The sequence below is a fragment of the Sporomusa malonica genome (genome assembly GCF_900176355.1).
GTDB lineage: Bacteria > Bacillota > Negativicutes > Sporomusales > Sporomusaceae > Sporomusa > Sporomusa malonica.
Genome location: NZ_FWXI01000012.1, coordinates 1 through 57,671 on the forward strand (window position 1 = coordinate 1; position 57,671 = coordinate 57,671).

Annotated in this window: 47 protein-coding genes and 1 riboswitch (1 of these 48 running past the window's edge); of the genes, 24 read left to right on the forward strand and 23 right to left on the reverse strand. The window is 45.3% G+C overall.

Translation table 11 applies throughout. From position 1 onward, the window contains the following. Positions 1 to 181, forward strand: a 181-nt coding sequence (locus tag B9A22_RS25865) for a hypothetical protein (protein ID WP_217805961.1), incomplete at its 5' end; no start/stop codon positions are given. Positions 182 to 184: 3 nt separating this feature from the next. On the opposite strand, the gene serA is transcribed toward B9A22_RS25865, so the two are convergent. From serA to B9A22_RS14110, 3 genes are all read right to left on the reverse strand, one after another. Then, positions 185 to 1,765 carry a phosphoglycerate dehydrogenase gene (serA, locus tag B9A22_RS14100; RefSeq protein ID WP_084576402.1) on the reverse strand — a complete coding sequence of 527 codons (1,581 nt, stop codon included), beginning with the start codon at positions 1,763 to 1,765 and terminating at the stop codon, positions 185 to 187. Between the two features lie 76 nt (positions 1,766 to 1,841). Beyond that, positions 1,842 to 2,093 (reverse strand): hypothetical protein, encoded by a 252-nt coding sequence (locus tag B9A22_RS14105; RefSeq protein ID WP_084576404.1) that lies wholly within the window; start codon positions 2,091 to 2,093, stop codon positions 1,842 to 1,844. A 233-nt stretch (positions 2,094 to 2,326) separates the two neighbouring features. After that, the gene (locus tag B9A22_RS14110; RefSeq protein ID WP_084576406.1) at positions 2,327 to 3,178 is read right to left on the reverse strand and encodes a DUF2971 domain-containing protein; all 852 of its coding nucleotides are present in this window, start codon (positions 3,176 to 3,178) and stop codon (positions 2,327 to 2,329) included. A gap of 206 nt (positions 3,179 to 3,384) precedes the next feature. On the opposite strand from B9A22_RS14110, the gene B9A22_RS14115 reads away from it, so the two are divergent. Next, positions 3,385 to 4,011: a LysE family translocator gene (locus B9A22_RS14115; RefSeq protein WP_084576408.1), complete on the forward strand. Its 627-nt coding sequence runs from the start codon at positions 3,385 to 3,387 to the stop codon at positions 4,009 to 4,011. An 11-nt stretch (positions 4,012 to 4,022) separates the two neighbouring features. On the opposite strand, the gene B9A22_RS14120 is transcribed toward B9A22_RS14115, so the two are convergent. Next, complete coding sequence (locus B9A22_RS14120; protein WP_084576410.1) at positions 4,023 to 4,520, reverse strand: hypothetical protein; 498 nt, start codon at positions 4,518 to 4,520, stop codon at positions 4,023 to 4,025. Between the two features lie 50 nt (positions 4,521 to 4,570). Further along, positions 4,571 to 5,032, reverse strand: a complete 462-nt coding sequence (locus B9A22_RS14125; RefSeq protein ID WP_084576412.1) for a hypothetical protein — start codon at positions 5,030 to 5,032, stop codon at positions 4,571 to 4,573. Between the two features lie 308 nt (positions 5,033 to 5,340). On the opposite strand from B9A22_RS14125, the gene B9A22_RS14130 reads away from it, so the two are divergent. From B9A22_RS14130 to B9A22_RS14140, 3 genes are all read left to right on the forward strand, one after another. After that, positions 5,341 to 6,195, forward strand: coding sequence for a TIGR00266 family protein (locus tag B9A22_RS14130; protein ID WP_084576414.1), 855 nt, complete (start codon positions 5,341 to 5,343; stop codon positions 6,193 to 6,195). A 154-nt stretch (positions 6,196 to 6,349) separates the two neighbouring features. Next, complete coding sequence (rsgA, locus tag B9A22_RS14135; RefSeq protein ID WP_084576416.1) at positions 6,350 to 7,429, forward strand: ribosome small subunit-dependent GTPase A; 1,080 nt, start codon at positions 6,350 to 6,352, stop codon at positions 7,427 to 7,429. Positions 7,430 to 7,719: 290 nt separating this feature from the next. After that, positions 7,720 to 8,775 carry an HD-GYP domain-containing protein gene (locus B9A22_RS14140; protein WP_084576418.1) on the forward strand — a complete coding sequence of 352 codons (1,056 nt, stop codon included), beginning with the start codon at positions 7,720 to 7,722 and terminating at the stop codon, positions 8,773 to 8,775. A 30-nt stretch (positions 8,776 to 8,805) separates the two neighbouring features. Next, a riboswitch (cyclic di-GMP riboswitch) is annotated at positions 8,806 to 8,893 on the forward strand. Positions 8,894 to 9,036: 143 nt separating this feature from the next. On the opposite strand, the gene B9A22_RS14145 is transcribed toward B9A22_RS14140, so the two are convergent. The 15 genes from B9A22_RS14145 to B9A22_RS14215 all read right to left on the reverse strand — a co-directional run bounded on the left by B9A22_RS14145 (position 9,037) and on the right by B9A22_RS14215 (position 26,614). After that, positions 9,037 to 10,761: an amidohydrolase gene (locus B9A22_RS14145; protein ID WP_084576420.1), complete on the reverse strand. Its 1,725-nt coding sequence runs from the start codon at positions 10,759 to 10,761 to the stop codon at positions 9,037 to 9,039. 112 nt (positions 10,762 to 10,873) lie between these two features. Continuing rightward, complete coding sequence (locus B9A22_RS14150; protein WP_084576422.1) at positions 10,874 to 11,227, reverse strand: response regulator; 354 nt, start codon at positions 11,225 to 11,227, stop codon at positions 10,874 to 10,876. Then, entirely contained in the window at positions 11,228 to 12,913 is a 1,686-nt protein-coding gene (locus B9A22_RS14155) for a GGDEF domain-containing response regulator (protein ID WP_084576424.1), read from the reverse strand. It lies immediately after the preceding gene. 18 nt (positions 12,914 to 12,931) lie between these two features. Beyond that, the gene (locus B9A22_RS14160) at positions 12,932 to 15,118 is read right to left on the reverse strand and encodes a hybrid sensor histidine kinase/response regulator (protein WP_084576426.1); all 2,187 of its coding nucleotides are present in this window, start codon (positions 15,116 to 15,118) and stop codon (positions 12,932 to 12,934) included. Positions 15,119 to 15,158: 40 nt separating this feature from the next. After that, on the reverse strand, positions 15,159 to 16,697 hold the full coding sequence (locus B9A22_RS14165) for a CheR family methyltransferase (protein ID WP_084576428.1): 1,539 nt from the start codon (positions 16,695 to 16,697) through the stop codon (positions 15,159 to 15,161). Continuing rightward, positions 16,694 to 17,722, reverse strand: a complete 1,029-nt coding sequence (gene cheB, locus B9A22_RS14170) for a chemotaxis-specific protein-glutamate methyltransferase CheB (protein WP_084576430.1) — start codon at positions 17,720 to 17,722, stop codon at positions 16,694 to 16,696. Before cheB ends, B9A22_RS14165 begins: the two co-directional genes overlap by 4 nt. Positions 17,723 to 17,733: 11 nt before the next feature. Further along, a complete protein-coding gene (locus B9A22_RS14175) occupies positions 17,734 to 19,260 on the reverse strand; it encodes a methyl-accepting chemotaxis protein (RefSeq protein ID WP_084576432.1) in 1,527 nt (508 codons plus the stop codon). Between the two features lie 169 nt (positions 19,261 to 19,429). Further along, the gene (locus B9A22_RS14180) at positions 19,430 to 19,819 is read right to left on the reverse strand and encodes a hypothetical protein (RefSeq protein ID WP_084576434.1); all 390 of its coding nucleotides are present in this window, start codon (positions 19,817 to 19,819) and stop codon (positions 19,430 to 19,432) included. 13 nt (positions 19,820 to 19,832) lie between these two features. Further along, complete coding sequence (locus tag B9A22_RS14185; protein ID WP_084576435.1) at positions 19,833 to 20,351, reverse strand: chemotaxis protein CheW; 519 nt, start codon at positions 20,349 to 20,351, stop codon at positions 19,833 to 19,835. 243 nt (positions 20,352 to 20,594) lie between these two features. After that, complete coding sequence (locus tag B9A22_RS14190; RefSeq protein ID WP_084576437.1) at positions 20,595 to 22,328, reverse strand: sensor domain-containing diguanylate cyclase; 1,734 nt, start codon at positions 22,326 to 22,328, stop codon at positions 20,595 to 20,597. A gap of 159 nt (positions 22,329 to 22,487) precedes the next feature. Continuing rightward, on the reverse strand, positions 22,488 to 23,585 hold the full coding sequence (gene ddlA / locus B9A22_RS14195; RefSeq protein WP_084576439.1) for a D-alanine--D-alanine ligase: 1,098 nt from the start codon (positions 23,583 to 23,585) through the stop codon (positions 22,488 to 22,490). 129 nt (positions 23,586 to 23,714) lie between these two features. After that, complete coding sequence (modA, locus tag B9A22_RS14200; protein WP_084576441.1) at positions 23,715 to 24,521, reverse strand: molybdate ABC transporter substrate-binding protein; 807 nt, start codon at positions 24,519 to 24,521, stop codon at positions 23,715 to 23,717. 18 nt (positions 24,522 to 24,539) lie between these two features. Beyond that, the gene (locus tag B9A22_RS14205; RefSeq protein WP_245823996.1) at positions 24,540 to 25,367 is read right to left on the reverse strand and encodes a beta/alpha barrel domain-containing protein; all 828 of its coding nucleotides are present in this window, start codon (positions 25,365 to 25,367) and stop codon (positions 24,540 to 24,542) included. A 414-nt stretch (positions 25,368 to 25,781) separates the two neighbouring features. Next, positions 25,782 to 26,141 (reverse strand): hypothetical protein, encoded by a 360-nt coding sequence (locus B9A22_RS14210; RefSeq protein ID WP_084576443.1) that lies wholly within the window; start codon positions 26,139 to 26,141, stop codon positions 25,782 to 25,784. Between the two features lie 179 nt (positions 26,142 to 26,320). Next, positions 26,321 to 26,614: a YtxH domain-containing protein gene (locus B9A22_RS14215; RefSeq protein ID WP_084576445.1), complete on the reverse strand. Its 294-nt coding sequence runs from the start codon at positions 26,612 to 26,614 to the stop codon at positions 26,321 to 26,323. A gap of 565 nt (positions 26,615 to 27,179) precedes the next feature. On the opposite strand from B9A22_RS14215, the gene B9A22_RS14220 reads away from it, so the two are divergent. The 10 genes from B9A22_RS14220 (at position 27,180) to B9A22_RS14270 (ending at position 42,340) form a co-directional block, all read left to right on the forward strand. Further along, on the forward strand, positions 27,180 to 29,348 hold the full coding sequence (locus B9A22_RS14220; protein WP_176215523.1) for an FAD-dependent oxidoreductase: 2,169 nt from the start codon (positions 27,180 to 27,182) through the stop codon (positions 29,346 to 29,348). Further along, a complete protein-coding gene (locus B9A22_RS14225) occupies positions 29,338 to 30,381 on the forward strand; it encodes a hypothetical protein (RefSeq protein ID WP_084576458.1) in 1,044 nt (347 codons plus the stop codon). Before B9A22_RS14220 ends, B9A22_RS14225 begins: the two co-directional genes overlap by 11 nt. Positions 30,382 to 30,556: 175 nt before the next feature. After that, positions 30,557 to 30,904, forward strand: coding sequence for an NHLP leader peptide family RiPP precursor (locus B9A22_RS14230; protein ID WP_084576460.1), 348 nt, complete (start codon positions 30,557 to 30,559; stop codon positions 30,902 to 30,904). 100 nt (positions 30,905 to 31,004) lie between these two features. Further along, a complete protein-coding gene (locus B9A22_RS14235) occupies positions 31,005 to 31,337 on the forward strand; it encodes an NHLP leader peptide family RiPP precursor (protein ID WP_176215524.1) in 333 nt (110 codons plus the stop codon). 110 nt (positions 31,338 to 31,447) lie between these two features. After that, a complete protein-coding gene (locus tag B9A22_RS14240) occupies positions 31,448 to 33,217 on the forward strand; it encodes a B12-binding domain-containing radical SAM protein (RefSeq protein WP_176215525.1) in 1,770 nt (589 codons plus the stop codon). 35 nt (positions 33,218 to 33,252) lie between these two features. Further along, complete coding sequence (locus B9A22_RS14250; protein ID WP_176215526.1) at positions 33,253 to 35,007, forward strand: B12-binding domain-containing radical SAM protein; 1,755 nt, start codon at positions 33,253 to 33,255, stop codon at positions 35,005 to 35,007. 17 nt (positions 35,008 to 35,024) lie between these two features. Next, entirely contained in the window at positions 35,025 to 36,206 is a 1,182-nt protein-coding gene (locus tag B9A22_RS14255) for an efflux RND transporter periplasmic adaptor subunit (protein ID WP_084576466.1), read from the forward strand. Between the two features lie 44 nt (positions 36,207 to 36,250). Then, positions 36,251 to 37,210, forward strand: coding sequence for an HlyD family efflux transporter periplasmic adaptor subunit (locus tag B9A22_RS14260; RefSeq protein ID WP_245823999.1), 960 nt, complete (start codon positions 36,251 to 36,253; stop codon positions 37,208 to 37,210). Positions 37,211 to 37,212: 2 nt separating this feature from the next. Further along, complete coding sequence (locus tag B9A22_RS14265; RefSeq protein WP_084576469.1) at positions 37,213 to 39,408, forward strand: NHLP family bacteriocin export ABC transporter peptidase/permease/ATPase subunit; 2,196 nt, start codon at positions 37,213 to 37,215, stop codon at positions 39,406 to 39,408. Then, positions 39,398 to 42,340: an NHLP bacteriocin export ABC transporter permease/ATPase subunit gene (locus tag B9A22_RS14270; protein ID WP_176215527.1), complete on the forward strand. Its 2,943-nt coding sequence runs from the start codon at positions 39,398 to 39,400 to the stop codon at positions 42,338 to 42,340. The genes B9A22_RS14265 and B9A22_RS14270 overlap by 11 nt, the downstream gene beginning before the upstream one ends. A gap of 146 nt (positions 42,341 to 42,486) precedes the next feature. Here B9A22_RS14270 and B9A22_RS14275 read toward each other — a convergent pair whose 3' ends face one another. Further along, positions 42,487 to 43,296: a D-alanyl-D-alanine carboxypeptidase family protein gene (locus B9A22_RS14275; RefSeq protein ID WP_084576619.1), complete on the reverse strand. Its 810-nt coding sequence runs from the start codon at positions 43,294 to 43,296 to the stop codon at positions 42,487 to 42,489. A gap of 223 nt (positions 43,297 to 43,519) precedes the next feature. Here B9A22_RS14275 and B9A22_RS14280 point away from each other — a divergent pair, with 223 nt between their 5' ends. The 9 genes from B9A22_RS14280 to B9A22_RS14320 all read left to right on the forward strand — a co-directional run bounded on the left by B9A22_RS14280 (position 43,520) and on the right by B9A22_RS14320 (position 53,478). After that, a complete protein-coding gene (locus tag B9A22_RS14280; protein WP_084576473.1) occupies positions 43,520 to 44,452 on the forward strand; it encodes an ABC transporter permease in 933 nt (310 codons plus the stop codon). 4 nt (positions 44,453 to 44,456) lie between these two features. Next, positions 44,457 to 45,368 carry an ABC transporter permease gene (locus B9A22_RS14285; protein WP_084576475.1) on the forward strand — a complete coding sequence of 304 codons (912 nt, stop codon included), beginning with the start codon at positions 44,457 to 44,459 and terminating at the stop codon, positions 45,366 to 45,368. A gap of 10 nt (positions 45,369 to 45,378) precedes the next feature. After that, positions 45,379 to 46,389, forward strand: a complete 1,011-nt coding sequence (locus tag B9A22_RS14290) for an ABC transporter ATP-binding protein (RefSeq protein WP_084576477.1) — start codon at positions 45,379 to 45,381, stop codon at positions 46,387 to 46,389. Then, positions 46,376 to 47,353, forward strand: a complete 978-nt coding sequence (locus tag B9A22_RS14295; RefSeq protein ID WP_084576478.1) for an ABC transporter ATP-binding protein — start codon at positions 46,376 to 46,378, stop codon at positions 47,351 to 47,353. The genes B9A22_RS14290 and B9A22_RS14295 overlap by 14 nt, the downstream gene beginning before the upstream one ends. Before the next feature lie 85 nt (positions 47,354 to 47,438). Then, positions 47,439 to 48,218, forward strand: coding sequence for a serine hydrolase (locus tag B9A22_RS14300; RefSeq protein WP_084576480.1), 780 nt, complete (start codon positions 47,439 to 47,441; stop codon positions 48,216 to 48,218). A gap of 12 nt (positions 48,219 to 48,230) precedes the next feature. Continuing rightward, positions 48,231 to 49,832, forward strand: a complete 1,602-nt coding sequence (locus tag B9A22_RS14305) for a peptide ABC transporter substrate-binding protein (RefSeq protein ID WP_084576482.1) — start codon at positions 48,231 to 48,233, stop codon at positions 49,830 to 49,832. A gap of 87 nt (positions 49,833 to 49,919) precedes the next feature. Beyond that, positions 49,920 to 50,870: a S66 peptidase family protein gene (locus B9A22_RS14310; protein WP_084576484.1), complete on the forward strand. Its 951-nt coding sequence runs from the start codon at positions 49,920 to 49,922 to the stop codon at positions 50,868 to 50,870. Positions 50,871 to 50,911: 41 nt separating this feature from the next. Further along, entirely contained in the window at positions 50,912 to 52,033 is a 1,122-nt protein-coding gene (locus B9A22_RS14315) for an amidohydrolase (RefSeq protein WP_084576486.1), read from the forward strand. Between the two features lie 554 nt (positions 52,034 to 52,587). Continuing rightward, the gene (locus B9A22_RS14320) at positions 52,588 to 53,478 is read left to right on the forward strand and encodes a LysR family transcriptional regulator (protein WP_084576488.1); all 891 of its coding nucleotides are present in this window, start codon (positions 52,588 to 52,590) and stop codon (positions 53,476 to 53,478) included. 157 nt (positions 53,479 to 53,635) lie between these two features. Here the strand turns inward: B9A22_RS14320 and B9A22_RS14325 are convergent, their stop codons facing one another. Next, positions 53,636 to 55,174 carry an alanine/glycine:cation symporter family protein gene (locus B9A22_RS14325; protein WP_084576490.1) on the reverse strand — a complete coding sequence of 513 codons (1,539 nt, stop codon included), beginning with the start codon at positions 55,172 to 55,174 and terminating at the stop codon, positions 53,636 to 53,638. 346 nt (positions 55,175 to 55,520) lie between these two features. Next, positions 55,521 to 57,671, reverse strand: the 3' portion of a protein-coding gene (hypD, locus tag B9A22_RS14330; protein WP_084576491.1) for a trans-4-hydroxy-L-proline dehydratase. 228 nt of this gene lie beyond the right edge of the window; only the last 2,151 of its 2,379 coding nucleotides appear in the window; its start codon lies beyond the right edge, outside the window; its stop codon occupies positions 55,521 to 55,523.

Below are 57,671 nucleotides of genomic sequence, written 5' to 3' on the forward strand. Positions count from 1 at the left end.
GTCGGACGGTCAGTATCAGATGATGTCCGCAGCACTTGCTGCAATTCTTCGATGGACTGAGGCGACACTGATTGAACCACGTGGCTTCCTCCTTCAAAAAGAATTTCTATCACTTTCTCAAAACAAAAATAGCGGCACAAGTTTTCTGCCTTGTAGCCGTTATTTTTGCTTTTTTGGGTAAAGACTATAGTTTTACAAAGCGGGCTTTGATAATGCCTTCAACACCGCTTAGGAACTCCAACGTCTCTTTGGCAATTTCCGAATCAACAGTCAATACCATCATAGCGCGGCTATCTGTAAGCTTCCGTCCGAGCTGCATCGTAGCAATATTGACTTTACCAACGCCTAATAGGGTTCCTAGCTGACCGACAACACCTGGTTTATCCATGTTTTCAGCAATCAGCATATAAGGCGTGGGATTGACATCAAATTCATAGCCGTTAATTTCACTAATCCTCATTTCACCTTTTCCAAAGACAGTGCCGCTGATTGTAAACTCCATGTTCTTAGAAATAACTTTAACAGTAATTAAAGTCAGATAATTATCCACTGCAGACTCTTTGATTTCAGTTACAGTAACACCTCTGCTTTTGGCAATGACATTAGCATTAACATAATTGATCCGCTCCTTAAGAACTGGTTCAAAGAGACCTTTCAGTATAGCCAAGGAGATAACTGAGGTTTCAAGTGCAGCTACCTCTCCTCTATAGATAATCTCTACTTTTTCAACTGCCTCTTTTTCCAATTGGTAATACATTTTACCCAATGTCTCACCTAAGCGCAAATACGCTTTGACAGTTTCTAATTCCCTTGTAGGGAGAGTAGGGAGATTTACAGCGTTAGGTACCATTTCTCCGCGCAGCGCCGAAACGACCTCCTGGGCTATGGTGATCCCTACATTATCCTGTGCCTCTAGAGTGTCAGCGCCGGCATGAGGCGTAATAATGACATTCTCATAATCAAGCAGCAGCGAAGTAGCCTGCGGTTCCCCTTCAGGAACGTCAATCCCTGCTCTAGCAACATTTTTTTCTTTTAGGGCTTCCCCAAGCGCCTCCTCATTCACAATCCCAGCCCGGGCACAGTTGATAACTACAAGCCCTTTTTTCGCAATTTTAAACTGTTCTTTGCCAATGATACCATATGTTTCCTCTGTTTTCGGAGTGTGTACGGTAAGAATATCAGCTGCTTTCATCAAGTCGGCCAGTTTTTCCTTTTTCTCTACGCCCAAGTGCTTAAACCGTGTATCACTGATGTAGGGATCATAGGCAATAATGTTCATTCCAAACGACTTCAAACGGGTTGCTACTAAAGACCCTATCCGCCCTAAACCCACAATGCCTACTGTTTTACCCTGTAATTCTATCCCCTTAAGGCCGGATCGATCCCAAACCCGCTCCTGCAGCCGGTTATGCAGCTGCGGAATGTTGCGGCAGGTGGCAAGCAGTAAGCCAATCGTAAGCTCGCATGCCGAAACGACGTTGGATTCAGGTGTATTAACAACAATGATACCACGTTTCGTAGCACCATCCATATCTATATTATCGACTCCGTTACCGGCACGCCCCACTACCTTTAGTTGAGTAGCCTTTTTGTATAGTTCTTCATTGACCATAGTATTGCTTCTAACAATAAGTCCGTCATAACCACCAATGACCTCCAGCAATTCCTGCCGTGTCAGACTAGTCTTTACATCAACTATCGCTCCTTCTTCAATAAGTTTCTCAATACCTTTTTGAGCGATCGGTTCAGAAATCAACACTTTCATACACTTACCTCCATTTTTTTGTAATTGCTATTATAAGCTTGTTTGCTGCATCAGGAGCATGGCTTTCACCAGTCCCTTATGCAGCCGAAACCTTAGTTGCACTTACTGCAGGTGAAAAATAAAAAAACTCACCCCATGATAATTGGGGCGAGTTTTCACCCGCGTTGCCACCCAGCTTAGACCGAAAACGAACCATGGTGCTGCAAAAAACAAAAGTCCTCATCCCATTAGGGACGAGAACTACTTCCCGCGTTGCCACCCATGTTGCCTTCCGGCCAACTTTAGCCGCTATATCGGGCGGATCCCATTCTGATTCTTCACCAGCCACTCCCAGGCGGAACCTTCCTGTTCGATGTACCGGCTCTCACCAACCGCCGGCTCTCTGAACACCTTCCATTCGGCTTCCTGTTCATCATGTTGAATATTAATTTAGATTGATTATACCGTGTACGCAGCTTTAAGTCAAGTGTCTTTGCTTCAAGAATGGATTAAGTGCACAATGTTACGTTTTAGCTGCATTTTTCAGTTTTTCCGCTGATATATTACACATTTTGCTGGTTACTAACTCGTCAAATGGCGAAAATTCATTTTAAATTCCATTTCGTCAGGATCAGCCTGTAGTATGCGAACATGCTGAAAGTGTGGTTCAGATGATATGAGCGAAATAGTATCTCTCTTTTTTTCTTCATGCATTCTGCAGCCAAGAATAACCTCTCGGACTGCCGCTCCCGGAAACTGGAAAAGGTGAATAGAAAAGGGCTCAGCCTCAATAATCCCTTGTGCGTCTTGTAGAGGACGCACAATTCTCCATTCCTGCTCATACGCCCATTGGCTACTCTTTACCAGAAAAACCTCCACACCTGCTGGGTCAATCACAGGTGTAACCGCACGAGTCTCACGGTACTCAACTTTTCGCAAATGACCAAGATCATCCTTGGGGTCCTGCTTATCGTGAAAGTAAGGATGCTCAGAATCAAAGCCGATGACATACCCTTCATGGCACCCAGAGTAATGAGCCCACATGAGGAGATTATCCGGTTTCTCCGAAAGAGATAAAATCCCAAGCATTTCGTTGAACTTGCCAGCAAACAGCTGCCGTATGATTGGCGTGAAAATTTCTATCATCCCGAAAATGAGGTCAGAACTGCCAGCAATTTTTTGTTTGGCAAGTTCGCAAAATGTTTCATAGGATATGATTGCGCGAAACTCAGGGGGCGACTCTTGATACACTTGTCGAATTGCTTCAGGGGCCGCTTTTTCAAGCATAGATTGTGCCTCTCGTTTTTCAGCAAGTTTGCTAACATATGGTGTAACTTCAAAAGGATCATTAAATGCCCCTGGCTGTGTATACCGTAGCAAACACTTCTGTAAAACATCGATTCTCTCCGGAGCAAGGTATTTATATAACATCATGACGGCGAACACCTCATAAGTTAAAAATACTAATAAATCTACATTCTACGTTATTAGCATTTTTTCCTTGATGGGTTATAGGATTTTACAGATTTTGTATATCATTAACTTGCGCATATTTTTTTTAGCGATGATTGAAACTATTGCTTATCGTATCGCCTAGCCATAAAATAGAACTATTAAGTATAATTAAGGAAGTGATAGAAATGTTTGGTATCGTTCACTACGAAATGTTTGTTATTGCGGGCATTATTCTTAATATTACCCCAGGGTCAGATACTCTCTACATTTTAGGTCGCAGCATTTCACAAGGCCGCAGAGCAGGTATTTACTCTGTTCTAGGTATCAGTTCCGGCTGCGCGGTCCACACTTTGCTGGCAGCACTGGGACTATCTGTCCTACTAACGCAATCGGCTCTAGCATTTCTGGTTGTCAAAACAGCCGGTGCTCTCTATCTTGCCTACCTGGGAGTCACCACTCTGCTCGATAAGAATAACAATCTGGCTTCACCAACCGGGAATGCCATGTCCAATCAAGACATTTACCTGCAAGGGCTACTAACTAATGTACTCAATCCTAAAGTTGCCCTCTTTTTTCTGTCCTTTATGCCCCAGTTTATTGATCCGCATAACAGCTTTGGCATTGTACCCTTTATAATCTTAGGAATAACCTTCTTAACCACCGGCACCCTTTGGTGCCTAAGCTTAGTCTTCTTTTCCTCTGGCGTAACAACCTTTCTCCGTCAGAGCAATAAAGCAGCTACTATGATGAATAAAATCTGCGGAGGCATTTATTTGCTGTTAGGGGTAAAACTGCTTACTACTGAACGATAAAAATGCTTTATTCATTCAATCGGTTCATAACGAATTTCCCAGGTTAGCGTGCCTTTACGGCTAGAATCGCCAAAAATACGCCGTTCATGCATGCTGTATCCCAATACCGAAATGGCTGAAGCTCTTCTTTCAGGTGCAAACTTCTTATCCTTTGTACCAGGATAAACTTTTTCAACCTCGCCATTTTCCCATACAATTTTAATGGCCGATTTTTCGGCGTGCTCACCGGTAGCTTGAAAGTTGACAATAGCTAAATTTTGGGCAAATCTCCCAGCAATCGCTTGCCGTAATTCTATACTGCCTTCGAAAGGTACCTCACTTCCCCGAATAATCCGTAAAGACGGCAGGGGTGTGATGGTAATTATATTAGAAAGGCTTTCCGGATTTTCTACCCGGTTTTCAGGGGTAGTAAAATTCTTTTCCATCCCTGAAAAAACCATATATCCAGCTACTATAAACACCAACATGGATATAGCCCCGACTGCAAAACTTTTCCATGACTTTACCATATACTTACCCTACCTCATAGAGATTATTAATATATTTGAACTCGTCCATACTAGAATTTCTTTTTCAGGATCACCTGATACTCGGAATTAGAATTAGAAGGGTTGCGTTCCACCTCAATTGACCTGCTATTGTCTTGATCTAACTGAATATGAACAACCCCGCTTTTCACATTTACGCCGGGCATAATTTCAACCCCTTTTTTCTCAACCCGCTTTATTGACATGGTATGATCAGACAAATCCGCTGGATTATCGTCTGCTCTTACTGCCTTATCCACTACAATACGCTGCGGCCCAAACTCTCCTCCGTCCCCCTTAGAGGAAGGTTCGGCAGGCTTCAACTCCTGCTCGCTTTTTATATCATTAATAGCAGGCGAAGGCGGGGTGACGATTACAGGCTCTGTAGTTAGCGATTCCGTAGAAGGAGCTTCAGAAAAATAAAAATGTTTAATCGCCCAGCCAAACAGTAGTAGTATACCTAAAGCAATAGCTAAAACAATCGGTTTGCTCATTTCATACTCCCTTATATAATTTTTAAGCTATATGAGGTTTATCATTGGGCATTACCATTATTATACAGATTATACTCCAAATAGTGGTTTATATTATTGCCCTCACCTTATATTAAGTTTCTCCATTATCCAAAAAATCCCCTTTAGATAAAGCGAGGAAGTTTCGTCGAACACTTCTAGGAACTAGCCACTTATACCCAAGAGAACAGGCAGATTACCCTGATAATAGGGGCATAACACCTATATTAAAATTTAAAATTATGGTATTATTTTCCTTATAGTATAGAAAAAAATGGGGGGATACTTTGATGAGCTGGAATACCGGCAGGTGTAGTGCTGATGAAATTGAATACAAGATTCTTGGCACAGAAATGCAGTTTGTGGAAGTAGAGCTTGATCCTGGCGAAAGTGTTATTGCTGAAGCCGGAGCAATGATGTACAAAGAGAGCACAATCGATATGGATACTGTGTTTGGCGATGGCTCAGTAAAAAGCAGCCGGGGCGGTCTTTTTGATAAGTTGGTCGGAGCCGGTAAACGACTGCTTACAGGCGAAAGTCTATTTATGACCGTATTTACGAATCAGGGGCATACTAAGGCAAAGGCTGCTTTTGGTGCGCCTTATCCGGGGAATATTATCCCTGTCCATCTGCCGCAAATCGGCGGCACAATTATATGTCAAAAAGACAGCTTTTTGTGTGCAGCCAAAGGGGTTGCTGTTGGCGTTCACTTTCAACGTAAAATAATGACTGGCTTATTCGGTGGCGAAGGGTTTATCATGCAGAAACTCGAAGGAGATGGCTTGGCATTTATGCATGCAGGAGGAACGATTGTTGAACGCCAGCTCCAATCTGGTGAAATTCTCCATGTTGACACCGGCTGCATAGTAGCTTTTGAGCCTTGTGTGCAGTTTGAGATACAACAAGCCGGAAATATTAAAACCGCTTTATTTGGCGGTGAGGGATTATTCTTTGCCGTCTTGCGCGGGCCAGGCAAGATATGGTTGCAGTCATTGCCATTCTCGCGGTTAGCTGGCCGGATGCTGGCTGCGGCGCCGAGACAGGGTGGCTCAAAAGAAGAAGGCAGCCTCTTGGGCAAGACGGTTTTAGGCGGAGCTGTTCTTGGCGGGCTGGGAGGCTTGCTTGGTAATGACGAAGATGCCTAGTGTGATATAATAAAACAACGTGAAAGGAGCTGAACTTTATGTTTAAATCATATAATGCTGAGTCTGTCTCATGCGGGGAGGTGCTCGCAGAGTAGAAGACGATCTGCCCTCCCCCCCGCTATCAAGCAGCAATACAATTCGGGAGGACAAAAAAATGACTAAGGAAAATTTATATAGAGTTGGACTAACTGACCGTTTTGAGCAGGAAGCTACCATGTATGAAGGCTTATACCTTGCTAGAGTATCAGTACAACATAAGGATTTATACAAGATCTTTACCGAGAATGGTGAAATACAGGCTGAGATTTCGGGGAAGCTGGGATTTATGGCTAAGGATAACTCAGATTATCCTGTTGTCGGCGACTGGGTTATGGTCGATCGCGTTGATGACAACGGCGGAAATTCCATCATTCACCACATTCTTCGCCGTAAAAGTGTTTTTGAGCGCAAGGCGGCAGGTACGTCCCATCAAAGCCAGCCCGTAGCTGCTAACATTGACACTGTTTTTATTTGCATGTCGCTGAATAATAATTTTAATCTGCGGCGGTTAGAAAGATACCTATCTATTGCGTGGGACAGCATGGCCACACCTGTTGTAGTACTGACAAAATCCGACTTGTGCGGCGATATATCAACCAAACTGCCAGAAGTCTATTCTGTGTCCATTGGGGTAGATGTACTTGTAACCACAAGCATCAGCGACGATGGATATAAAGCGGTAAACAAATATATCGGCAAAGGTAAAACGGTGGCTTTCATCGGCTCATCCGGCGTGGGTAAATCCACATTAATCAACCGTATGCTGGGCGAAGAGTTACTTACGACAAAGGCAATTGGCGAGGATGATAAGGGCAGGCATACGACAACCCACAGACAGCTGATTGCTCTTCCGAACGGCGGCGTGGTGATCGACACGCCTGGTATGCGTGAGTTGCAAATAGAACGAGCTGACCTATCTAAGTCTTTTGCTGATATAGAGCAACTGGCACAAACCTGCCGCTTTAGTGATTGTGCGCATCAAACCGAACCAGGTTGCGCAGTGAGGGAGGCCATTGAAAAAAGCCTTATTTCTGCCGAGCGTCTTGGCAGCTACAACAAGCTTCAGACCGAGCTGAAATATCAAGGGCTGAACTCACGCCAGCGTGAGCAGGAAAAAATCAACAAGATGTTTGGCAGCGTAAACGGCATGAAACAAGCAAGAGCAGATGTTAAGGAAAAAGCCAACCGGAGATAGTTCTTTAACTACTTCAACCAAGCCTCAGCCCTTCATAGCTAGGGGGCTGAGGCTTGATTTTGTTTTACAAGTAATACATTGCTCCGTATCCTTCGTTTAGATGACCGATCAAATTTATTTGTTGACTAATTAGGAAACATAGTATTTAATGGAAATTAATAGTTTGTCTATAATAAATTAGTCGACGATGAATAGAAACATTTCTTGTCTTCGATCAATCTGACAATTAACAATGCATCATTTGTCAAAACCAAGGACAACTGGTACTATTTTATTGAACGGAGGATCAGATGTTTTCAAACCAACATTTATTACGGGTGGAAGAACTTAAGCCAGGCATGGTAGTTGCGCAAGCGGTTATTTCTGATACAGGGCAACTTCTGCTAGAGCAAGGTGTATTTCTTACAAAAGAGTTTATCGAAAATCTCGGCAACTGGCGAATAATGCAGGTCAGCATAGTATTACCCTACAAAAACCGTCCCTCACAGCGGCGATTTTTTTGTATTTATAATGAAACCCTTGGAACGGTTGCGAAAACTTTTGAAAAAGCCAGGGCTTTCAAAGAAGTACCGATCGCAGAGTGTAAGGAATTAGTTGACAAGTATATTGAACTTATCGTCAATATCGTAGGTGTCATAGATGACTTATATAATATTAAGGCCCACAATGAGTACACCTTTAAACACTCTCTCAATGTTGCAATACTTTCTGGAGTTCTTGGCAAATGGCTGGGGTTTACCGAGCAAAAGTTGAAAGACATTATATTGACGGGGCTGTTGCATGATATTGGTAAAGCCTTGATTCCTGAAGCAATACTAGATAAACCTGGGAAGCTTTCCACGGAAGAGATGGCAATCATTAGAACACACCCTGCTCACGGCTATCACCTATTGGCCGATTGCTCTGAAATACCGGAAGAGGTCAAGTTGGGAATATTCCAGCATCATGAGCGGGAAGACGGTTGCGGGTATCCCCTGGGCATATCTGGCAGAGAAATACATATTTACGCTAAAATTGTAGCTATTGCCGATATGTATGACGCTATGAATACAGAAAGGGTTTACCGGCCTAAAATGCCACCGTTTTCCATTGTTGAGATTATTCTTGAACAAATGTATGATAAGCTTAATCCTCAAATCTGCCTAACCTTTTTGGCACACCTTCGTAGATTTCTTGTCGGGAGTTCGGTGCTACTAAGTGACGGCAGGAAGGCAAAAATAGTACTCATGAATGATCTATTAAGGGTAAGACCTGTAGTCCAATTGGAATGTGGCACTTTAATTGATCTGGAAAGAAACAGGAATCTTGAGATTGTCACATTACTGGATGAAGCAAACACTGCATGACACCACAAAAAAAGCGAGCATCCATTAATAAAAAAATATTGGCAAACTTATTGAAAAATAAGGACGCAAAGCCATGGATCTAAAGGATGTAATATTCTACGATTGCCAGGTTGCTATTAAACTACGAAAAGTACTTCGTCAGCCTTAGCAACAGGCATCTGACGTTTTTTTTATTTGTAAGCATAGAAAGTACCCATAACTTAGCAAAGAGCTGGTTATGGGTACTTTCATACAAGACTAATGGGCTTAAGAATGAGGTGGCTACAGGGCGGTCTTTGGGTCTTCTTCCATTTCTCCCCGATTATACACCAGATTTCCGGCAAAAAAAGTCATACACACTTTCACCTTATCAATATCAACAGGATTTATCGAGAGCAAATCCTGATCAAGAACGACGAGATCAGCCTGCTTACCCACCTCGATAGAACCTGTTTCTTGATCAATAAATAACGTAAAAGCGCCGTTAATCGTAAAACTTTTTATCATTTCCGCTACCGATACCCGTTCATCTTTATTTAGCAAATACCGGCCGTCATCCATATCGGTTATATCCTCCACGCCAAATGCCCGGCCATTGTAAATATTACGCGTAGCCCCCACTTCAATGGCAAATAATGGATTGGGTACAGGGGTAATGGAGTAATCGGAGGAAGATGCAATAATTACACCTTGATTTATAAAGGATCGCAGCGGATACTCGTGTTTTGCCCGTTCCCCTAAAAGGCGGTAATCAACATATTGCCACCAGTTTGGTCCTTTGAAATGCCAATAGGGCTGAACACTGGCAATAACCTTTAGTTGTTTAAACCGTAGAATATCGTCTTGATCGACAAGCTGCAGGTGGGTGATAGTATTGCGAAAATCTCCAGGAGAAACCTTTTCCTGAACCTCTTCTAAAGCATCCAGAACCCTTCGCGTTGCTGCATCTCCGGTCGAGTGAACATGAATCTGCAAGCCTCGCTGGTTTGCCTGGCAAAATGCCTGATCAAGCATTTCCATGTCCCATAGAAATCTTCCATAATAATTAGAGCCTTTTCCAGTCTCTAAGGTATAAGGTTCTAATAAGCAGCTTGTTCCGCCTTCAACAACACCATCAGCAAAAAACTTCGCTGTCGTTATCTGAAAATTGGGGGAATGATGCTTTTTCTTAAGCCTGTCAATATCCTCAAACTGGCTAAGTAAATTGTCCTGGGGCTGGATCATAATCGCTCCGCGGACGTGGAGCGCCAAACTTCCTTGCTTCTCTAAATGATTCCACGCTTGTAAGATTATATCAGTGAACCGCCCCATAATACTAAGGATACCTGTAATTCCAAAGCTGTGCATTTTGCTTTGAAATGCATGCATAGCTTGTACATATTGTTCCAAGGTATATTCCGGCTGAATTATGAGAGATATGGCGCTTTCCTTCACAGTTCCCCATAATTCACCAGTTATATCTTTTTCAATGATGCCACCGTCAGGTGCCTCGGTATCCCGAGTTATACCACTAACAGCTAACGCCTTGGAATTAACCCACCAACTGTGACCATCCATAGCCCGTAATATTACGGGGATATCGGGCGCTACTGCATCCAGGTGCTCCTTCCGTGGTCCTTTGTTTACTTCTTCCCCCTCAAAAGCGCTCCATAACCAGCCCTGACCAAAAATAGCCTTTGTCCCTGGATGACAATTAATAAAGTCTTTTACCGCCGCTACATATCCTTCCAGGCTGTTGATTCCAAATAATTGCACCTCATAAAGTTCAGACAGCGCAATCCCTGGTGGATGAATGTGGCTGTCAATCATCCCCGGGATTACCATCCTCCCTTTTAAGTCAATTCTTTTGGTGTCTTCACCAATATACATGGCTGTTTGCTCATTATTACCAATAAAGAGTATCTTATCGCCCTTAATAGCGATTGCTTGATAAACATTCTCCTGTGTATCAGCAGTATATACTACTCCATTCATAAATACCGTATCGGCAAAAAATCCTTCTGCCATTTTGTTCACCTACCTGTTTTCAATTGCAAAATTCACCTATTTGCGTACACACTACAAAGAACTAGTAACCACATTTAGGCTGCTAGTTCTCACTTCAAATAAGCTATGCTCTCTATTTCCTTAACGCAGCCAAGATTGACTCTGCAAAATTTTCGTCTTTTGGAATATACGTGATTCCCAAACTGATTGCTTTCCTAACAATATTTCTATCAGTTTCACTGGTCAAAATCAGAAATCGCAGACCAGGCCAGCCATCATTTATTTGTTCAAAGAGTTTAAGTCCATCGGTATCTGGCAAATACATATCTGATATTACTGCATCATACTCGCCACATTCACGCAACAATCGTAACGCTTCTGTACCGCTTTCAACACCACTAGCTTCATAATTTTCTGTTGCTAATACCAAGGCGATCATTTCCCGCATAAAGCTGTCATCTTCAATAAGCAGTAATTTTCTTCCCAATCAGTTCACCCCCTTCATTATTGATTCATCATTAGTGGGGGCCATATGAATTAAGTTCCTACCCAAAGCCTTGGCCTCGTATAGAGCTTTATCTGCCGCATTGTATAGACCGGTGGGATCAGTATATCCAGGCAAACCCGCAAGTCCGCAACTAAATGTCGCATGAAACGTACCATTTACAGATTCATGACACATACTTTCAAACTTTGCCCGTATTTCCTCTATGACTTTGTAGGCGTAGCCAACAGGGGTATTGGGCATGATTACCGCAAACTCTTCACCACCCATACGACCAATAATATCAGTGCCGCGTAAGCGCTGTTCCAGCAGCCTGGCAATACTCAAAATCACCATATCACCCGCAACATGCCCATAAGTGTCATTCACATTTTTAAAACTGTCTAAATCAATCATTGCAAGCGTGATCGGATTATTCGTGCGTAAGGCTTGCAAAAACAACCGTTCAATATGTTGTTTCATAACCGAGTGATTATATAAGCCGCTTAAACCATCGCGCTCCATGTACTGACGAAGCATTCGCATACGTTCAGCCCGCAGCCTCACTGAGCAAATAAAATGTTCAGGCTGAACAGGTTTAGTGATAAAGTCGTCTCCGCCTGTTGCCATTGCCTGCATTTGCAATTCAAGATTTTTTTCTCCGGAAAGAAACACAATCGGAATCCGAAAATAGGCGGGAACCTGGCGAATTAGCTTAGCAATTTCATAGCCATTACATTCCGGCATGTTTAAATCCAGCAAAATCAGATCCGGATTAAATATACTCAAATACTCCAGGATTTGCAGAGAATCCCGCAAGGTAAATGTTTTCATTCCATTTAGTTCTAATAAAGCCGCGTGATAGTCGGCCATAATTTTATCATCATCAACAATCAACACCCGGCAAAGCTCTGGTTCTTCCGCCTTTGTCAGATTGTCTAATTTGTCGACCAAATCAATAGGGCGGACAGGTTTCACGAAATAGGCATCACTCCCAACTTTAACGGCTGCCAGCCTGGAATGAATATCATTTCGTCGTGACAAAAATATAACTGGAATATGGTATGATTTCATTGTCCTAAGCCGCCTAACAGCATCAGCACCGGCAATCTCACCTTCGGGAAAAACCATATCCATAATAATACCGGCAGGCTCTAATTGGGGCAAAGCTTCCTCCACTTCCTGCAGTCGATGAAACTTGAAAACCTTATAGCCAAAACACTCTAACTGAAACGCTAAATTTGCTAAAAAATGCTCATCATCGTCTACCATAATCACAGTCTTGCGTGTCTGGCAGTCACACTCTAGCCGTGTTTGCGAGATGCCCAGCTCCACTTCGTAATTCTCCTGCGATTCTGCGGCTTCCACCACTGCTTTCATACCCTTAATGCAATGCTGCATTGTATTTTCCGCGTCTGCAGATATCTGGCAGGAGCCAAGGATTGCTTTTAGCACACTTTCCCCGTCGCGAGCGTACTCCCCCACTTTCGAATAGCCGAAGGAGCTGGCCGTTCCTGCCATTGAGTGAAATGCCCGCATTAACTCAATAATGTATTTGTCAATTTTTTTTGTTACTAATAACTCTTGCCAGGTGTATTCCAGCGCTTCAATTTTGCTCGGAAGTTCGCGGCTATAGGCCTCTTGGAGCAATTTCATTCGCTTACTGATTAACCTCTTATTCTCGGACATTATTTTTCCCTCACAAGCTTACTGACCAATTACATTCTGAACTGTTTCAATAAGATTATTTTGATCAAACGCACCTTTCACAATATAGGCGTTAGCACCGACCTGAATACCCCGCCGCTTATCTTCCGCCTTCTCGCGAGAAGTTACGATTATTACCGGAATTTGCCGATATCGCTCATCCTGGCGCAAATGCAAAGTAAGACTAAATCCATCCAGATTAGGCATTTCTACGTCAGTTATAACAGCATCATATACTTTTTTGCCAGTTTTTTCAATGGCGACCAGCCCATCCTCAGCTAACTCCACCTGGTATCCATAGGACTCAAGGATGCTTTTCACAATATCTCTTGTATTGGCAGAATCATCGACTACCAGAATGGTTTTGCGTTGTTTTTGAGAATTAACTCCAAAAAAATCGCCTATATCAGCCTTATTTTCGCGGGCTTGCTTAATTAATGCCGTGACACCAAGCACACTAATTATTTCATCATTACTGCCGACAGTAAATCCGGAAATCAGAGCCAGATGCTTTATCGCTGAAGGTAAAGATTTTATAACCATGTCAGCTTCACTGATGATAGCATCAACAATCAGAGCCAAGCGTTCAGTGCCTGATGCCACTAAAACAACCTGCAATTCCTTTTGCTCACGCTTCGCAACTTGGGGGCAGCTCAAAATAGTCTCAAGTTCCTCTAGCGGAACAAGTTGCTCACGTACGCGCAACGCTCGTTTGCCGACGACATTGATCACCTGGCTGGCAGGTACCATTATCACCTCTTGAACCGAGTATGCAGGTACAGCAAATGTATGGCTGGAGGCCGAAACAATTAACATTCGGGAAAGTGCCAGTGTAATTGGTACTTTCAGTAAAAAAGTCGTTCCTTCACCTGCGCGTGTCTGGATTCTGACAGATCCCTTGAGCTTATCTGTAATTGTTTGCCTGACAACATTCATCCCTACACCACGCCCAGATATGTCGGTAATAATGGAGCTTGTACTAAAACCAGGCAAAAAGATTAACTCCAGTAGTTCCATTTCCGTCAGTTTATCCACAGCATCTTCTGTTAGCAGCCGCTTCTCTATCGCAGTCATTTTTATATGATCTAAGGATATTCCGGCCCCGTCATCCTGGAGTATAATCGTAACTCCCCCTGAATCATAAAAAGCCGACAGCCGGATGACTCCCCGCTTGTCTTTACCTGCCATAACCCGAGTTTGCGGCAATTCGATACCATGATCAACCGCATTCCGAATCATGTGCAGTAAACAATCCCCTAACTGCTCAATAATTTTACGGTCAAGCTCGGTATCTCCCCCCTCAACCTGAAATTCAATCTCCTTGCCGGTTGAATAGGCAAGATCCCTAACCACGCGGTTAATTTTATCAAAGGCTGTTGCTATCGGCAGCATTCGAATTTTCAAAGACCGTTCCTGTAGCTCGGTGGTTAGAAGATTTTCAATTACAGCATCATTGCGTAATGAATCTTGAATCTTCCGCAATTGACTATGCAGAGCAATTAACGTGCCTGCCAATTCTTTACGATCATATTCTCCATGCTCATTATTGTTATTTGGGAGTGATACTAACTCAAGACTTGTTTCTGACAGCCGCATAATATCATGAACTATATACGCTTGCTGTTTTTTCCGGTACTGGTAGGAAACCATTTCCCCCATCAACTGGATTAATTCATCCAACTGTTCTGCACGTATTTGGACAAAATCATGTTGTATCACTGTGAGTTCCTTTTTTTCATCCATACCACGCGCTTCTGCTAACTCAGAAGCGCTCTGTACCGGACATTTTTCCTGCTGCCCATTTTCCTTAAGCAATTGCACTAGTTCAAAGCAGACCGGCGGCAACGATTCTGGCAATGGGTTTCCGACGGCAACATCAGCAATCAGTTGGCGGATAGTGTCAACGCCTTTTAACAAGAGGTCCATTAATTCTCTAGAAAGGCTTCTTTGTCCATCACGCAGCAGCTCCAGCACGTCTTCCATTCGATGCGCCACCTCTGAAATTGCCGTCATCTTCAGCATCCTGGCAGCACCTTTTATCGTGTGCGCAGTCCGAAAAATCGAATCAAGGACCTCTTTTGCAAAGCCGCCCGCCTCTAGCGCGAGTAGTTCTTTTTCAATCTGATCGCAATGTTTGGCGGCTTCCTCTGCAAATCGTGCCGAAAGCAGTTTAATATTTAGCGCCATAGCCCCTATCCCCCTCCTTTCATAAAGAGCTGCAGCAGCCTCACTCCTTCAATTTCGCGATGTTGTGCTGACATACTTGGATAAAGTCATCTAACTGGAAGGGCACTAAAAAAAAGCTTAACCCGTGCTTTTCAAAGTTCCCCTGCCTCAGTATTCTCATAGCCACTTCGTATTCCCGTTTTGCATAAGCGCTCTCTTCCTGCAGTTGATACACCTCAGCCAAAAAAAAGTGAGCCAGCCAACACTCGGGAAACACATACACGGCTTCCTTAAACCGTTGTATCGCCTCTTCCCTTTGTCCGGTAAGCTTTGCTGCCATGCCTAACAGCAGATAGGCTTCTAAGCAAAAAGCATCAATCACCAACGCTGCCTGACAAAGTTCTATGGCTGCTTCAACACTTTGCTGGTTAAGGAGAATATTGGCCTTTAATGTATAAGCCTGATCGAAAAATGAATCAACGGCAATGATCTCGTCTAGACGGCCGATGGCTTCATCATATCTTTTGAGTTTTACCAACTCCAGCGCATCTGTTAAGATTTGCTGGCAACTATCGCCTTTGTTATCCATTAGTAGGTGTTGCTTGCTGCTTGGCGGACTGCAATGCAGCCCTTTTGACTCAGTTATAGCTGGCCGCGTTTTTACCTGTGGCGTGAACTTTTTCCTTGATGTATCTGGAGCAATGTACTGTATATCAATTGCTGTTAACGCCCCTGCATCAGCTTTCCGGCTATCCATTGAGTCATTGTCTTGCTTTCGGTAATAGAATGTCTCGCCATTCTTAACCAGTGACATCAAATTATTGCTATGATATAAAGTTTCCGTACAGCTCAGAAATAAGCAGCCACCGTGATTGAGCAAACCGGCCAACCGGCGAAATACCTCTTCCCGTTGCTCTTTAGAAAAATAAATGGATACATTCCGGTAAAATACGATATCCGTATTACAAATCCACTCCGGATATACTGGCTCGAATAGATTAAGTGATTCAAACCGTACTTTTTCTTTTACGAAACTTTTAATCACAAAACTTTCTTTTGATACTCGCTCAAAATAGTTATCTCTGATATCTTTGGGACAGGAACGAAAAGAATAAAAGCCGTATAAACCGGCTTGAGCCTTTTTTATCGCTTCCTTATCTACATCAACGCCGATTACTTCGAAGTCCCAATTGATTCCCGCACCAGGCATTTTGAGAGCAGCTATCGCCATGGAATATGCCTCCTCGCCGGTTGAGCAACCAGCACTTAACAGGCGAATCAAAGGATATTGCCCCCCGTTTCTTACTAACCGGGGAATCACCTGCCTAATCAAAACATCAAGGTGCATCGGTTCGCGAAAAAAATATGTCTCATGAACTGTTAAAAGGTTAATCAGCAGCAATACTTCTTCTTCATGCTGCTGTAGCAAATTCAGATACTCGCCTACAGTAGAAGCTTCGCATTCCTCAATACGTTTTTGCACAGCCTCTTGCAGCAGTTCCAGTCGCTGCTGGCGAAACTCTAGCCCGTAGCGCTGATTAATAAACAGACCGAGCTTTTCTAATTCTGGGTTTGTCAGCCGATTTGCTTGCATTATCATAAGACAGCCACCCTAGCCAGTGTAGTTGCAATATCACTTGCCGCCACAACATAATCTGCTAAACCACCTTCTATTACCAGTCTGGGCATATTGTAGATTAGCGAAGTTTGCTCGTTTTGAGCTATTGTAGCCCCGCCACCGGTTTTAATTGCTTGCATTCCCTTAACTCCGTCCTGCCCCATGCCTGTAAGAATTACACCTATTGCTCTATCCCGATATACTTGCGCCACAGAAGAAAGCAGCATATCACAAGAAGGATGGTAGATGTTCCCGGGTAAACAAGGTAATAGCTCAATATTTCCGTTTACGCCAACCTGCGCGTTATATTCCGGAGGGATAATTAATACTCTGCCTGGAGTCAATGGTTCTGCCTGCGATGCCACCCTTACGTCAAGTGGCGTCTTGTGATTGAGCCAGTCTGCCAATGCTTCTGCAAAACCTTCAGAAATATGCTGCGCGACAACAATAGGAACCGGAAAGTCGGCAGATAGTTGTGATAGAATAGTTTCCAATACCCTTGAACCACCTAATGAGGATGCAATGGCTACCGCTTTAGAGCGGCGGTTTGTTCGTTGCTCCATTATAATATCGTTCTGCCTCACCTGTTTGTTTCCAGTAATATGTTTGATTACTTTAACCCCAGCCAGCAATTTTATCTTATGAATAAATTGCTGGCAATGCGCAGAATCGATACTAGGTTTTTCAACTACCTCTAAGGCGCCTCTACTTACCGCTTCATATGCCAGGCTAGCATCGCCATATGAGGTGACAACCATTATTGGAGTAGGATTATTCTGCATGATGGCTTCAATCGCTTCTAATCCGTTCATCACAGGCATCTCGATATCCATAATAATTAGATCAGGCCGCAGAAGAAAAGCAAGCTTCACCCCTTCTTCGCCATTTGTCGCCTCACCGACTACTTGAATGCCGGACTCCTCAGCTAATAGTCCAATCATAAATTCCCTTACAACAGGGCAGTCGTCCACGATAAGCACCCTAACATAATTCTTCCGAACATTCATAGAATCCCCGCCTAACTGCTAGCTTGATCTGCTGCAACCTTTTTTCCATTATCAACTACACGTTCCAGTTCCTCGGCCAGCTTAGCCAATTCCTTACTAATCGTTTTTGTTTGTTGTATCATAGCAGTATTATCATTTGTCCCTTGCTTAATCTGCCTTAATGCCGTCAGTACCTGCTCGCCGGCTGTTTGCTGCTGTTGGATAGAAAGAACAATTTGGCGAACGGCATCTGTTGTCTGATCTGCTGCATTCTCTATGTCATAGATAATAGAAACAGTACGCTCCGAATAAGACATCCCATCTTCAATCCCTTTGGTATTCTTTTCGGAAGCAACTACCTGCCGGCTCACTGCCGCAACAATTTCATTAATCTTGGTTTCGATCTCCTTTGTTGATTCCATAACACTATCTGCCAAACGCCTGATTTCCAAAGCAACTACCCCAAAACGTTTGCCAGCATCTCCGGCACTGGCTGCCTCTAGAGCGGCATTAAAGGCAATCAGCCGGGTCTGGTTAGCAATATTATTAATAAACTCCATAATTTTGTTAACTTCCTTCGACCGATGACCTAAAGCAACAATCTCCTGAATATTAACTTGGTTATCACTATAGATTTCCTTCATTTTTTCCATCAATGCTTCAACCTCGGCAACTCCTTGCCGGGTTCTCTGCAAAGTCTGCGTAGCGCTATCGGCCACTCCCTGACTATGGTTGGTAATTAAAATACCCGAAGAGGAAAATTCCTCCATAGTTGCAGAAATCTCACTAACCGAGGATGACAGCTCAATAGAAAAACTTGCCTGGTTTGTTACTGTTTCATCCATTTTTGCCGCATAAGTATTTACTTTTGTAATGGCTCCAGCCAATGGCTGGGTTATGTAGCGGTTAATAAAGAACCCTGCTACAGCAATAATAAGTACAAGGGCAAAGGCTGATATCAGCAGATATCTTTCAACCGTATGCCATATCTCTTGTTGAATATAGTTTTCCTCTTTATGGACAGCGGTCTCCACGTCATCAAGGTATACGCCTGTCACCACGATCCAATTCCACTTGCCAACGGTTTTACCATAGGATAATTTGGACTCGGTTTTTGTGGAACCTGGTTTCATCCAAACATATTGTACTGTACCTTCGCCCTTCTCTTTGCATTGTTCAAGAAGTTTCAGTAAAAAAGCATTATTCTCTGCATCTTTTATGCTTGATAGAGCTTGTCCCTCTAAAGCTCGATCAATATGAACCGCCATACTGCCATTCGTATTAATGACCAAAAAGTAACCATCACTGCCATAGCGGGTATTACGCACAAATTGTTTTGCCTCTTCCTCTGACATTAAGGAAGCAGTGCTGGAGATCGATTCAACAAGATTTTTCATGTTATCTGTTTTTTGTTTATAAAGCATATCCTGGTATTCGTGCAAACGGACTTCCCCCCGCTGAAGCGTACCCGAAACAGAAACATAGGATAATACTGCCACTAAGCAACACATAAAAAGAGCCATAAGTCCGATTATCTTTACCTTAAGACTACTGTTCATTTTACCCTCCCCTTATATGACTGTACCTCATATCTGATTATTACTACTACTTGCAAGTCGATAAAGAGAGACTTAGCTTCAGGTGGGGTTTTTAACCCCATCTGAAGTTTAGTCGACCTTATCCAGGGACTTAGCCGCTCTTAACTCCCGCCTATAGAGGACGGGAGTCTTAGAGCGGGTTAGTCATCGGATTAAACAGTTGATTTTTATAAAAGTCAATCAGTATTATTACACCGCGCTCCTGCGGCAAAAGTCCCCATACGCCTTTATTTCCCGCCCATTTAGTCAGAATATCAGGCAGTCTGCGAATATCGTGTACCGAGAATATTGCTACCTCGTCAGGCTCATTAATCAGGATAGGCGTCCCTGTTTTTTGTTTAATAATTAGCATTTTTGAATAATTGCAGTCTGCTGAAGAACCTATAGCCATCAATTGTTCAAAACCTACAGCATTCCCGGCAACATCAAAATTCATTAAATAAGCAATTTGGTCAATATCAATACCATAGCGAGTGTCCCCTATCGAAAAAACCAATAGTTGGAGTTCATTCTGTTCCACATTCATAACCTCGTTAGGAATTTACCTTTTCTATAATCCAGACAACATCCAACACTGTTACCATTTTATTTTCATATTCAAACTGACTTGATGCAAAACGCCTGAAACGTTCGTCCATGGTTGGCAGCAGCTGCACATTTGCAGATACCGGTACATCCACAACATCCACAATATTATCCACCAAAATTCCGTTTCGTCCGTCCCCTTCCCGTACCATTACAAAAAAACCACCTGTTACCCCTCTCCCGGTTTCACTAATACTAAGTACCTGCTTTAAATCAAGCACCGCCGCCACATCACCCCGTACATTAATCACCCCTGGGATTAACGCAGTTGCACCGGGAATCCAGGTTATCCCCGTAAAAGGCAGAATTTCACGAGCTTGACTGCCATGGAAAGCAAATAAATACTTCCCCAGTTGAAAAACCAAAAAATTAATCATTTTTTCATCTATTTCAACTATCTTCTCTGCCTGGCTACGGCTGCCAATCTGACTAAGAATAGTGTCACTTCTTAATGATCCCTCCACCACCTTTTGCTTACACCTCCCTCATTTATGCCATATTTCTCTATAATATAGCATGATGCTATTCTATTTTACTAGGTTTTTTCTTGATAATAACCAGAGTTTAACAGATCAATAGTGTTGAAAAGAAGTTAGCGTATACTGCAAGCCGGCAATGGAAGAAGACCAAAAGACAACTTAAATCTTTTGGTCTTCTTCCATAAAGTTGTAACATTCGACAAATCTCATAACTCATATTTCGAATGCCGGTTATAAACATGCAACCTGGTTTCTTCCGGCTGCCTTAGCTTTATACAGCGCTTCATCAGCACGCTGAAATAGCTTCTCAGCATTGTCATCACAGGTTAACTCTGCTAAACCGACACTGGCTGTCACTGTTACCGTCACATTAGGATCAAGCGTAAACTCTTCAGTCTGGATCTTTTCCCGAATACCATCTGCAATCCGTATGGCGTCATCACAATTGGTATTAGGCAGCAAGACAACAAACTCTTCACCGCCATACCGAAAAGCTGGCTGCGATTTTTCCAGTTCATTCAGCAGAACGTTACCAAGCCGAATCAGCACTTGATCGCCTTGCCAATGACCGTAACTATCGTTATACGTTTTGAAGTGATCAATGTCAATCACCATGAGTGTCAATAGCCTGCCATCCTGCAGTGCTGTATCTACTTCCCGTCCCAGTAGCTCTGTTAAGTACCGTTTATTATACAAGCCGGTCAGTTCATCAGTAAGGCTTAAATCCCGGTAATACTGCATGTTCTTCGTCAAGGCAGCTTCTTTTAACCGTAAAGTTTTAAATCTGTCCGATAAAGCAAAGGAAAGCAATATTGATTCACAAGCTGTTGCAACCAATAGATAATTGACAGCAGAAAATGTATCTGGTATATACGCTGCCAGCACCCATACTACAATTCCTATTGAGAGCACGCCCCAGGCAAGCAGATAAAAACGGGCTGGCCGAAAACCCTGACGCAAACGAAAAACAGCCAGCACCATGATCACAAGTGGTCCTGCCAAACCCAAACCGTGTGCAATTTGGTTAGCCCAAATATTATAGCCGCAAACACCTAAGATACCCTGCAGTAGGGCTGTTACCAAAAGTGCTGCCCTAATCTTATTCCAAAGGGTATTTTCACTGCGAACTTGCAGAAAATGATGAGTAAAGTAAATCGACGAGATAAATGCAGCAGCTAACCATACCCAAAAAATGGCATTATACAGTTCATAGGAAATGTCCAACCACAGCCTTAGATAGCCATGCACCTGAAACTGATACAGCAACATGAAGCCAATATATAAAACATAAAACAAGTAGGCTTTATCTCGCAAAACAAAAAATATAAAAAGATTAAAAAAAAGCATAGCTAGGAGAATCCCATAGAAAATACCAAAACCGATATTTTTCAAAAAAGCCTCTGTGATAAATGAATTCTCCCGCCATAGTACAACAGGCAGCCGCAAAGCCGAACTACTTTCAAGCCGAAGATACAAAAACTGATCTTGCCGGTATTGATCGGGAATAGAAAATACCCAGGTGTTATCCAGAACGTCTCTGCTCGCTGCCGGTCTACTTACGCCTACTGCTCTTGTAAGATAATGTAAACCCGAAGCCGCATTCTGGTCAGCAATGGGTATAAATAGGTCGATCTTGTCAATATTCGGATTTTTGAACTGTAGCAATTGACTGGCAGTCATCGTTTGGGGATCATTGGGCGGCAGCTGAAAGCGTATCCAGTACACAGACTTGGTAATACCTAGAGAAATTACTTCATGGGGATATTGCTTAAATTGATTAGTAAAGCCAGGTGATCTTATGGTATCAATACTATATTGGCCACCTGCATCTTCCATCAATTCAAAATCAGTTATAGGGTAAATGTTATGTTTAGACTTTTCCCCTGCAGATACGGTATTAAATAACCCATTAGAAATAATTGACACCAACGTCACTAAAACTATCAAGAAAACTTGCGTTATCATTTACATTATCGCCAACCCGATTTCATCATTTACTAATAACTATTATTTACATAGTATTTTTATTAACGTTCGATATGGACGCGTGTATTCCCTTTCATTTGAATGCAAAATAGCACCCATGCCTGTACAAACAGTCATGGGCGCCAACAAAGAACCCGTTTAGACGTAAGATGTTTTTAATTGCTGCTCTCTAGCATGCCGCTCAAGTGCTAACTGGATGAGTTTATCAATTAACTCAGGATAACTGATGCCGCTGATTTCCCACAGCTTTGGATACATACTAATTTTCGTAAAACCTGGAATGGTATTAATTTCATTAATAATTGCTTTATTATCTTTCGTCAGGAAAAAATCTACTCTGGCCATTCCTTCGCAGCAAAGTACCTTAAATGCCTTGATCGCTAGCTCCTGAATCGCTTTTTCTACCTCACTAGGGATTTTTGCTGGAATAGACAAAACAGCCCCATTCTCATCTATGTACTTTGCTTCATAAGAGTAAAATTCTTGCTGGGCGATAATCTCTCCAATCCTGGAGGCAATTGGCATCTCGTTACCTAAAACAGCACACTCCACTTCCCGGCCTGCAATAAACTCCTCAATTAGCACCTTGGTATCAAATCTAAATGCCTCTTCAACAGCGTTGATAAACTGTTGCTCAGTTTTCACCTTACTGACACCGACGGAAGACCCCGCGTTTGCTGGCTTGACAAAGAGCGGCAAGCCTAGATACTGTGAAATTTCGTCAAAGTTTAACTGAGCCTGATTCCACTTATACACAACCAAAAATTTAGCAATAGGAATACCCGCATCCCGCAAGAGACGTTTAGTTACATCTTTGTCCATACCAACCGCAGATCCCAAAACCCCTGCCCCGACAAAGGGGACATTTGCTAATTTCAGCAGCCCCTGAACCGTACCATCCTCACCATATGGGCCGTGCAGAATCGGAAAAACAACATCAATATTGCCGCTTATCCGGCTATCGGCAATATGTAAAAGTTTTTGACTTTCCTTCCCAGGCACTAATACTACATCTTTTCCCGTTTTACTTAGCGCAATAGTTTTCGGATCATTACTATTGAGCAGAAATTGCGAGCTGTCATTTAAGTACCACTGCCCGGTTTTGTCTATGCCAATTAAGGTTACATCATACTTTTCTTTATCGATCGCATCAATAACGTTTTTTGCCGACTGTAAGGAAACTTCATGCTCAGCCGACTTACCTCCGAATAAAATCCCGACGTTAACCTTCTTCAAAAGACCATCTCCCATTACCCTTATTACCTTAATTTATTTCATCTTTCGAAAGATTATCCCTGCTAGTATTTTAAACAGGATAAACTTATCTGAGAAAAAAATGGTGTCAGGTCACTGGGATGGAAGTCTTTATTGATTCGCACCTATGGCTTTAAATCCGTACTTTACAAATACCTTCATTCCCTCAGGGCCAGCGAGATAGGTCAGAAACTCATCTGCAGCTTGAGGTTTTTTGGCATTGCTTAATACTGCAGCCGGAAAAACAATCGGCTCATTCGAACCTGCCGGTGCTCTGGCAACAACAACCACCTTATCGCTAGTCGCCGCCACGGTGGAAAACACAATCCCTCCGTCGACATTACCAGTCTCAACATGAGTTAAGATGGTGCGAACATCTTTGGCAAGTACGGCCCTGTCTTTTACAACATCCCAAATCCCAATTTTTTTTAGAACCTCCATACCGTATTGGCCGGCAGGTACCGTTTCCGGAGCACCCAGTCCGAAACTCTTTACCTTTTCAATATCTTGAAAACTCTTGAGCGATAATTGCGCATTTTTGGCTGTAATAAGCACTAATTCATTACCGACCAAAGGCCGGCGGGTATTGGACATTAGCAACCCTTTTGCCTGTAGGTCGTTTAATTGCTTATTAGCTGCCGCAATAAATAGATCTGCAGGTGCGCCCTGCTCAATCTGAGTTGCGAGAATCCCGGAAGCTGCCAAATTATAGATAATTTTGATATTAGGATTTTTTCCCTCATAGTCTTTCTGAATATCCAGCAAAGCTTCTTTCAAACCCAGTGCAGCCGAGACATTCAACTCAACCGGTGTCTGCTGGGCAGCCTGAGAGGAAACCTCCTTGTTCCCGCCGCAACCAGTGAGTACGATAACTGCAATCAACATGAATAATAAAACCGTAATTAGTTTTGTCTTCACTTTGGTACTTAACCTCCTCTAGACTTTTTCTATCCGACAGGTAATATCAAGCGGCGCAGCGTACAAGACCGAACTAAGCACAATAATGTCTACGTGACTGGCATAATCTTTTACCGTTTCTAACGTAACGCCTCCTGCCACCCCGAGTTTCAGCCGGGGATTGATCTCCCGCAGCTTACCTGTAACGTCACGAAGAACCTCAGGTTCAAAGTGGTCAAGCAACATAACATCTACAGCTCTAGCATATCGGTACGCTTCTTCTTCGCTGCTAGGCTCAAGTTCAATTTTGTGCTGCAAAGAATAGAGATTCTGTGGCAATTCACCCAGTATCCGTAGATGATTCTGTGTTATCAGGATTGTATCACTCAGCGAGTTGCGATGATATAACGCCCCGCCATCTAACACGGCCTCCATTTCATCAATACGCATTCCCAGATGAGCCTTGCGCGTAGCAACTACAATCTGAATATCAGAATTTACCGTTTTAGCGGCCTCTACCAGCCTACTTGTCCGAGTCGCAATTGCGCACAGCACAGTAAGATAAGTCTGGCAAATCCGCCACAATTTAAACAATGTCGTAAGCTCTCCCACAGCTTCAATAATTACACCACCTGGTAAAACTTTTTGGCCGGGAAGCTGATATTCACCAACCTGAAGCATTTTTGATTCGAAGAATTTTTTTAGGCGTGGCGTACCGGAAACAACAGCCTCAACACGGCTTATAAAGCGAAATCTGCCCTGACCGGAAAACTCTAGCATTTCGGTTGTAATATCCCCATAGGGGCAATCCTCCTGCAACCCGACTTCCAAACAATCAATCAATAGCGGCCCCAGTCCTATTAACACAATAACTCCCCCCGTCACATTCTAATCAGATATAAAAAATCAGCTAACGTAATTAAAATTAAACTACATTTAGCTGACACAACTTTGTATCGATTACTAATAAATCATGCATCTTTCATTAAAATCATTTATTTAGTCTATAAATATAAACAAACATAAACTAACATAAACAAATATAAATTATCACAATTTATTATACAGTTAGTTTTAGCTACATTACAACAGTTTTTTTTAATTTTCCTGCCCTGCTTGGGCATTCCCCTAGAAAAGTTCGCAATATTCGGGCCTCTTTTCTTATATAAATAGCCGCCCCAAGGGGCGGCTTAAGAATTGCTATTAATAAATAGATTGGTTTTGGCGCTCAATAGGCTCACATAGCAACTCTGGAGTTGGTTCACTTCGTCATTATGCAAGCTACTTTGAAAATACCGACTTGACGACCTCGCCAGCAATCCTGGCATAGAGAGCGAAGGTCTCGAAACTTTCCCGCAAATCCTCTACCGTATCGGTAATTTCACTTGGAATTGCGCGAACTGCGCTAGCAGTCTGAACAGTTGCTTCCTTTAAACTCACGGTAAGTTCATTGACATTGGTGAGCGTTTCCTGGAATAGAGAAACGGTTGCTCGTATGTCACCTTGGTGAGCAGTCAAAATTCCTTGAACCAGGCTAAGGACACCTAACGCTCGCCGTAAAACTGCAATTAGATATCCAGCAATGATAACAGCCAACACAAATAGGATAAAATAGGCCAGATCGTATAGTGAGATATACACATTAATCCCCTCTTTCGGCACAATTAATCAACAACGGCCGGGCATTCCTGCCCGACCGCCGCCCACTCCTTCCTGTGATAAAGTAAACACGGCTTGCGCCGAGCCTTTGGCGATAGCGGAAGCCGATGTTGTCCTTATCCAGACGGAAAGTTATACTTTCTTACAGGAGAACATTATGGTTAGCCTTCCGCTTCCACAGGGGAATTCGTCTTTTCGGCGATTGTCTTCTTCGCCTCTTCAACCTTTTCTTTAGTTTTTTCAACAATTTCTTTAGCTTTCACAGGCAGTTCTTTAGCAGCGTTGACAATGTCAGCCCGCGTTTCCTTGCCTGCCTTCGGTGCCAATAGTACGCCAGCGGCTGCTCCAACAGTTACACCAATGGCAGCACCAATTGCTGCATTTTGTAAGGTTTTCTTCCGTTCCTTTTGCTTACGTTGTTTTTTGCCTTTTTCGATTATATCCATAATCGACATGCAGACCACCTCCGTATTTATTGAATAATTTTATATATATTTTTAATTATTCGACAAAAAATGGTAGAAACCTTCTGGATAATATAAATCTAATAATAAATACTTTTGGAGATTTCATTTGTTTGATATGAAACTCAGACTTACGCAGTGAATTGAACTTCCCTTGCTTCTAATTACTGCTATATATTTGCACTCGGTAATTGCTAACAAACATCAGGCAATGGGATTACTGGACGAACTATTATCACAATAGAGATAAATGCACAAAGGGCCTGTCTCATTTATTGATGACAGGCCCACTTTTTGTTCTTACATTAAGTTATATTTGCTTTCGTTAGTAAATTAAGCTGACAAGTGACTCTTACTGTTAGTCTTATGCAGCCTTGGTAGTTACCTTAGCACACATTGCCAACTTCCTTAAAATAGAATCTTTGTAAAATCTTTAAAAACTTGGATTTAAGAATGTGTTATATTAAAAATAAATGTAAGAAGAAGGTAAAATAAGTCTATATCTGTCAAAATATGCGAAGAAATGCCTTCATTCACTCAAGGAGGTAAGATAACCATGAACCAATACTATGATGCGGTGATTATTGGCGCTGGGTTGTCCGGACTAGCTGCTGCCTGGGAATTAGCAGGCATGAAAATCGCTGTTTTGGAAAAAGAAGCTGCTGCTGGCGGACGGGTAAAGACAGGTGCATTTGGCAGTTTTCATTATGATTTGGGTGCTATTTTCCGTTTGGAAAGTACGCTGCTGCCGTTTGCTTTGGGGCAGCATGAGATAATGGACGAATCAGAAAAGGTTGGTCTACTGTATAACGGGCAGCTCTTTTTTGGTACCGGGGTTATGTCTTGCATTGGTTCAGTCGGCGGGCGGCTTCGGGAGGAAGCCCGGAGCGCTTTTTATAAATTCCATGAGGATCAAACGCCTGACTATAATACGATGAGCCAGGATTGTCAGGAAGTCCTCTCAGCATTTTTTCAGGTCATTCATCCCGGTGAGCTGAGTTCTTATATCCCAACCCGGCAGCGGGATGCCTGTGTAAAACACAGCTGTTCCCATTTGGTGAGCGGCAATGCAGCAATTATTGATAGTTTCCTGAGTTCGTTAGGATCGAAGTGTGAACTTTGGCTTAATACTGAGGTAGAAGCTGTTATTCAAGAAACCGGAATAGTGCGAATTATTTGTAACAAAGCAGGAGAAAGACAGGAACTTTTGGCCCGGACGGTGCTGGTTACCGTGCCAGCACCGCTGGCTAGAACCATGATTACACAGATTGATTCACCCAGTCAGGCATTTTTGAAGTCGTTGGCTTACGGTGCTGGAGTGGTAGTAGCTGTTGGCATTAAAGGGGCCAGCATTCCTGATTTTGCGTATCTTGTTACGCCGCAGTTATCCACAAGTACAATTATTCAGCACCATACCCTGGACAAGCAGGTTCGGGTGTTGCTTGTATATTATGCCGGTGCAAAAGCTGCTGCGCTCAAAACTATGACAGATGATGTAGTTGTTGAAGGAACTATTCAAGAGTTGATCAATCTGGAGTTTTGCCAGCGCCAGCAGATAATCTTTACCGACATTCAACGCTGGGATTATTTAGGACCCATCATCAATACCCAAAGCTACGGCCAATGGGATAAACAAGCTGTCAAACCATCAGCACAGGTGTTTTTAGCTGGAGAATATGTGGCTGTGGCTGACGGCCGGGATATTATGCCATATGGTATGGCGGCCGCCCTTCAGGCTGGCGCCGAGCAAGGGCGCGCGGCCCGTGCGCTCCTGGAGGCAGCGGAGGATTTCGTAAGATATCAGGATACCTTCTTAGTTGATGTCTATACCTACAGGCTGGACGGCTCCCGGCCGGTCTTTATCAAGCACAGCGAGGAAGGTAATATTGCCTTTTATGGCCTGATCTTGCAGGCTACCGGCGATATACGGCTGCAACAATATCTGATAAGCGCTAGTCTGAACGGGTTATGGGAATACCAAACCGGATTCGGGGTAACGGCTGAAGACAGTGCCTTGGTATTGGAGGGATTATGGGAAACCGGAACCGACAGGCAGTTTCTTTTGCGCAGTCTGGAAAAACTGGTAGAACAGTTTTATGATCAGGACGCTGGTGCCTTTTGCACCATTCGCAAGGGACGAGCGAAATATTGGCAGGGTGCTTCGGCTGATGCTACCGGTATGATTGGTTATTTACTGGCTTGTTTGGCGCCAACTGAGTATCAGAGCCAGATTGCAGCTTGTGTAGAACATGTAAGGCGTACTCAGAACGAACAAGGTTTTTGGCGGGGAAAATGGTTTCCCTCCTATCTGATTACTACCTGGTATAGTCTGCGGCTGCTCAGTGCGGTCGACACGGAAAACCATATGGCGGCAATGGCCAAAGCGGTTTCATATGTTCTTAAAAAACAGCAGGATAATGGCAGTTGGAATCTTTCTGTTATTGACACTGCAGCTGCCCTCTTGACCCTTAGGCAGGCAAAATCGGCAAATAACAAGAGTCTGCCAGCTTTGCATCAGGCCATGTTAGCGGCAAAACATTGGCTTATACATTCGTCAGGCAAAAGGCCCTGTGGTGAGCCGGTATTGTACTACTTGTTTGAAGAAGAAAATTGGTTACAGGAAAGACTCAACCACACACTGTTTTTTCATTGTCAGGACAAGGGGCAGATAGCGGCGGCCTGGCGGCAGCTTGCTCTGCGAGGTGGTAATGAGCATGAAAAATAGCATTCTGGCAAATTACTTTCGCCAGCTCCGGCAGAGTCCGGTTGGTGACAAGGAACAAATAGATTCCTCGCTTAGCCGGCTAATTGGGTCTGAACGTTGTGATTATATCGAATTATTGACCGAACGTATCGGCTTTTTTCCCCAAGCCCGCAATTTCGGCTTGGAGTGTCCGCTGGGGCAAGAGGATAAGCGTGGTGATTTCTTTATATGCCTGACGCGCAGCCAGTGGGGAGAATTGCAGCTGCCACCGGGGTTCGCTGTCGACCCAGCCTGGCAAAAGATTGCTGCCTTTGGTGCTTGGTGGCTCAAAGCAGCAAACCAGGCGGCATTTATTCGTGATGAAGTGTGGCTTGAGTTTGATTTGGCCAAGCCGCCCGCTGCTATACCTGTTCCCAGTTTCTTTTTTGGCGTGTTTGGTCATGAGCCGCAGAACTACTTGCCGGCGGTACTGGCTGGGCTTAAGGCCCTTGGTGTAACTATGCCTGCAAGTCAGGGCGAGGTGCTTGCACGGTGTTTAGCTCTGCTTGCGCCGGTGTGCGCGGGCTTTCAGATAGGTATTATGCTGTCACGCCCCCAGGCGCCGCTGCGACTATGCGCATTTTCAATTACGGGGCCGGACCTAAAGGTGATTTTTTCTGAGTTAGGCCTCAGTCCGTTTGCAGATACGCCTGATTTGGACACAAAACTTTGCCAAAATGGCAGTGTCTTTTCGGCGGTAGATCTTGATATCGGTACCGGTGTGGGACCAAAAGTGGGATTAGAAATTGATTTGTCCCAGGTTCACAGTGTGCGTGAACAAAAGCACAGTACATTGTGGCCGGAATTTGTCAATAGGCTGACTAAACGCGATTGGATAACGGCCGATAAAGGAGCAGGCGTGTTAGCCTGGCCTGGCGGTTGGCGTGACGGCAGTACCGACGACTGGTTGCAAGGCGAACCAGTGTTACTGCGGACAATTAGTCATATTAAGCTTGACTTTCAGCAAAAGGCGCCGCCGCGGGCTAAAGCCTATCTGCAATACATCATTACCTAGCCTGATTTTTAGCTCTTCACTACCAGTCAAGGCAGCCTATCTTTTTTTCCTTGCCTGTCTTGATGCTGGCTTAATAGAGAAGAACAGAAGAGGGAAAGGGGGCTAACATCAAACCGCTATAAGACAATCAGTTGTATGAAAGTTTCCCAAATAAGCAAATGGAGGATGAATAAAAATGACAGAACAAAAACAAGAAGAAAAGACAATGACCCGGAGTGACTATGAACAATTGGTATCAAAAAAGACCTGGGAGGATCCTAAGTTCTTGGAAGAGCTGCGTCGTGATCCTAAAGGCGTTTTAGAGAAATTCGTTGAAAAACCCCTGCCGGCTTCCTTGGAAGTGGTGCTGGTAGAAGATCAGCCGAATAAAATCTATTTCCGCATTCTGCGCAACCCAGCAGAATTGTCAGATGAAGAGCTTGACGGCATTGCCGGCGGCTGGGATTCGCATGATACGACCAATGTGGCCTCTACTGTGGCCTCTACTGTGGCAACTGTTGGTGTTGTTGTAGCTTGCGCGTAATAGAGAAGAAATGAAGAGCGAGGGGAGCTAACGCTAGGAGGCTATACAACAGCCGATTGTATGGAATTTTCCTAAATAAGCAAATTGGAGGATGAATACAATGACAGAACAAAAGCAAGAAAAAAAGTCAATGACCCGGAGTGACTATGAACAATTGGTATCAAAAAAGACCTGGGAGGATCCTAAGTTCTTGGAAGAGCTGCGTCGTGATCCTAAAGGCGTTTTGGAGAAATTCATTGAAAAACCCCTGCCGGCTTCCTTGGAAGTGGTGCTGGTAGAAGATCAGCCGAATAAAATCTATTTCCGCATTCTACGCAACCCGGCAGAATTGTCAGATGAAGAGCTTGACGGAATTGCTGGTGGCTGGGGTCCGTCCGAGACGTCCATTACGGTATCTGTTGTAACTACTACTGTTACCGTTGCTTGCGCATAAACCTCTCCTAAATTTGCCGTACATGCTAACTTTGAACCAGGCACATCTGGCCGGGTTCAAAGTTAGCGGCTTCGGCAAAGAAATTTGAAATTACTGCTATGGGAGGTCAAATGGACAAATATCAGGTACTGTTGATACAAGCAGAAAAGGCCTCTGACCCGCAGCAACTGTACTTCCGGCCGGCTGTATCCCTGCTGGGGCTGGATTTACTAGCAGCCTGCGCCGACAGGCAGGGGTATGCCGTAAAAGTGTATGATGGCGAAGTGAATGATGCCGCTGCTGTGATTGACGAGGAATTAACCAATAAAGGCGTACAATTGGTGGGGTTCTACTGTCATTACTATAATATGACCGAAGTTATTGCTTTAAGCTCTTATGTTAAACAACAACATGGTGTGCCTGTGTTAGTGGGCGGGCCGCAAACGGCTGTCTTAGACCAGGAATTTCTTACTGCTTCCGGTGCTGACGTTTTAGTGCGGGGGGAAGGAGAACAAACCTTTCTGGAACTTTTAGCTCATTATTTGGATGGAAAAGGTGAACTGGCAGCAATTGCCGGGATTGTGTTTCGTGATTTAGCCGGGAAGTCAGTCATTACCAGGGAACGGGAACTCATTCATGATCTTGACAGCCTGCCTATTCCCAAGGCTGACAATAGATTAGAAAATATCAAGCGCAAGACGTTTGTCAATATTATGACCGGGCGAGGTTGTCCGTTTGCCTGCGCTTTTTGCTATGAGGGCCATAATACCGCCGGGGTTCGTTACCGGAGTGTACCTAATGTACTGGCTGAGGTGGAAACGCATCTGGCAACCAGCAATAAACCCCAAGAATTTCTGGCTTTTTCGGACGATACCTTCACCCTTGATTATCAGCGAGTGACTGCACTCTGCCAGGGGTTGAAACGTTTACGCAAAAAATATGACTTTATGTGGTTTTGCGAAGGTCATGTCCGGACCATCTACCGCCATCCGGAAATCATTCCGCTCATGGTAGAAGCCGGCCTGGGACGGATTCAAATCGGTGTAGAGTCTGGGGTTCAGGACATTCTTGATACATATAACAAACAAGTCACACTGGCAGAAATTAAAGAAGTAGTGCGACTTTGCGCCGCACACCGCGTACCTCAGGTGTACTGCAATATTATTATTGGCGGTGCTTTTGAAACCAGAGAAACGATTGCCCAGTCAACAAAATTTGCTATAGAACTGCTGGAATTGGGCAAAGGTATGCTGGCAATTGGCTTGCCTGTTTATATGCCGTTACCCAATACCGCCATGACCCGCCATCCGGAAGAGTACGGCATTGAGCTGCTTGATCCGGCTTCCGAGTTTTCACGGGGAGTCGACGATTATCCGGTTGTGGCAACCGCAGCTCTAACACGGGAAGATATTCAAAAAATTAAACAGGAATTTTTCACTACGCTAGTGCAGACAATGCGTCGGCTGACCGACGAAGTCGACGTGGAACAGGCACTGGTTTCCTGCCGGACGGCCTTAACTTACGGCAAGACAGGCGAATGGTATCCGTTTCTTATCAGAGAGGAACATAAGCGGTTATTTTTCAGCCGTCTGGCTATGATCACAGGTACGAAACGCATTACTGCGCTGACAGTTGAAGAACTGCTGAATTGGCGGCCTTTACGCACGGTGCCTTTGCCAGGCCATAGCGGACAAGGAGTTCGTATCCACGGTTATAACCTGGCTCCGCTGGAAACTGCCGTACTGGCCTATACTGTTGGCAAGCGCACTGTTGGCGACATCATCAGTCGACTGCGAGCAGAGTTTGGCAGTCCCCAGGGCGAAGCAGAGTTTGCTGCCGCAGTCATCGCGATATTGCAGCAATTTGACCGCCGGTGCTGGGTAACATTTTCCCGCTTTTAGATAAAAGCGGAATAGTTACAGGAGGAGGGAACCCATTGCAGTATAAGATTTTGTTGGTTCATGCCGAGCGGTATTACTTTCGCGGCCAGATAGCAAAACTGCCGGAAATTACCGGACTGAGTCTCTTGGCGAGCTATGCTGACGCCCGGGGATATACAGCACGGGTTTATTGCGGCGAAGTCAATAAAGCAGCCCAAATATTGAAACAGGAAATTACTGAAGCCGGAGTACGCCTGGTGGGGCTGTACTGCCACTTCTACAATCAATCAGAGACTGTTGAATTGTGCAAATATATCAAAGGCTCTTTCGGCTTGCCGGTAGTGGTTGGCGGGCCGCAAGCTGTGGCTTTAGCTCAAAGTTTTCTGCAGGATTCGGGAGCCGATGCCGTGGTGCGGGGCGAGGGCGAAGAAACCTTTTATGAGCTGGCGCAGTATTTCCTTGAGGGCAAAGGCACACTTGGCAGTATTAATGGTATAGCTTTTTTGGATGATGCCGAAAAAGTGGTGGTCACGCCGGAGCGGCCGCTGATTGCCGATTTAGATACCATCCCTTTGCCGAATGCAGATCATCATTTGCCCGAGTCTTTTGACGACAGAGTGATTCATATGCTCACAGGCCGGGGGTGTCCTTTTGCCTGTGCTTTCTGCTATGAGGGTCATAATACGCGTACCGTCCGCTACCGCAGTGTTCCCAATGTGCTAGCAGAACTAGAAGAAAAACTGGACCGGATGGATAAGAAACAGAAACGGAAAGTGGTATTGTTTCATGACGATACCTTTACTTTAGATGTCGGCCGGGTGTCCGAACTATGTGCCGGATTGTCCCGTCTCAGAGAAAACCATGATTTTGTCTGGTATTGTGAGGGGCATGTCCGGATGCTTGTCCGTCAGCCGCAAATGATTCCCTTGATGCTGCAAGCAGGTATGGTGCGGCTGCAGATTGGGGTCGAATCCGGCGTTCAGGCCGTGCTTGATAAATACAACAAACAGACGACGCTGGCTGATATTGAAGAAGTTATCAGGCTCTGCTTCAAAGCCGGTGTGCCTCAGGTAGTGTTCAATATTATTGTCGGCGGTGCGCTGGAGACCGAAGAAACCGTGCGCCAATCCACCGAATTTGCCCAAAAGCTGATTAAGCTGGGCCCAGGAATGGTCGAAATTCATACCTCTTTGTATATGCCGCTGCCCAATACACCGATGACTACCAATCCCTGCCAGTATGGCTTACGTATTCTGGATATTGAATCCTTCACCTCGATGGCTGATTATCCTATTGTTGAAACCGAAACCCTGTCACGGGAACAGATTTTTGCCTTAGAACAAAAAGTAAAAAAAACCATTGCTGCTACCATGAACACCTGTAAAGAAGAGGTTTCTTTGCAACGAAGTGTACAGTCCGTTTACCTGCGGGAGAAGTATGGTCTGCTTGCAGACTGGTATCAGGTGTTAACCGCTGAACCCCACAAAGCTATTTATTTAACCAGATTGAATAATGGCATGAAGTATTCTGCCGAGATTATTCCGGGAAGTCTTAGCAGCTACCGCCCGGTGCGCTGTGTTAATCTTACCAACCATGACGGGATTGGTTTCTGTATTTATCATTACCGCTTGTCCGCTTTAGAAAGCGAGGTATTGCTGCACTCGGTGGGCAAGTTAACGGTACGGCAAATCGCCGAGCGGTTATATCCGTCCTGGGGAGAGGAACTGACCTTGGGCGAGTTTAGCGTCAGGGTTACCGAGTTGCTGCTGGCGTTTGAACGGCGGTATTGGATGACTTTTTCAGAGTTTTAAGGTAAAGAAGGTGCGGTATGCGGAACAGATATATTTTTGTTACTTTAGCTGCTATTATGCTGGTGGTTGTTATGCTGGTCGGCTATGGTATTTATATTAACAGTGCCAGTAACACTCATGTGGAAAAGCTTTCCGCTGCTCAGTATTCGACAGTGGTTGGTACGTCAGCACAATACCGGGAACTAACCCCGACTTTATATTTGTCATCAATCACATTGCAGGCAGATTCCATGCTGGATACCCATTTCAAAGTCGACGGTACAATTACCAAAGTTTATATTTCGCCTGGTGACCGGGTACGGGAAGGTCAGATATTAGGCGAGGTTGTTAACGATGAGCTGCCGTCGCAGTTGGTGCAGGCGCAGAGCAAGATCAATGAAGCTACGGCCAATTATATTAAATGGGATCAGACGCTGAAACGATACCAGGGGATTATTAATACAGGTGCTATTTCCCGCCAGCAGATGGATGAAGCCGAAGCTAACCGGAGCGTGGCTATGGCCGAGATTTCCTCCAATCAGGCCTATCTTGAACAGATGGGGACCCGGGTGGCTGCCCAAAAAATTATAGCCCCCCGGGAAGGTGAAGTGCTGAAGGTATATCATTTTGCCGGCACTACCATCAGAGCAGGTGATTCGTTAGCCATGATCGGAGATTTCGCGACCCTGTTTGCCAGAACCAATCTGCATGATGAGATATTGCGATCGCTTCTGCCGCTGGATGGCAACTTAAAACTATTTATAACACAGGACAATGTACTAGATAAACTGTATAACTCCAACTACCGGACAAGTAACCAAGCATCTGACCAGGAATTTGCTGTGTCTATAGTGAGTGTTGAACCGTCGCTTAATGCCCCTTCTCCGTATCGGACAGTGGTTTGGAAGGTAAATAATCCCGCTATACTATTGGAGCCTGGGGATTATTTCGGGGTAAAAATTGCGCGCGCAGATCAAAAAAAAGTGTTGGCTATACCCCGCGCTGCACTGATGGAGGAAGAGAAAACAAACCGGGAAGCCTGTGTCTTTGTTGTTACTGCCGATAATCGATTAGAAAAACGTCAGGTTCTTACCGGCATACAGGACGATACTTATGTTGAAATACGTAAAGGCTTGGCAGCAGAAGAAGTTGTTGTGGTTTCCGGCAAAATTGGGCTTGTACCGGGAAAAATGGTACAGGTAACACCGGGATCTCCCTAATAGTTCTGCAGGAGTGCAAAAGAAAGGAGATAACAAGCGTGGCAATGGAACAGAGTCGGGGGGTATTCCAGCAGAAGGCCTTGGATCGTCTGCGTTCGCCTGAAGAATTGGACAAATTGGTGTCTATTACTACCCCTTTGGGATGGGTAACGCTGGCAGCTATATTGCTGCTGATATTCTCCGGGATGATCTGGGCTGTTTTTGGCGTAATGGCCACAAAGGTCAACGGGGCTGGCATGATAATCGATTCCAATGGAGTGGCCAATATTGTACCTTTGGCTAGCGGGAAAATTGTGCAACTGCATGTTGAAATGGGTGCCCGCATTCATAAAGGGCAGGTGGTTGCCACTATGATACAGCCGGCTACCGGACAGGATATTGCCCGGGTTAGGGGGGAAATGAGCACAGCTTCTTCAATCGCTGATATGACTGGCAAGGCAGCTCAGTTAGATGCCTTATTCGCAAAACAGAGCAGTGAAGATAAAATAGTAAGTTCTTTTGACGGGGTAGTCACAGAGCAAAAGGTTAAACTGGGTCAGTTGATTCAGGCCGGCGACCCGATTTTTGGCGTGCGTCTTGATCAGGAGCGTGAAGATCTGGATGTTGTGCTCTATGTACCAGTCTTAGACGGTAAAAAAATTATGCCAGGCATGATTATCCAGGTTAATCCCGGGGCTGTTGATACCTCGGAATATGGCTCGTTGATTGCCAGGGTAAATCAAGTGTCTGAGTACCCGGTATCCTCCGAAAGCATTTATAACTGGGTTGGCAATAAGGAAATGACCAATTGGATTACCCAGCGCGGCGGCGGTGCTGTAGTCGAAGTCCGGGGTGATTTAATTAAAGATAAGGAAACCGCCAGCGGCTATCTATGGTCTTCGGTTAGGGGTTCGCCAGATCCGATTACACCGGGTGCTGCCTGTACCGGCAGTATTGTTGTCAAACGGGAGCCGCCTGTCGCCAAGGCATTCCGGAAACTTACCAACTGGCTGCGGAGTGACTAAGCATGAATAAAAATAAACGTGTTAAAACGCCAGTGGTATTGCAGATGGAAGCTGTTGAGTGCGGAGCCGCTTCCTTGAGTATTATATTATCGCATTATGGATTGTTTCTGCCGCTGGAAAAGTTGCGGATGGAGTGTGGTGTGTCCCGGGACGGAGCTAAGGCCAGTAGTATTTTGAAAGCGGCAAGGCGGCTGGGGATGGAGGCCAAAGGCTGGCGCTATTCAGCAGAAGAGCTAAAAAACAAGGAATTTCCCTTGATCATCCACTGGAACTTTTACCACTTTTTGGTTTTGGAAGGATTTAAGGATGACAAAGTGTATCTTAATGATCCTGGCAGTGGACACAGGACGGTTTCATGGGAAGAGTTTGAAACTTCTTACACTGGTGTTGCCATAAACCTTACTCCGGGTGCCAATTTCCAAAAAGGCGGCAGTGCCCCCAGTACAGTAGCGGCATTAGTGCGGCGGATTAGCGGCAATAAAACAGCGCTATTATTCGCGCTGATTACCGGGTTAGGACTCATTATTCCCGGACTAGCTATCCCAGTATTCAGTCAGGTGTTTTTTGATGATATCCTGTCCCGTAAACATACTGATTGGTTATTTAACCTATTGCTGGCTATGGGAATTACCGTTGTCCTGCAAGGAGCACTTACCTGGGTGCGCTCCTGGTGTCTTACCCGTTGGCAGGGCAGTATGACTATCGGCGATTCCAGTCGTTACCTGTGGCATCTGCTGCGACTGCCGATTGATTTTTTTCAACAGCGTTCTATCGGCGAAGTGGCATCACGGCTGCGGTTTAACGAGTCCGTAGCTTCCGTTTTGACTGGTCAGGCGGCGACAGCCGTACTGGATGTAACGGTCGCTGTTTTTTACTTGGTACTATTGCTGCAATACAATGTCACGTTGACAATTATCGGCGTCGTGTTTACACTAATTAATCTTGGTGTATTGCGTTTGATGTTCCGCTGGGCTGTCGAGCAGCAAATGAAAATTCAGCAGGAAATGGGTAAGGCTTATGGTGTAGCTATTGCTGGGATTCAAACAATAGAAACGATTAAGGCTAACGGTAATGAAGGAGACTTTTTTACCAAGTGGGCGGGTTATCAGAGCAAAATGGTACAAACGACACAGACTGTGGAGTTGTCTGCGCAATTTTTTACATTGGCGCCTGCATTGCTTAATGGACTTAATACTGCTGTCATTATGGCAGTTGGTGGTTTTCAGATTATGGACGGGTTAATGACTGTGGGTATTTTTGTTGCTTTTCAAAATTTAATGGGACGGTTTCAGGAACCGGTTGGCAAGCTTATTGCTTTGTCCCAATCGCTGCAGACAACCGAAACGCAGATGCACCGGCTTGACGATGTTCTACGCTATCCACAAGATGAAACTGTATTTTCCACTGAGCAGCCGCCTCCCCTTGATGTTGCTAAGCTGTCCGGGCGGGTAGATTTACGGGATGTTACCTTTGGCTATAGCCGGTTGGAAGCACCGCTTATTGAGAGATTTAGCCTGGTTATTGAGCCGGGGCGGCGAGTGGCTCTGGTGGGCGGGTCAGGCAGCGGCAAATCGACTGTTGCTAAGCTTGTAGCCGGATTATATCAGCCCTGGTCGGGTGAAATTGAATTTGATGGTTTGCCACGACAGCGTATCCCGCGGGAGGTTATGATCAAGTCGTTAGCTGCTGTCGATCAGGACATTTTCCTGTTTGAGGGTTCGGTGGCTGACAATCTATCCTTATTCGATGCTGCGGTGCGGCGCCCAGACATTGTCCGGGCTGCCAAAGACGCGGCTATTCATGATGATATTGCTGAACTACAGGGTGGCTATGAGGCTTTGGTCGAAGAAGGCGGCCGAAATTTTAGCGGCGGCCAGCGGCAGCGATTGGAAATCGCCCGGACTTTGGCCGGCAATCCCTCCATTCTGTTACTTGACGAGGCCACCAGTGCGTTAGACCCGCTGTCTGAGCAATTGGTAACCGAAAATATCCGTCGCCGCGGCTGTGCTTGTCTGGTGGTAGCTCATCGCTTAAGCACAATTCGGGATTGTGATGAGATTATTGTCCTGAAACAGGGAAAAGTGGTGCAACGCGGCAGGCATGAGACCATGATGTTAGAGGACGGGCCTTATAAACAATTGGTTGACAATGATACAGGTGCCACAGTGGCACCGGGGGTGGCGAATCATGAAGGCTAAATACTGTGATTATACTACGCTAACTGCAGGCAGCGTAGTATGGCTGGACGATCCTGAGAGCATATGGCAGATACAGGAAGGCAGCGTAGATGTTTTTGCAGTTTTGATTACCCCTGTGGGCCGCCAGCAGACTTTTCTGTTTGAAGCCGGTTTAGGCCAGGTATTATTTGGTTTGGAGCCGCTACTGGCAGGGGCGGAAATACGGCTGATGGTAACGCCTGCAAAACAAGCTAAACTAAAAATAATGAAGAAAGACGCCCTTTTACACGAGGCGGCCCAGCTGAGGGATCATGCGCTGGAAAGTGTTTGGTTTATGCTGGAAGCGTGGCTGCAGGCCTTGTTAATTGATCCGGCAGCTACGCCTCTTCCCCGCAATGTTATACCATTGCCTGCAGGACAAACTGTTAAAGCAACAGCCGGAGCAGCCGTCTGTGCTGGCGATTACTTAGTTTGGGCCCAGGTCTTGTCTGGAGAAATCGGTTACGGGATAGTGGCTGGCCAGGAGCATAAATTGACTTCCGGCCAGATGCTGCCGCTGGCAAACATGACTTGGCTCAGGGCAATAGCTGACATTGAACTACTAGGGTTGACTACACAAGAAGTTTTTCCTTTGGCGCTCGCAGCTGAGCCTGCCCGGTTCTGGCAGCCGTTAGTCCACTGCCACCAAATGTTTTCTACGCTAATGCTTGATTACTTCGCTGATGAAGTCAAGCGGGATAATGAACAACTGCAGGAACGCCGGCAGCTTCAGGAGCATTTGCTCTCAAGTGCAGCTGTGCATTTATTGCGTTCAGATGTGGAAGACCTAGCCAGCCCGGTGTTGTCAACAGCTGCAGGTGGTTCACCAATACTGGCAATTATGAAGATGCTGGCCAGTCAGTTAGGAATTCCTGAACAACAAGTGCGTTTACCGGTTGGTGCCAGTCCGGTAAGCCATGACTATACAGCGATAAAGAATATTGCCCGTTTAGCCGGGATGCAGCCGCGCCTAGTAAAACTGGAAGCAGACTGGTGGCTAAAGGATAACGGCGGTTTGCTGGGATATTACGGGGAAGATAAACGACCAGTGGCACTTGTACCGGCTTCGCCAGGAAAATATATTCTTCATGATCCGGCGGGGCTGGAACGTGTTGAAGTAACAAAAGAGATTGCCGCTAAGCTTAGCCACAATGCATTTATTTTTTATGCCGGGCTACCCGGGAAAACCGTAAGTACTACCCAATGGTTCCGGTTTATGCTAAAAAAATGCTGGGCCAGTGACTTGTGGATGATTGTTCTTGCCAGTTTGGCAGCCGGGATTATAACCATGCTGGCACCGCTTGTTACCCAGACTATTTTTGATGACATCATCCCCATAAATGACCGACAAAGCCATGTAATGGTCATTCAGGTTATGTTGGTGTCAGCTTTTGCCACAGCAGGTGTCAACCTGACCAGAGGTATTGCTGTGTTGCGAGCAAAGAACCAAGCCATGGTTGCCGTGCAGGCGGCGTTATGGCTGAGGCTGCTGTCACTGCCTACTGCTTTTTTTCGCAAATATCAGGCCGGCGATTTAGCCAATAGAATGAATGGCATGACGCAGGTGTCGATGTTAGTGTCAGGCTCGGCCGCAGCGACGGTATTCAACTTGTTATTTTCGTTTTGGAGTTTGTTTGTCATGATTTATTACAGCTGGAAACTAACGCTGGCTGTAGTTCTTGTATGGTTGGTGTATTTGGTAATCGCCGGGCTGCTTGCAGTACGGCTGATGGCCTGTAAACGTAATACGACTACAGCTTCTGGAAAAACAGCAGGCAGAGTATTACAGATTTTTAATGGATTATCAAAGTTCCGTATGCAAGGCGGGGAACCCCAAGCCTTCTATTTATGGGCAAAAGAGTTTGGTGAGGAATGGAAATGGAACAGAGCAGCCCGCTGGAAGGGCAATTGGCTGGAGTTTGTCAACAGTGTGCAGCCAGTCATTCTCTCCATGCTGGTATTTTGGCTTACTATGTTGTGGCTGGAGGCTGGAGATGACGCATCTACTACGTTTATGACTCAGCCGGAGTTTTTGGGTTTCAACGCGGCACTAACCGGGTTAAATGCGGCTATCATCGGCATGCTTCCAGTTTTGATTAATTTGCTTGATATTGTACCTTTGATGGAACGTATTCAACCAATTCTTCAGACTGAACCGGAAGCTGTCGATGCAAAATTGGAAGCCGGGGCATTGCACGGCAGAATTGAAATTAACAATGTTGTCTTTCGTTATCAAAGTGATAGACCGCCAGTGCTTCGCAATATTTCACTTACTGTTCAGCCCGGCCAATTTGCAGCCATTGTCGGTGGGTCAGGCAGCGGAAAATCAACGTTGCTCAGACTATTATTAGGTTTCGAACGTCCGGAAAGTGGTTCGGTATTTTTTGATGGGCAGGATTTGACTGAATTAAACTTGGCATCAGTCCGTTCCCAGATGGGAGTGGTACTGCAGAATGGACAACTTATGTCAGGCGATATTTTCACCAACATTGTCGGCTCATTGCCTTTAACTGAGGATGATGCCTGGCAGGCGGCCGAGATGGTAGGGTTGGCTGAAGATATTCGTACTATGCCGATGGGAATTCATACCGTTATCAGTGAAGGAGCCTCCAACATTTCCGGTGGTCAGCGCCAGCGCATACTGATTGCAAGGTCGATTGTCAATCATCCCCGGATATTGATCTTTGACGAAGCGACCAGTGCTCTCGACAACCGTACTCAGGCTATTGTGACGGAAAGTATTGCTAAACTCAAAGCCACCCGAATTGTTGTAGCGCACCGGCTGAGCACTATAAAAAATGCCGATGTTATTTACGTTATGGAAAAGGGACATATTATCGAAAAGGGAACATATTCTGATTTGATGGAGAAAAACGGTGTTTTTGCTGCATTGGCAAAGCGGCAGATCGCTTAGGTAGTAAAACAGGCATACTAAGGGGGACTGTCTAATAGGATCAAAAACCTATTTGCGACGGCACCCCCTTTTTCTTTCTGGAACGTGGATCAATATATATTCTGCTAATCCAAGGCTCTACCTGTGTGCAAAACTCTAGATCAACTCTATAATCCCATCTGCTGAAAACCATAGTTCAAAAGACGGGTTGCATCTTCCCAGCGCTTTTCACTGTTTAACACTACGGCAATCAACTGGACATCATTGCGTTTGGCAGCAGCCACAAGACACTCACCGGCATCATTGGTAAAACCGGTTTTTACCCCGTTTGCTCCCGCATATGTAGCAAGCAGCTTATTAGTGTTTCTGGCGTGGGTGATACCGCCCCGGCTCACAAAATGAACATCATAATCCCGGGTAGAAACAATATTCGCAAACACCGGATTTTGCATACCGTACACGGTAATCAATGCAAGGTCGTACGCTGTAGTAAAGTGATTAACCGGGTCCGGCAACCCGTGGGGATTGTTGAAGTGGGTGCGAATTGTACCAATTTTCTCAGCCTGATCATTCATCAACTGGACGAAGGCCGGCACTGAACCTGCAACATTCTCAGCCACGGCTTCGGCGGCATCATTTCCGGAAACAAGCATCAATCCATACAATGCCTCTCTTAGCGTCAAACGGTCACCTGCCCGCAGATCGAGGCTTGAGCCTTCACATTCGGCCGCTTTTGGGCTAACAACGATAACGCTGTTCGGGTCGCCTTGCTCCAGCGCCGTAATCAAAGTCATGATCTTGGTCGTACTTGCTGGATACATGATGTTATCTAGATTTTTCGCATACAATACCCGCTTGTCGCTAGCCCTCATGACAACGGCAGCTTCTGCGTCCACCTGCGGCAGCACCGCAGCAAACACAACATTGACCCAAGCTATGATGGCAATAAACACTGTGATCGCTACCAGTCTCCTCATTTTCACCATACGCCTCCAGCCCGAAAATAGTACTTTACCTTATCGCAGCTCAAATAACTGCATTGCACGGCAATTATTTCTACATCAAATTGTTAACTCCTCCCGCCATGTTCCCCTGGATTAATTTACATATTTAAAATTGTTTGAAGTCCTGTGTCTAAAAAGGGATAAAGGTATACAGAGCGAATATACCTTTTATTGCTCAAGAAAGGGGTGCCCACGTTTGTTTAGATATATAGCAACCCGCATTTTTAGTTCATTGCTTGTTCTGTTGGCTATTATTTCAATTACTTTTCTCTTAATGCATGCCATCCCAGGCGGCCCTTTCACCTACGAAAAGAATATTCCCGCTGCGGTACTAAAAAACATAGAAGAACACTATCGCCTTAACGACCCTTTATGGAAGCAATACACAGACTACCTGGCCAATTTAATCCGCCTTGATTTGGGACCTTCCTTTAAATATGCAGGCCGTTCAGTCAATGATATCATCGGCGAAAGCTTTCCTGTATCCTTTCAACTAGGCGCTGTAAGTATTGGCTTAGCCATCTTGCTCGGCATTCCTGCAGGTGTTATTGCGGCATTACGCCAAAATAAATGGCAGGACTATGCTACGATGTTGTTTGCAACAATCGGTGTATCAGTTCCCAGTTTCGTACTGGCCACAGTGTTGGTCTATGTACTGGCCATCAAACTTGGCTTATTGCCGGCTGCCATGTGGGGCGGTGTGGAATATGTCATTATGCCGGCCCTGGCGCTAGCCGCCCATCCGATGGCCTTTATCGCCCGCCTCACCCGTTCAACCATGCTGGAGGTCCTCGCCCAAGATTATATTAAGACCGCAAGGGCCAAGGGCCTGCCGCAAACCGTTATCCTCTACCGTCACGCACTAAAAAACGCCTTGATACCGGTAGTCACCTACATTGGACCAATGACAGCTTCTGTACTTACTGGAAGTTTTATCATCGAGAATATCTTTGCCATCCCAGGCTTAGGACGGCATTTTGTTACAAGCATCTATAACCGGGACTATACCGTAATTCTCGGTGTGACAGTTTTCTACAGCGTATTAGTCATTAGCCTAAATCTACTTGTCGATTTGATCTATCCGCTGCTGGATCCCCGCATAAAACTAAATGGGAAACAGGAGGGCTAAAAGAATGCAATTACATAGTGATTCATTTACGCCCCTCACCCGCAGCGGTCCGGCTGAAACTACTATCCGCCCGAGTACGACGTACTGGCAGGATGCCTGGCAACGTCTGAAAAAAAATAAGCTGGCTATGATCAGCCTGTATACCCTGGCCCTGATCATTACCGTAGCTATTATTGGTCCGTGGATTTCCAGTTTATCCTACTCTGATCAGAATCTCAGTCAAACCAATCAACCACCGAGCGCCGGGCATTGGTTTGGCACTGATAGCCTTGGCCGGGATTTATTTATTCGCGTCCTGTACGGTGCGCGAATTTCGTTATCCATTGGCGTTGTCGCCAGTCTGATCAATCTAACCATCGGCGTTATTTACGGCGGGTTAGCCGGCTTCTTAGGTGGCCGTGTCGACAGAGTGATGATGAATATTGTTGATATTTTGTACGGTATCCCACTTTTGCTCTATGTAATATTGCTCATGGTTGTGCTAAAGCCAGGGTTGACTAACATTTTTATCGCCCTCGGTATTGCGTACTGGCTGGGCATGGCGCGAATCGTCCGCGGGCAGATTTTAAGCCTCAAAGAACAAGAATATGTTCTGGCAGCCCGAACTCTTGGCGCAAGTACCTGGCGTATTCTATTACGGCATCTCATCCCCAATAGCCTGGGGCCAATTGTCATTACCATGACTCTGGCTATTCCTGAAGCCATCTTCGCCGAGGCTTTCTTAAGCTTTATCGGTCTGGGCGTGGCTGCTCCCATGGCAAGTTGGGGAGTTCTGGCTTCCGAAGGAGTAACCAGCTTGCGTTCTTACCCTTTTCAATTGTTTTTTCCGGCTATGGCCATCAGCATCACGATGCTGGCCTTCAATTTCCTCGGGGACGGTTTGCGCGATGCGCTTGACCCCCGCATACGGCGCTAGGAGGTAAAGCATGAATCCGTTATTAGATGTGCAAGAATTGGCTGTTTCCTTTGATACCCACGCCGGTGAAGTAAAGGCTGTAAATAGCGTTAGTTTTCAGGTTTTCCCTGGGGAGGCTGTTGGTATTGTCGGCGAATCTGGCTGCGGTAAGAGCGTGACTGCTCATGCTATTATGCAGCTTATCACCACACCTCCGGGTAAATATATGAACGGGAAAATCCTGTTTGAAGGTACTGATCTCCTGCAAAGACCTGAAACTGATATGGAAAGAATCCGTGGAAATGACATCAGTATGATTTTCCAGGACCCAATGACTGCCCTGAACCCGGTACTTACGATCGGGATGCAAATTGCCGAATCCTTACAACTGCATCAAAACATGAATAAAGCGGCTGCTTATACCCAGGCTGTAGAACTGCTGCGGCTCGTCGGTATTCCATCGCCGGAGCAGCGAGTAAAGAATTATCCCCATCAATTCAGTGGCGGCATGCGCCAACGGGCCATGATTGCCATCACGCTAGCCTGCAATCCTAAGCTTTTAATTGCGGATGAGCCGACAACAGCACTTGACGTAACCATCCAGGCCCAGATTCTTGCTTTAATGAAAGACCTGCAGGCAAAGCTAACTATGTCTATTATTTTTATTTCCCATGATCTTGGCGCCATTGCCGGGATATGCAGTCGGGTCATTGTAATGTACGCCGGTAAAATTGCCGAGGCTGGAACGGCTGAGGATATCTTTCATTCTCCCCAGCACCCTTATACCTGGGGACTATTAAAATCAGTACCCCGCATGGATGCCAAGCAAAAGCAAAGATTAGCTGTCATTGAAGGGCAGCCGCCTGACCTCTTGTGTCCGCCGACCGGTTGCCCCTTCCATCCTCGCTGTCCTCATGCTATGCATATTTGCACAGAGGTTTATCCAGAAACAACACAGATCACCCAACTGCACAGTGTAAAATGCTGGCTGCAGCATCCCAGCGCCCCAAAGCCGGAGGTACAGATTAATGGACCAAAATAATATTTTGGAGGTACGAAATCTTAAAAAGTACTTTACCGTTAAGACTGACTTTTTGGGGCGCCCTACTGCCTGCCTAAAAGCAGTAGACGACATAAGTTTTGGCATTCGCAAAGGCGAAACGCTCGGACTGGTAGGCGAAAGCGGCTGTGGTAAGTCTACTACCGGCCGGACCATTATTCATTTATATAAACCCACGGCCGGAGAAATCCTGTTTAACGGAAAGGTTATCGACAGCCAGTCAGCAGAAAAACAGTTACGCCGCAATATGCAAATGATATTTCAGGACCCGTACGCCTCACTCAATCCACGCATGACTGTTGGGGACATTATCGGCGAACCTTTATACATCCACAACCTGGCTAACGGCACCGGGAAAACAGACCGAATTGTCGAGTTGCTGCAGCTAGTTGGACTCAACCAGGGACATGCCAGCCGTTTCCCCCATGAATTCAGCGGCGGCCAGCGGCAGCGAATTGGCATTGCCCGGGCGCTGGCAGTCGAGCCAAGTTTCATTATCTGTGACGAACCAATTTCGGCCTTGGATGTTTCCATTCAGGCCCAAGTGGTTAATTTATTAGAGCACCTTCAAGAAAAGCTGGGACTGACCTATTTATTCATTGCCCATGACTTAGCCATGGTAAAACATATCAGCAAGCGTGTAGCCGTCATGTACCTTGGCAAAATTGTAGAAATAGCTGATAGCATTGAATTGTACAGTAATCCACAGCATCCCTACACACAAGCATTGCTTTCATCCATAGCCATACCTGATCCGGTGGTGGAGGCCAAACGGGAACGGCTGCTCCTGACAGGTGATGTTCCTAACCCTATCAATCCGCCCTCAGGCTGCCGCTTCCGAACCCGCTGCCGCTATGCCATGCCGCTCTGTGCCGAACAGGAGCCTCGACTTATGGATATAGGTGCAGGGCATATGACTGCCTGTCATTTATATTCAACGTGCTAAAATATTTTGCAGGTGACACTACCCACCTGCGCCTGCAAACTTCTTTTTCTTTTCTGTAGAATATAAATCTTTTAAGGAGTCAACGATGGAAGTTCTACACCAAAAAATCCAGGCTATTTTAGCCCAATATACTGGCCGCTCAGGAATTGTGATTATTAATCAAAATACCGGGGCCAGACTAGAGCTGCATCCGGACATGGTATTTCCCGCCGCAAGTATGATTAAGGTACCAATTATGATTGAGGTTATGCGTCAGGCTGCTGCAGGATTAATCGATCTGGATGAAACGCTTGAAATAACCAGCCAGGTCCAAACAGGTGGCGCCGGAATCCTAAAAGAGCTGCGCTCAGGTGTAACCATGACTGTCCGTGAGCTTGTTACGCTGATGATTATTCTCAGTGACAATACCGCCACCAATATATTAATCGATCTCGTAGGTATGAATTCCATAAATGCAACCATAACCAGTCTGGGATTACGGTCTACAGTACTGCGGCGCAAGATGATGGATTTCGAAGCAGCCAAAGCCGGTAAAGAGAACTATACCTCAGCAGCTGATCTGGCCCACCTGTTTGCAAGCATTGCCAGCAGTAGTCTCGCTCTACCGCCCACACACAGCGCATTGATGCTGGATATCCTGAAGCGGCAGCAGGTTCGGGATAAATTGCCTTTTTATCTGCCTGAAGAAATAATAATCGCTCACAAAACAGGGACTTTGCCAGGCGCCGAGCATGATGCAGGAATTCTATTTGTACCCGGTGGTTCCTATATTATTTGTGTGCTCACCGCCGACCTTGCGGCCAACTATGAGGGGCTTCAATTGGTTGCCAACATTGGCAAAACCATCTATGATTACATATCTTAAGGAGGAGTGACAATGTCATGTAAAAAACTCTGTGCTGTCCTGCTGATGCTAACAATGCTAGCAACACTAACAGCAGGCTGCGGAAAATCCGGCACTAGTACAAACGAGCAGGTATTTCGCTATGCCCTGGAAGCAGAACCTGCGACCCTAGACCCGGCCATGTCTTCGGCAATTCCGGAGTCATTGGTAGAACTACAAATTTTTGAAGGATTAACCCGGCTTGATGCCAAAGACCAGCCTGTACCAGGTGTTGCCGAAAAATGGGATATTTCGCCCGATGGGCTGAAATATGTATTCCATTTACGTGCTAATGCCAAATGGTCAAATGGTCAACCAGTCACCGCTCAAGATTTTGCCTTTGCCTGGAAGCGGGCGTTAAGCCCTGAGGCGGCTTCAGAAAATGCCTACATGTTGTTTCCGGTTAAAAATGCACAAGCATATAATGAGAAAAAGCTGACAGCAGATCAGGTAGGCGTAAAAGCCCTTGATGACCAGACACTGGAAGTAACACTGGATAAGCCTACAGCCTATTTCCTAAGCTTAGTGGCCTTCCATGCTTTCTATCCGGTTCACCAAAAAACAGTAACTGCCAGCCCGGATAAATGGGCAAACGATACCACCACTTTAATTGGTAATGGTCCGTTCAAAATCAGCAATTGGACACACAGCGGCAAAATTGAATTTATCAAAAATGATCAGTACTGGGACGCTGCCGCTGTAAAACTCGCAAAAATGGAATGGCCTATCAGCGATTCCCAAACCACCCGGTTAGCCATGGTAGAAAACAATCAGGTTGATATGATGGTAGAACCACCTGTTGTTGAGCACGACCGGCTCACACAGGCAAACTTGCTCAAGATCTCCCCTTATCTAGGTATATACTATTATGTCTTTAACACCCAAGCGGCCCCCTTCGACAATCCGAAAGTCCGGAAGGCTTTCGCTCAGGCGATTAACCGCGAGGCTCTGGTCAAGAACGTAATCAAAGGCGGTAAAAAACCGGCCTATGCCTGGGTAGCACCTGGACTCACTAACCCTGCTACCAGCAAAGATTTCCGTGAAGAAGGCGGAAATTATGCGATAGAGGACGCAGCCCAAGCCAAAAAACTACTGGCTGAGGCCGGCTATCCTGACGGCAAGGGCCTACCGCCGATTACGCTGATGTTCAATACTAGTGAACTGCATAAATCCATTGCCGAAGCCATGCAAGAAATGTGGAAACAAAACTTAAGCGTAACTGTGAATTTAACTAACCAGGAATCGAAAGTATTCTTAGCCGCAAGAACACATGGTGATTTCCAGGTTGCCCGAGCCTCATGGATTGGGGACTATGCCGACCCCATGACATTTATCGACGTGTTTAAAGACCCCGATAATGATGCGAACTACACCAATCCTGCCTATAACCGCCTGGTAGAGCAGGCTCAGTCCACTATTGATCAAAAAGTTCGGATGCAAGCTATGCATGATGCCGAGAAGATCCTCTTTGATGATGCCGTAATTATCCCCATCTACTACACTACCCAACCCTTCATCGCCAAACCCTATGTGAAAGGCTATTTCTGGTCAGTGCTCGGCTTAGCCGACTTTAAGACAACTTTCATCGAGAAGTAAACCATAGCAGTATTTTAACTTAAGCAGGGATGTGCCGTTTACTACGTGCATATCCCTTTATATTGACTCACCCAAGGAGATGACGATATGGATTTCACTCCCCGGATTAAACCCCGCCGGCTCTGCCCCGGGGATACGATCGGCGTAATTGCCCCCGCCAGTCCTGGGAATCAGGAGCTTGCTGCCGCCGGAACCCAGTTGCTGGAAGCAAAGGGCTTTCGAGTGCAGCTTGGTAAAACAGTCAATCAGGAACTGGGCTATCTGTCAGGCTCGGACATGGCGCGCGCTGCTGATCTTAATGCCATGTTTGCAGCACCTGATATCAAGGGCATCATTTGCCTCCGCGGCGGATATGGCACTATGCGGTTATTAGAGCTTCTGGACTATGAGCTCATACAAAAGCATCCTAAGATATTTGTCGGCTATAGTGATATTACTGCCCTGCATACTAGTATTGGCCAGCGCACAGGCCTTGTCACCTTTCACGGCCCCATGGTGGCGTCCGATATGGGTCAAGACATTTCACCATACACCTGGGAATATTTTTTGCAGGCCGTCACAACACCCGAGCCGCTTGGACCTATTGTCAACCCGCCGCTTGTCCCAGTTCCCGAATTTATCGTGCCAGGAACAGCCGAAGGCTGCCTGACTGGGGGTAACCTCAGTCTGATTGCCAGCACGCTGGGCACCCCTTACGAGATTGATACCTGTGGTAAAATCCTCTGCCTGGAGGACGTTGGTGAAGCGCCATACCGTATCGACCGGATGTTGACCCAGTTACTATTGGCCGGCAAACTGCAGGCTGCGGCCGGAATTGTGTTTGATGTGTGCACTGATTGCGAGCTAGAAGCCAAGCCGCCTAGTTTTACCGTCGAAGAAGTATTAAGGGATCGTTTAGGTGACTTAAACAAACCAGTGCTCATTAATTTGTATTTTGGACACACTGCAGACAAAGCGACGCTGCCCCTTGGGGTTAAGGCCACGCTGCGAACTGAAGACGGCGGGCTGGTAATTACCGAAGCGGCCACTACTGCATAAATTAAAATCTACTAAAACAGCCTGTTAACAGGAGGCGTTCTATGAATAAACAAGCACTGAAAGAGCAAGTTATCGCTGTTGTAGATGCAATGGCGCCCGAGCTTAAGGAGATCAGTCTATTTCTGCATACTAATCCTGAGCTGGGCGGCCAGGAATACAAAGCAGCCCAGCTCCTTACAGAGGTCGCAGAGCGAAGTGGCTTCTCCCTGCAGTCAAATATCAGCGGTTATGAGACGGCCTTTATTGCCAGCAAAGGCAGCACTGGCCCAAAAATTGCTTTTTTAGCCGAATATGATGCATTACCCGGGCTTGGGCATGCCTGTGGTCACAATCTCATTGCCGCTATGAGCTGGGGCGCAGCAGCAGCATTCGCCGCCGTAGCTGCTGACCGGGCTGTATCTTATTTAATTGGCTGCCCAGCCGAAGAGACAACTGGGGCTAAAGTAGCTATGGCGGAAGACGGCATTTTTGACAGCTTAACAGCGGCGCTTATTGTCCATCCTGCCGCCAATAACAATATCGGTGGTACTTCCTACGCTACCCACCCACTTAAGGTAACCTTTTATGGCCGCCCAACACATGTAGCCAGTAAAACCGACAAAGGCGTGAATGCATTGGATGCCCTTGTCATGTTTTATCAAGGACTGAAACCTTTACGCCAGACCTTTACGCAAGAAACCATTCTGGCTGGCATTATTACCAAAGGCGGCACTGCGCCCAATATCGTCCCAGAAGAAGCAGAGGCTAAACTCACCGTCCGGGCATTATCTTCAGAATACCTGGAAGAGACAGTACTGCCAGCCGTGCGCCGGCTGGCAGACGGGGTGGCTGCAGCGACTGGTACAACAGTAACTACCCTGCATTACGAACCCTTGTTTAAAGAATTAATCAACGATCTGAGGCTCATGGAGTTGTTCCAAAACAATATGGCGCTGTTAGGCGAACCAGTAACTGTGCTTACCCCAGAAGACGCAGGTGGTTCTACCGATGTCGGCAATGTCAGTCACAGGACACCTACCCTTCATCCTGATCTTGCCATTGGCTGCAATCTTGTCGCCCATACACCGGATTTTGCTGTTGCAGCCGGTTCCGATTATGCACAAAAGCGGCTGCTGGCAGGAGCTAAGGCCATGGCAATGACGGCTATTGATTTGCTTGATTAGTGAGCCAACTAGATAAGGGCGTGTCGCAAAACGTTTATTGAAAAAATGTAAAGCGACGCGCCCTTATTGAATAAAAGAGAAGAAAAAAGCAGTTGAGAGAAAGAAAAAACGAAGTCGCAGGCGGTTTATGGGCATAACAAAACAGAGGAAGCCCTCCCCCTAAAAAAATCTGTATATGGCTGTTAGGACGCTTGGGGAATATGCAAATAGGTTCCCCAGCGGCCGCTTGGGATGTTTGTTTAGGTTATATCCCATGCACAAGCTAATGAGGTTTTGCCAACGCCACCTTTGCCGGAAAATACACATTCTGATTGTCTCGAAATTCCCCTCGTTAACATGACTATATTTCGATCTAATCATATACGCAATAAGCTTTTGAAAAATGAGTAGCATGTCTTGTCTGCATATAGTATATTTAAAATACGACATATACCTTCTATTCTATGGTGGTAACTCATATAATTGTTTACGTAACCACTTACTTACCATTCAAATTAAACATGTAGTTGGTCCTCTGTACCATTTGTGAAAATTCATGTCGGGGGTTGGTTATCTTGTCACTTCCAAAATATAAGATATTCAGCACTATTGTTGAATCGGGTAGCCTAACCAAAGCTGCGGAAAAGCTCAATTTGACCCAGTCAGGAGTTAGCTATGCCGTCTCTACCCTTGAAGCAGAGTTAGGATTTGCCTTGCTTAAGCGCGATCGTTCAGGTATTAGCTTAACAAGCAACGGAGAACGCATTCTTAAACATGTCCAAAGAATTTTGCATGAAGAAGCGCTCTTACGACAAGAAACAGCTGCAATCAAAGGGTTCGACACTGGCACCGTCCGTATGGGAACACTATCGAGTGTCTCGATGCAGTGGTTGCCTGGAATCTTAGCACAGTTTAATGAAAAGTATCCTCACATTGAAGTAAAAACATATCTGGGCTGCTATGATGAAATGAATGACTGGATATCGAACGGCACTGTTGATTTTGGTTTTGTATGCTTACCCATTTCTAAACCATTTGAAACCATTCCCCTAAAAAAGGATAAACTGGTTGTCATCCTGCCGCCTAATCACCCACTGCGCCATCAAAAGGTTATCTCCTATGATCAAATCAAAGATGAATCTTTTATTATGCCTCAATGGGGCAGCGATGATAATATTAGACGCCTCTTGAACGAACACAAATTGAATCTACAAGTAAAATATGAATTAATGGAAGAACGGACTATCTTGGCCATGGTGCAAAAAGGCTTAGGGATCAGTATTCTGCCAGAACTGATTTTGGTGAATGTACCAGATAACATCCATATTGTAGATTTAGAGGAAGCGGATTATCGGATCATCGGAATAGCAGCTCTCTCTCTAAAAAATATATCTCCGGCTGCTAAAAAATTTCTGGCATGCACCCGTTCTTGGCTGCGTGACAATAATTATCTTGATTTTGAGTGATACACAAAAAATTTTTTTTAAAAGCAAAAGGCAGACATAAAATTCTTTGTTATACAAAGTTCATGTCTGCCTTTTGTATGAACCTATGGTCGGGTAGACGTGAGCCTCTCGGCTCACGTCTACCCGACCATGTCGATACAAAATTCTCAGCAAGGTGTCAGCTATTTAGCTGAAGGTTTCCCGATCTTGCAACGGTGATTTTTTCTTTGTCGCTCTCTCTTACAGCAGTGATTTTGTCCTTGTTAATCTCTTTCCAGAGATCTACGTTCTTAATACCGACCTTATCAGGATCAAAGAAGGGTACTTGATCTGCCTTACGTTGTTCCTCATAGTCATTCAGCATAGCAACGACCTTCGGGAACAAAAACCACAGCATTAACACATTCAACCATACCATCATACCGCATGCCAGATCGGCTGCCCCCCAGGCAACGGTCGAAGTGGTGGTGGAGAAATAAATATACACCATTAGTACCATAACCTTCATAACCAAATAAACATTTTTGCGTGTGCTCTCGCTGGCATTGCCTAAGAGATAAGCCATACCGGTTTCCGCTTGATAATAATAGCTGAGTATTGTCGTAAAAGCGAACAATATTACTACCACACCCATAACGAATTCGCCCAGACCAGGCATGAGTGTACCAACAGCCTCCTGGGGAAATACGATACCGTTCTTACCGGCAGCAGCTAATTCCGCCATTTTGGCAGAACCGGAACCGATATAACCGGACTTCGTATTGAAGCAGTCAGTAACCAGAATCAGGAGACCTGAACAGGTGCATATTATGATGTCCATATAGATACCGAAGGAATTAGCCAAACCCTGACCGACAGGATGTGCCGTCTCAGCCGCAGCTGCAGCCGGAGTTTCTTCACCCATACCGGCGCCGGATGCGAAGGTGGCACGTCTAATACCCATAGCAATCGCACTGCCCATCATACCGCCGAATACCGAGCCTTGATCAAATGCAGATAAAAAAATCCAACTAAACATGGTGGGGATTTTATCATAATTAGCAATTAGTACAATTGCCGTTAACAGCAGAAAAAGACCTACCTTTATGGGAACAAGAATCGCAGCAAAGGTGCTGATACGTTTGATACCACCGAGGATGATGATGCCTAGAAATATTGCACCAACCACGCCGGTCATCAACGGGGAAATCCCCAAGCTGTGATTTAAGCCTTCGCCGATCATATTGGCCTGAATGCCAGGCATACCGAACAACATTCCCACAACAGTGACTATAGCAAACAGCTTGCTAAACCATTTCCAGCCCAAGCCTATTTCTGCACAATAGTATGCACCGCCGCGGTACTCACCGTCAACCCGAATTTTGTATAACTGTCCCAGCGAGCATTCTGTAAATGATATGGCGGCAAGCAAAATAGATGTAACCCACATCCAGAAGATTGTACCCGGACCTCCCAGATAAACAGCCACTGCCACACCGGCGATATTACCGACACCAACACGGGCAGCCATGGTAGTCCAAAATGAATGGGAGGTGGAGATGCCGCTTTCCGAGCTTTGGTTACTTACCAGATTTCTCACCATATCCTTTAAATTACGGACTTGGGTAAGGCGGAGTCTGATGGAAAAATATACACCTGATACAACAACAAATACCAACATCGCTGGTGACCAAACATAGCCATTTAAGAGATCAATTATTTTACCGAGATATTCCATATTAAAGCTTCCCCCTCATCATTGAATAGGATGATTAATGGTATAATGATTCCTCTTGCATAACCCTTTATTGTATAAATCAATGCGTATTTCTTCCGATTTGGCTTCACCTCGCTCAAACGCAAATTTATTTTCGGCCAACGAAAGGCTTGTATGGATAAACATCAATCCGCAGTTACATCGTATTTTAATCACAGTATTGATGTTGGCCATCCTTGTAGTAAAGCAAGTTCTATGAGGCGGTCCAGATTATCGCAGGCGGGTAGCGCGGAAGTCAAACACCAGTAGTGGAGCGTTGTCGTCAATTCACTACCCGCCTGCTAGTTTTTACTGCGGAATATATTTTTTAAAAATCTTGATACTCTGTTCTTTCGATAATCTCATCCTGTAAGGCTTTCGTGAGATTATTGAAGTAGTCACTATAACCGGCAACCCGTACAATAAGATTGTTGTACTTTTCAGGGTTCTTTTGGGCATCTCTTAAGGTAGCGGCATCGACAATATTAAATTGAATATGGTGTCCGTCCAGCTTGAAATATGCTCTGATTAAGTCTTTTAGTTTTCTAACGCCTTCTTCACCTGCCACCACTTGCGGTGTGAATTTTTGGTTAAGCAAAGCCCCGCCTGTTCTTAATTGATCCATTTTGGCTGCCGATTTGATTACTGCTGTAGGGCCGTTTTTATCTGCGCCTTGCACAGGTGAGATTCCCTCTGAAAGGGGACGCCCGGCCGTCCTGCCATCCGGAGTTGCGCCAATAACAGAACCGAAATATACGTGACAGGTAGTTGGCAGCATCTCAATCCGGTAAGTTCCGCCTGTTGGAGTTTTTCTTCCATTTACAACGTCATGGAAGATCTCGAATACCTTGAGCATAATAGTATCTGCATAATCATCGTCGTTACCGTATTTAGGGGTCTTGTTCAAAAATAGCTGGCGCACCTTTTCATGGCCTGCGAAATCAACTTTCAATACTGCTAATAACTCATCCATTGACAATTTCTTATTATCATACACATGATATTCAATAGCCGACAGGCAATCGGTAATACTGCCGATACCAACACCCTGAATATACCGGGAATTGTATCTGGCACCACCGGCATTATAATCCTTGCCTTTCTCAATACAATCATCTATAACGATAGACATGAAGGGAGAAGGCATATACTTGGCATACAGAACTTCGATGATGTTGTTGCCTCTTATCTTAATATCAACAAAATACTCGACCTGTTTCTTAAATGCCGCCAATAGCTCTTCTAATGAACCAAATTGGGTTACATCCCCTGTTGCAAGCCCCAGCATTTTGCTAGTTCGCGGATCAATGCCATTATTGAGGGTTATTTCCAGTATTTTCACCAGATTTAAGTATCCTGTTAAAATATACGCTTCTTTACCAAAGCAGCCTACCTCTACGCAGCCGCTGGTGCCGCCACCGCGCGCATCCTCAAGACTTTTCCCCTGGCGGAGAAGTTCTTCCAGTACTGCGTCGGTGTTGAACACCGAAGGAAAGCCCATTCCTTCCCGAATTACCTCAGCGGCTCTGATAACAAATTGATCCGGGTTTTTCCTACTAACCTGCACATTTGTGCTAGGCTGCAGCAGTTCCATTTCTTCAACAATATCTAAGAGCAAATAGGATAATTCGTTAACTCCGTTACTGCCGTCAGGCTTGATTCCCCCAATATTGATGTTGCAAAAATCTGTATAGGTAGCGCTTTCCTGGAGTGTAATGCCCACCTTAGGCGGTGCCGGCTGGTTGTTAAATTTCACCCAGAAACAGCCCAGCAATTCTTTGGCAGCTTCGCGCGTCAAAATTCCTGACTGAATATCCCTTTCATAGAAAGGATACAGATGGATATCAAGCTTGCCTGGGCAGAAGGAATCCCAGGTATTCAATTCCGTAATTACACCCAGATGGACAAACCAGTAGGTCTGTAAGGCCTCTCGGAAAGTTCTTGGTGCATACGCCGGTACATGACTGCAAACTTCCACAAGATCTTCTAATTCTTTCTTCCTCACAGGATCTTGTTCTTTATCCGCCAACTCGCGGGCCTTAGCGGCATGCCTTTGGGCATAGACGATAATGGCATCACAGCAAATTGCCATGGCGTTTAATTCTTCTTGCTTTTCGTAAGCATCCGGATCTTGTTGATAATCCAGCTCTTCAAGCTTTTTCATAATAGTCTTTTTGAAATCCAGGAAGCCTTGGTTGTAGATTTTTCCATCCGCAACCGTGTGGCCTGGTGCTCGCTGCTCCATGAATTCGGTATAAATTCCCGCTTCATAGCAGTCCTTCCAGGCTGGTGTCATTTGAGCAAACATCAAATCCCGTATGGCTTTTCCTTGCCAGAAAGGAATAATTTCTTCTTCTTGGATACGCTTTGTTTCTTCATCAACGCGAAAGAAGATTTTATCCCGCTTATCCATAATGTCAAAATCTTCAACCGTATGGCAGCACAACTCCGGATAAGTCGGCGCCTCCTGCGGCCCTGT

Excerpts from the sequence above, each read along its gene's own strand:
- cheB (WP_084576430.1), bottom strand. The coding sequence starts at position 17,722 with ATGAATGTTCGGAAGAATTATGTTAGGGTGCTTATCGTGGACGACTGC.
- B9A22_RS14215 (WP_084576445.1), bottom strand. The coding sequence starts at position 26,614 with ATGTCGATTATGGATATAATCGAAAAAGGCAAAAAACAACGTAAGCAA.
- serA (WP_084576402.1), bottom strand. The coding sequence starts at position 1,765 with ATGAAAGTGTTGATTTCTGAACCGATCGCTCAAAAAGGTATTGAGAAA.
- B9A22_RS14115 (WP_084576408.1), top strand. The coding sequence starts at position 3,385 with ATGTTTGGTATCGTTCACTACGAAATGTTTGTTATTGCGGGCATTATT.
- B9A22_RS14145 (WP_084576420.1), bottom strand. The coding sequence starts at position 10,761 with ATGGCAGAAGGATTTTTTGCCGATACGGTATTTATGAATGGAGTAGTA.
- B9A22_RS14285 (WP_084576475.1), top strand. The coding sequence starts at position 44,457 with ATGCAATTACATAGTGATTCATTTACGCCCCTCACCCGCAGCGGTCCG.
- B9A22_RS14130 (WP_084576414.1), top strand. The coding sequence starts at position 5,341 with ATGAGCTGGAATACCGGCAGGTGTAGTGCTGATGAAATTGAATACAAG.
- B9A22_RS14120 (WP_084576410.1), bottom strand. The coding sequence starts at position 4,520 with ATGGTAAAGTCATGGAAAAGTTTTGCAGTCGGGGCTATATCCATGTTG.
- B9A22_RS14260 (WP_245823999.1), top strand. The coding sequence starts at position 36,251 with ATGGAACAGAGTCGGGGGGTATTCCAGCAGAAGGCCTTGGATCGTCTG.
- B9A22_RS14305 (WP_084576482.1), top strand. The coding sequence starts at position 48,231 with ATGTCATGTAAAAAACTCTGTGCTGTCCTGCTGATGCTAACAATGCTA.
- B9A22_RS14315 (WP_084576486.1), top strand. The coding sequence starts at position 50,912 with ATGAATAAACAAGCACTGAAAGAGCAAGTTATCGCTGTTGTAGATGCA.
- B9A22_RS14270 (WP_176215527.1), top strand. The coding sequence starts at position 39,398 with ATGAAGGCTAAATACTGTGATTATACTACGCTAACTGCAGGCAGCGTA.
- B9A22_RS14220 (WP_176215523.1), top strand. The coding sequence starts at position 27,180 with ATGAACCAATACTATGATGCGGTGATTATTGGCGCTGGGTTGTCCGGA.
- B9A22_RS14290 (WP_084576477.1), top strand. The coding sequence starts at position 45,379 with ATGAATCCGTTATTAGATGTGCAAGAATTGGCTGTTTCCTTTGATACC.
- B9A22_RS14160 (WP_084576426.1), bottom strand. The coding sequence starts at position 15,118 with ATGGCGCTAAATATTAAACTGCTTTCGGCACGATTTGCAGAGGAAGCC.
- B9A22_RS14240 (WP_176215525.1), top strand. The coding sequence starts at position 31,448 with ATGGACAAATATCAGGTACTGTTGATACAAGCAGAAAAGGCCTCTGAC.
- B9A22_RS14230 (WP_084576460.1), top strand. The coding sequence starts at position 30,557 with ATGACAGAACAAAAACAAGAAGAAAAGACAATGACCCGGAGTGACTAT.
- B9A22_RS14140 (WP_084576418.1), top strand. The coding sequence starts at position 7,720 with ATGTTTTCAAACCAACATTTATTACGGGTGGAAGAACTTAAGCCAGGC.
- B9A22_RS14275 (WP_084576619.1), bottom strand. The coding sequence starts at position 43,296 with ATGAGGAGACTGGTAGCGATCACAGTGTTTATTGCCATCATAGCTTGG.
- B9A22_RS14300 (WP_084576480.1), top strand. The coding sequence starts at position 47,439 with ATGGAAGTTCTACACCAAAAAATCCAGGCTATTTTAGCCCAATATACT.
- B9A22_RS14255 (WP_084576466.1), top strand. The coding sequence starts at position 35,025 with ATGCGGAACAGATATATTTTTGTTACTTTAGCTGCTATTATGCTGGTG.
- B9A22_RS14110 (WP_084576406.1), bottom strand. The coding sequence starts at position 3,178 with ATGATGTTATATAAATACCTTGCTCCGGAGAGAATCGATGTTTTACAG.
- B9A22_RS14165 (WP_084576428.1), bottom strand. The coding sequence starts at position 16,697 with ATGATAATGCAAGCAAATCGGCTGACAAACCCAGAATTAGAAAAGCTC.
- B9A22_RS14125 (WP_084576412.1), bottom strand. The coding sequence starts at position 5,032 with ATGAGCAAACCGATTGTTTTAGCTATTGCTTTAGGTATACTACTACTG.
- B9A22_RS14265 (WP_084576469.1), top strand. The coding sequence starts at position 37,213 with ATGAATAAAAATAAACGTGTTAAAACGCCAGTGGTATTGCAGATGGAA.
- B9A22_RS14295 (WP_084576478.1), top strand. The coding sequence starts at position 46,376 with ATGGACCAAAATAATATTTTGGAGGTACGAAATCTTAAAAAGTACTTT.
- B9A22_RS14175 (WP_084576432.1), bottom strand. The coding sequence starts at position 19,260 with ATGAACAGTAGTCTTAAGGTAAAGATAATCGGACTTATGGCTCTTTTT.
- rsgA (WP_084576416.1), top strand. The coding sequence starts at position 6,350 with ATGACTAAGGAAAATTTATATAGAGTTGGACTAACTGACCGTTTTGAG.
- B9A22_RS14190 (WP_084576437.1), bottom strand. The coding sequence starts at position 22,328 with ATGATAACGCAAGTTTTCTTGATAGTTTTAGTGACGTTGGTGTCAATT.
- B9A22_RS14225 (WP_084576458.1), top strand. The coding sequence starts at position 29,338 with ATGAAAAATAGCATTCTGGCAAATTACTTTCGCCAGCTCCGGCAGAGT.
- B9A22_RS14310 (WP_084576484.1), top strand. The coding sequence starts at position 49,920 with ATGGATTTCACTCCCCGGATTAAACCCCGCCGGCTCTGCCCCGGGGAT.
- B9A22_RS14235 (WP_176215524.1), top strand. The coding sequence starts at position 31,005 with ATGACAGAACAAAAGCAAGAAAAAAAGTCAATGACCCGGAGTGACTAT.
- B9A22_RS14325 (WP_084576490.1), bottom strand. The coding sequence starts at position 55,174 with ATGGAATATCTCGGTAAAATAATTGATCTCTTAAATGGCTATGTTTGG.
- B9A22_RS14155 (WP_084576424.1), bottom strand. The coding sequence starts at position 12,913 with ATGTCCGAGAATAAGAGGTTAATCAGTAAGCGAATGAAATTGCTCCAA.